Source organism: Marinobacterium ramblicola (genome assembly GCF_019084545.1).
GTDB classification, from domain to species: Bacteria; Pseudomonadota; Gammaproteobacteria; order Pseudomonadales; family Balneatricaceae; genus Marinobacterium_D; species Marinobacterium_D ramblicola.
Map to the genome: position 1 here is coordinate 1 of NZ_JAHREP010000014.1, position 56,568 is coordinate 56,568.

At 59.8% G+C, this 56,568-nt stretch carries 55 protein-coding genes and 1 riboswitch (1 of these 56 only partly in view); of the genes, 26 read left to right on the forward strand and 29 right to left on the reverse strand.

Translation table 11 applies throughout. The annotated features are described in order from the left end of the window. Positions 1-148: 148 nt before the first annotated feature. From tnpC to typA, 6 genes are all read right to left on the reverse strand, one after another. Complete coding sequence (gene tnpC / locus KQ940_RS11915; protein ID WP_217414002.1) at positions 149-1,726, reverse strand: IS66 family transposase; 1,578 nt, start codon at positions 1,724-1,726, stop codon at positions 149-151. A 90-nt stretch (positions 1,727-1,816) separates the two neighbouring features. Further along, positions 1,817-2,152, reverse strand: a complete 336-nt coding sequence (gene tnpB, locus KQ940_RS11920; RefSeq protein WP_217413857.1) for an IS66 family insertion sequence element accessory protein TnpB — start codon at positions 2,150-2,152, stop codon at positions 1,817-1,819. After that, positions 2,149-2,517, reverse strand: a complete 369-nt coding sequence (gene tnpA / locus KQ940_RS11925) for an IS66-like element accessory protein TnpA (protein ID WP_217413858.1) — start codon at positions 2,515-2,517, stop codon at positions 2,149-2,151. Before tnpA ends, tnpB begins: the two co-directional genes overlap by 4 nt. A gap of 300 nt (positions 2,518-2,817) precedes the next feature. Further along, positions 2,818-3,264 carry a D-aminoacyl-tRNA deacylase gene (gene dtd / locus KQ940_RS11930; protein ID WP_217413859.1) on the reverse strand — a complete coding sequence of 149 codons (447 nt, stop codon included), beginning with the start codon at positions 3,262-3,264 and terminating at the stop codon, positions 2,818-2,820. 5 nt (positions 3,265-3,269) lie between these two features. Next, positions 3,270-4,220, reverse strand: coding sequence for a prolyl aminopeptidase (gene pip / locus KQ940_RS11935; RefSeq protein WP_217413860.1), 951 nt, complete (start codon positions 4,218-4,220; stop codon positions 3,270-3,272). A 134-nt stretch (positions 4,221-4,354) separates the two neighbouring features. Next, positions 4,355-6,172: a translational GTPase TypA gene (gene typA, locus KQ940_RS11940; protein WP_217413861.1), complete on the reverse strand. Its 1,818-nt coding sequence runs from the start codon at positions 6,170-6,172 to the stop codon at positions 4,355-4,357. Between the two features lie 407 nt (positions 6,173-6,579). On the opposite strand from typA, the gene glnA reads away from it, so the two are divergent. The 5 genes from glnA (at position 6,580) to KQ940_RS11965 (ending at position 11,633) form a co-directional block, all read left to right on the forward strand. After that, positions 6,580-7,986: a glutamate--ammonia ligase gene (gene glnA, locus KQ940_RS11945; protein WP_217413862.1), complete on the forward strand. Its 1,407-nt coding sequence runs from the start codon at positions 6,580-6,582 to the stop codon at positions 7,984-7,986. 270 nt (positions 7,987-8,256) lie between these two features. Further along, positions 8,257-9,330: a nitrogen regulation protein NR(II) gene (gene glnL / locus KQ940_RS11950; protein ID WP_217413863.1), complete on the forward strand. Its 1,074-nt coding sequence runs from the start codon at positions 8,257-8,259 to the stop codon at positions 9,328-9,330. Further along, positions 9,314-10,750 carry a nitrogen regulation protein NR(I) gene (glnG, locus tag KQ940_RS11955; RefSeq protein WP_217413864.1) on the forward strand — a complete coding sequence of 479 codons (1,437 nt, stop codon included), beginning with the start codon at positions 9,314-9,316 and terminating at the stop codon, positions 10,748-10,750. The genes glnL and glnG overlap by 17 nt, the downstream gene beginning before the upstream one ends. Before the next feature lie 45 nt (positions 10,751-10,795). Further along, positions 10,796-11,263 (forward strand): tRNA (uridine(34)/cytosine(34)/5-carboxymethylaminomethyluridine(34)-2'-O)-methyltransferase TrmL, encoded by a 468-nt coding sequence (trmL, locus tag KQ940_RS11960; RefSeq protein WP_217413865.1) that lies wholly within the window; start codon positions 10,796-10,798, stop codon positions 11,261-11,263. Between the two features lie 13 nt (positions 11,264-11,276). Continuing rightward, positions 11,277-11,633: a hypothetical protein gene (locus KQ940_RS11965; protein ID WP_217413867.1), complete on the forward strand. Its 357-nt coding sequence runs from the start codon at positions 11,277-11,279 to the stop codon at positions 11,631-11,633. On the opposite strand, the gene KQ940_RS11970 is transcribed toward KQ940_RS11965, so the two are convergent. Genes KQ940_RS11970 through leuS form a run of 4 tightly spaced genes read right to left on the reverse strand, consistent with a single transcriptional unit; the run spans position 11,621 to position 16,108 of the window. After that, positions 11,621-11,947, reverse strand: coding sequence for a c-type cytochrome (locus KQ940_RS11970; protein ID WP_217413868.1), 327 nt, complete (start codon positions 11,945-11,947; stop codon positions 11,621-11,623). The genes KQ940_RS11965 and KQ940_RS11970 overlap by 13 nt on opposite strands. 12 nt (positions 11,948-11,959) lie before the next feature. Then, entirely contained in the window at positions 11,960-12,997 is a 1,038-nt protein-coding gene (gene holA / locus KQ940_RS11975; protein ID WP_217413869.1) for a DNA polymerase III subunit delta, read from the reverse strand. Positions 12,998-13,006: 9 nt separating this feature from the next. Beyond that, positions 13,007-13,501: an LPS-assembly lipoprotein LptE gene (locus KQ940_RS11980; protein ID WP_217413871.1), complete on the reverse strand. Its 495-nt coding sequence runs from the start codon at positions 13,499-13,501 to the stop codon at positions 13,007-13,009. A gap of 9 nt (positions 13,502-13,510) precedes the next feature. Continuing rightward, the gene (leuS, locus tag KQ940_RS11985) at positions 13,511-16,108 is read right to left on the reverse strand and encodes a leucine--tRNA ligase (protein WP_217413873.1); all 2,598 of its coding nucleotides are present in this window, start codon (positions 16,106-16,108) and stop codon (positions 13,511-13,513) included. Positions 16,109-16,426: 318 nt separating this feature from the next. Between leuS and KQ940_RS11990 the strand changes: the two genes are divergently transcribed. After that, positions 16,427-16,981, forward strand: a complete 555-nt coding sequence (locus KQ940_RS11990; protein WP_217413874.1) for a zinc ribbon-containing protein — start codon at positions 16,427-16,429, stop codon at positions 16,979-16,981. Here KQ940_RS11990 and lnt read toward each other — a convergent pair. From lnt to miaB, 5 genes are read right to left on the reverse strand one after another with little or no spacing between them, the layout of a single operon-like run. Beyond that, entirely contained in the window at positions 16,898-18,427 is a 1,530-nt protein-coding gene (gene lnt, locus KQ940_RS11995; RefSeq protein ID WP_217413875.1) for an apolipoprotein N-acyltransferase, read from the reverse strand. The two genes, KQ940_RS11990 and lnt, sit on opposite strands and share 84 nt — an antisense overlap. A gap of 2 nt (positions 18,428-18,429) precedes the next feature. Next, a complete protein-coding gene (locus tag KQ940_RS12000) occupies positions 18,430-19,272 on the reverse strand; it encodes a CorC family transporter (protein ID WP_217413877.1) in 843 nt (280 codons plus the stop codon). Positions 19,273-19,281: 9 nt separating this feature from the next. Further along, the gene (ybeY, locus tag KQ940_RS12005) at positions 19,282-19,737 is read right to left on the reverse strand and encodes an rRNA maturation RNase YbeY (RefSeq protein ID WP_217413878.1); all 456 of its coding nucleotides are present in this window, start codon (positions 19,735-19,737) and stop codon (positions 19,282-19,284) included. Further along, on the reverse strand, positions 19,734-20,747 hold the full coding sequence (locus KQ940_RS12010) for a PhoH family protein (protein WP_217413880.1): 1,014 nt from the start codon (positions 20,745-20,747) through the stop codon (positions 19,734-19,736). Before KQ940_RS12010 ends, ybeY begins: the two co-directional genes overlap by 4 nt. 23 nt (positions 20,748-20,770) lie before the next feature. After that, on the reverse strand, positions 20,771-22,111 hold the full coding sequence (gene miaB, locus KQ940_RS12015; protein ID WP_217413881.1) for a tRNA (N6-isopentenyl adenosine(37)-C2)-methylthiotransferase MiaB: 1,341 nt from the start codon (positions 22,109-22,111) through the stop codon (positions 20,771-20,773). Positions 22,112-22,317: 206 nt separating this feature from the next. Between miaB and KQ940_RS12020 the strand changes: the two genes are divergently transcribed. Next, on the forward strand, positions 22,318-22,638 hold the full coding sequence (locus KQ940_RS12020; RefSeq protein WP_217413882.1) for a DUF1820 family protein: 321 nt from the start codon (positions 22,318-22,320) through the stop codon (positions 22,636-22,638). Positions 22,639-22,686: 48 nt separating this feature from the next. On the opposite strand, the gene KQ940_RS12025 is transcribed toward KQ940_RS12020, so the two are convergent. Together KQ940_RS12025 and epmB are read right to left on the reverse strand one after the other, a co-directional pair. Further along, a complete protein-coding gene (locus tag KQ940_RS12025) occupies positions 22,687-23,220 on the reverse strand; it encodes a hypothetical protein (RefSeq protein WP_217413883.1) in 534 nt (177 codons plus the stop codon). Positions 23,221-23,340: 120 nt separating this feature from the next. Next, positions 23,341-24,351, reverse strand: a complete 1,011-nt coding sequence (epmB, locus tag KQ940_RS12030; RefSeq protein WP_217413884.1) for an EF-P beta-lysylation protein EpmB — start codon at positions 24,349-24,351, stop codon at positions 23,341-23,343. Positions 24,352-24,537: 186 nt separating this feature from the next. Here epmB and efp point away from each other — a divergent pair, with 186 nt between their 5' ends. Both efp and epmA read left to right on the forward strand, forming a co-directional pair. Continuing rightward, complete coding sequence (efp, locus tag KQ940_RS12035) at positions 24,538-25,101, forward strand: elongation factor P (RefSeq protein WP_217413886.1); 564 nt, start codon at positions 24,538-24,540, stop codon at positions 25,099-25,101. A 199-nt stretch (positions 25,102-25,300) separates the two neighbouring features. Beyond that, positions 25,301-25,381: riboswitch (cyclic di-GMP riboswitch) on the forward strand. 78 nt (positions 25,382-25,459) lie between these two features. After that, a complete protein-coding gene (gene epmA, locus KQ940_RS12040) occupies positions 25,460-26,431 on the forward strand; it encodes an EF-P lysine aminoacylase EpmA (protein ID WP_217413887.1) in 972 nt (323 codons plus the stop codon). 6 nt (positions 26,432-26,437) lie between these two features. Here the strand turns inward: epmA and KQ940_RS12045 are convergent, their stop codons facing one another. After that, a complete protein-coding gene (locus tag KQ940_RS12045) occupies positions 26,438-27,592 on the reverse strand; it encodes a MalY/PatB family protein (RefSeq protein WP_217413888.1) in 1,155 nt (384 codons plus the stop codon). A 265-nt stretch (positions 27,593-27,857) separates the two neighbouring features. Here KQ940_RS12045 and KQ940_RS12050 point away from each other — a divergent pair, with 265 nt between their 5' ends. The 4 genes from KQ940_RS12050 (at position 27,858) to KQ940_RS12065 (ending at position 31,520) form a co-directional block, all read left to right on the forward strand. Then, positions 27,858-29,399, forward strand: coding sequence for a 2-isopropylmalate synthase (locus KQ940_RS12050; RefSeq protein ID WP_217413889.1), 1,542 nt, complete (start codon positions 27,858-27,860; stop codon positions 29,397-29,399). Between the two features lie 24 nt (positions 29,400-29,423). Then, positions 29,424-30,293, forward strand: a complete 870-nt coding sequence (locus KQ940_RS12055) for a uracil-DNA glycosylase family protein (protein ID WP_217413890.1) — start codon at positions 29,424-29,426, stop codon at positions 30,291-30,293. Between the two features lie 67 nt (positions 30,294-30,360). Then, a complete protein-coding gene (rimI, locus tag KQ940_RS12060) occupies positions 30,361-30,765 on the forward strand; it encodes a ribosomal protein S18-alanine N-acetyltransferase (protein ID WP_217413891.1) in 405 nt (134 codons plus the stop codon). Positions 30,766-30,851: 86 nt separating this feature from the next. Further along, the gene (locus tag KQ940_RS12065) at positions 30,852-31,520 is read left to right on the forward strand and encodes an energy-coupling factor ABC transporter permease (protein WP_217413892.1); all 669 of its coding nucleotides are present in this window, start codon (positions 30,852-30,854) and stop codon (positions 31,518-31,520) included. 12 nt (positions 31,521-31,532) lie between these two features. Here KQ940_RS12065 and KQ940_RS12070 read toward each other — a convergent pair whose 3' ends face one another. The 4 genes from KQ940_RS12070 to KQ940_RS12085 all read right to left on the reverse strand — a co-directional run bounded on the left by KQ940_RS12070 (position 31,533) and on the right by KQ940_RS12085 (position 35,450). Further along, entirely contained in the window at positions 31,533-32,063 is a 531-nt protein-coding gene (locus tag KQ940_RS12070) for a response regulator transcription factor (RefSeq protein ID WP_217413894.1), read from the reverse strand. Beyond that, complete coding sequence (locus KQ940_RS12075; protein WP_343222652.1) at positions 32,060-33,361, reverse strand: ATP-binding protein; 1,302 nt, start codon at positions 33,359-33,361, stop codon at positions 32,060-32,062. The genes KQ940_RS12070 and KQ940_RS12075 overlap by 4 nt, the downstream gene beginning before the upstream one ends. A 96-nt stretch (positions 33,362-33,457) precedes the next feature. Continuing rightward, positions 33,458-34,834: a nicotinate phosphoribosyltransferase gene (locus tag KQ940_RS12080; RefSeq protein ID WP_217413896.1), complete on the reverse strand. Its 1,377-nt coding sequence runs from the start codon at positions 34,832-34,834 to the stop codon at positions 33,458-33,460. Then, entirely contained in the window at positions 34,821-35,450 is a 630-nt protein-coding gene (locus tag KQ940_RS12085; RefSeq protein ID WP_217413897.1) for an isochorismatase family protein, read from the reverse strand. Before KQ940_RS12085 ends, KQ940_RS12080 begins: the two co-directional genes overlap by 14 nt. Positions 35,451-35,880: 430 nt before the next feature. Between KQ940_RS12085 and KQ940_RS12090 the strand changes: the two genes are divergently transcribed. Then, complete coding sequence (locus tag KQ940_RS12090; protein ID WP_217413898.1) at positions 35,881-37,464, forward strand: peptide chain release factor 3; 1,584 nt, start codon at positions 35,881-35,883, stop codon at positions 37,462-37,464. Positions 37,465-37,675: 211 nt separating this feature from the next. Further along, positions 37,676-38,455: a TatD family hydrolase gene (locus KQ940_RS12095; protein WP_217413899.1), complete on the forward strand. Its 780-nt coding sequence runs from the start codon at positions 37,676-37,678 to the stop codon at positions 38,453-38,455. Between the two features lie 12 nt (positions 38,456-38,467). Here the strand turns inward: KQ940_RS12095 and KQ940_RS12100 are convergent, their stop codons facing one another. Continuing rightward, on the reverse strand, positions 38,468-38,875 hold the full coding sequence (locus KQ940_RS12100) for a hypothetical protein (RefSeq protein WP_217413900.1): 408 nt from the start codon (positions 38,873-38,875) through the stop codon (positions 38,468-38,470). Positions 38,876-38,921: 46 nt separating this feature from the next. Further along, positions 38,922-40,832: a beta-ketoacyl synthase gene (locus tag KQ940_RS12105; RefSeq protein ID WP_217413901.1), complete on the reverse strand. Its 1,911-nt coding sequence runs from the start codon at positions 40,830-40,832 to the stop codon at positions 38,922-38,924. A 230-nt stretch (positions 40,833-41,062) separates the two neighbouring features. On the opposite strand from KQ940_RS12105, the gene KQ940_RS22965 reads away from it, so the two are divergent. Next, positions 41,063-41,725, forward strand: a complete 663-nt coding sequence (locus KQ940_RS22965) for a YiaD family glycine zipper/OmpA-like lipoprotein (protein ID WP_217413902.1) — start codon at positions 41,063-41,065, stop codon at positions 41,723-41,725. A gap of 66 nt (positions 41,726-41,791) precedes the next feature. On the opposite strand, the gene zapB is transcribed toward KQ940_RS22965, so the two are convergent. Continuing rightward, positions 41,792-41,986, reverse strand: a complete 195-nt coding sequence (gene zapB, locus KQ940_RS12115; protein WP_217413903.1) for a cell division protein ZapB — start codon at positions 41,984-41,986, stop codon at positions 41,792-41,794. Positions 41,987-42,065: 79 nt separating this feature from the next. Continuing rightward, entirely contained in the window at positions 42,066-43,280 is a 1,215-nt protein-coding gene (locus KQ940_RS12120; protein ID WP_217413904.1) for a flagellar assembly protein T N-terminal domain-containing protein, read from the reverse strand. A 142-nt stretch (positions 43,281-43,422) separates the two neighbouring features. Between KQ940_RS12120 and KQ940_RS12125 the strand changes: the two genes are divergently transcribed. Beyond that, a complete protein-coding gene (locus KQ940_RS12125) occupies positions 43,423-44,142 on the forward strand; it encodes a FlgO family outer membrane protein (protein ID WP_246590024.1) in 720 nt (239 codons plus the stop codon). Between the two features lie 28 nt (positions 44,143-44,170). Continuing rightward, the gene (locus KQ940_RS12130) at positions 44,171-44,638 is read left to right on the forward strand and encodes an LPP20 family lipoprotein (RefSeq protein WP_246590025.1); all 468 of its coding nucleotides are present in this window, start codon (positions 44,171-44,173) and stop codon (positions 44,636-44,638) included. Between the two features lie 16 nt (positions 44,639-44,654). Here the strand turns inward: KQ940_RS12130 and KQ940_RS12135 are convergent, their stop codons facing one another. From KQ940_RS12135 to map, 3 genes are read right to left on the reverse strand one after another with little or no spacing between them, the layout of a single operon-like run. Continuing rightward, positions 44,655-44,951, reverse strand: a complete 297-nt coding sequence (locus KQ940_RS12135) for a DUF1244 domain-containing protein (RefSeq protein ID WP_217413906.1) — start codon at positions 44,949-44,951, stop codon at positions 44,655-44,657. A gap of 12 nt (positions 44,952-44,963) precedes the next feature. Continuing rightward, positions 44,964-47,660 (reverse strand): [protein-PII] uridylyltransferase, encoded by a 2,697-nt coding sequence (locus KQ940_RS12140; RefSeq protein ID WP_217413907.1) that lies wholly within the window; start codon positions 47,658-47,660, stop codon positions 44,964-44,966. A gap of 35 nt (positions 47,661-47,695) precedes the next feature. Continuing rightward, positions 47,696-48,466, reverse strand: coding sequence for a type I methionyl aminopeptidase (gene map / locus KQ940_RS12145; RefSeq protein ID WP_217413908.1), 771 nt, complete (start codon positions 48,464-48,466; stop codon positions 47,696-47,698). Between the two features lie 266 nt (positions 48,467-48,732). On the opposite strand from map, the gene rpsB reads away from it, so the two are divergent. The 8 genes from rpsB to bamA form a co-directional block, all read left to right on the forward strand. Next, positions 48,733-49,470 (forward strand): 30S ribosomal protein S2, encoded by a 738-nt coding sequence (gene rpsB / locus KQ940_RS12150; RefSeq protein WP_217413909.1) that lies wholly within the window; start codon positions 48,733-48,735, stop codon positions 49,468-49,470. 107 nt (positions 49,471-49,577) lie between these two features. Then, positions 49,578-50,438: a translation elongation factor Ts gene (gene tsf, locus KQ940_RS12155; protein WP_217413910.1), complete on the forward strand. Its 861-nt coding sequence runs from the start codon at positions 49,578-49,580 to the stop codon at positions 50,436-50,438. An 82-nt stretch (positions 50,439-50,520) separates the two neighbouring features. Continuing rightward, positions 50,521-51,267, forward strand: coding sequence for a UMP kinase (gene pyrH, locus KQ940_RS12160; RefSeq protein ID WP_188751252.1), 747 nt, complete (start codon positions 50,521-50,523; stop codon positions 51,265-51,267). A gap of 1 nt (position 51,268) precedes the next feature. Beyond that, positions 51,269-51,826: a ribosome recycling factor gene (gene frr / locus KQ940_RS12165; protein ID WP_217413911.1), complete on the forward strand. Its 558-nt coding sequence runs from the start codon at positions 51,269-51,271 to the stop codon at positions 51,824-51,826. A 48-nt stretch (positions 51,827-51,874) separates the two neighbouring features. Continuing rightward, the gene (uppS, locus tag KQ940_RS12170) at positions 51,875-52,636 is read left to right on the forward strand and encodes a polyprenyl diphosphate synthase (protein ID WP_217413913.1); all 762 of its coding nucleotides are present in this window, start codon (positions 51,875-51,877) and stop codon (positions 52,634-52,636) included. Beyond that, positions 52,633-53,442 (forward strand): phosphatidate cytidylyltransferase, encoded by an 810-nt coding sequence (locus KQ940_RS12175; protein ID WP_217413914.1) that lies wholly within the window; start codon positions 52,633-52,635, stop codon positions 53,440-53,442. Before uppS ends, KQ940_RS12175 begins: the two co-directional genes overlap by 4 nt. A 19-nt stretch (positions 53,443-53,461) precedes the next feature. Further along, positions 53,462-54,817: a sigma E protease regulator RseP gene (gene rseP, locus KQ940_RS12180; protein WP_217413915.1), complete on the forward strand. Its 1,356-nt coding sequence runs from the start codon at positions 53,462-53,464 to the stop codon at positions 54,815-54,817. A gap of 45 nt (positions 54,818-54,862) precedes the next feature. Beyond that, a protein-coding gene (gene bamA, locus KQ940_RS12185; protein WP_217413916.1) for an outer membrane protein assembly factor BamA crosses the window boundary here: on the forward strand, positions 54,863-56,568 show its 5' portion. It continues 607 nt past the right edge of the window; 1,706 of the gene's 2,313 nt are visible here — the first part of the coding sequence; it begins with the start codon at positions 54,863-54,865; its stop codon lies off the right edge, out of view.

The window sequence follows — 56,568 nt, forward strand, 5'->3', positions numbered from 1 at the left end:
GGTCATCGCCAGGCACCTAATGATCCCGAAAGGGAGTGAAGAACCCCGGTACCGCAAGGTATCGGGGTTTTTTGCGTCTACGCGCTGCGTGCCTGTCAGGAAAATATCCGAACGTCGTAAGCGTAAGCGACCGGTGATCACAACCTTGTCAGTGATCGGTGGTGGGATTCCAGTTATGGGGTAGCAGCTCGTTGATTGCACTAGCCTTCTGGGTCGGTAACCGTGTCAGCACATCTTTCAGATAGGCATACGGCTCATGCCCGTTCAGCTTGGCGGACTGGATCAGGCTCATCACCGCAGTGGCCGACGTGCCGCTGCGCAAGGGGCCGGCGAACAACCAGTTTTTCCGACCGAGCGCCCAGGGCCGGATCAGGTTCTCGATTGGGTTGTTGTCGATCGGGATCGCCCCGTCATCCAGATAGCGTGTCAGCGCGGCCCAGCGCTTGAGGCTATAGTCCAAGGCATTCGCGATCGCCGTGCCGTCCGGCACTTTCAGCCGCTGAGCCAGTATCCATTCATGCAGGGTTTTGAGGATCGGCTTTGAGTGCTCTTGCCGGAGCTGTTGCCGCTCATCGGCGGTCAAGTCGCGGGCATCCTGCTCAACCTTGTATAGCTGCTTGATGTAGTCCACTGCTTGGCCGGCGATCTGACTCTTGCCCACCACATGCAGTTCGACGAACTTACGTCTGGCGTGGGCCATGCAGCCGATCTCGGTCATTCCCCGCTCGAAGCCCGCCTTGTAGCCGCTATAGTCATCGCAGACCAACTTGCCGGTCCAGTCACCGAGCATGTCACGCGCGTGCTGGCCGGCACGCCCAGGCGCGAAGTCGTACACCACCGCCTTCAGGTCGGAGAACGCTGTGCTGGCATAGGCCCAGATATAGGCCTTGTGGGTTTTCTTCTTGCCCGGAGACAGCATCGGCACCGGCGTCTCGTCCGCATGCAACACCGCTTCCTTGAGGAGCGCATCGCGCAACGCATCGACCAGTGGCTGGAGCTGTACACCACAGAGGCCGACCCACTCGGCCAGGATGGAGCGTGGCAGTGCGACACCGGCACGGGTGAAGATCTGTTCCTGTCGGTACAGCGGCAGATGATCGGCGTACTTGGCGATCAGCACTTGGGCCAACAGGCCGGTGGTCGGGATGCCCTTGTCGATCACGTGCGCCGGCATCGGCGCCTGAGTCAGCGTCTCGCAGCTATCACAGACCCATTTGCCGCGGATATGCCGCTCCACCGTGAACACGCCGGGCGTGTAATCGAGCTTCTCGCTGACATCCTCGCCGATACGCTTGAGCTGGCAGCCGCAGCGGCACTGGGTATTCTCCGGCTCATGGCGGATCTCAGTACGGGGCAGTTCAGTTGGGAGCGGTGAGCGCTTGGGCTGGCGTTTCTCCGGCCTGGCCGCCGTCGGCGCACTCAGTTGCTCAAGTTCCGCTTCGATCGCCGCAATATCGGCATCGACCACCTCGTCCAGCAGGCTGATCTGAAGCACGTTGAGGTGTTCACTACGCTGGCCGTACTTATGGCGTTTGAGCAGGGCCACTTCGTGCGTGAGTTGTCCTATTTTCAGATCGCGCTGCTGAAGGGTTTGATGACTCTGCTGAAGGGCTTGATCGCGCGCCAGGATCACCTGATCCTGCTGCTCGACACGTGTCATCAGCTCGGCGGCTAAGTGGCGGAGTTGTTCAGCGGAGAGTTGCGAGAGATCGGGAGGCGTGCTTATGCGGGACAGTATGCCCGCGTTACGTTGGTATGGGGATGCCCGGATCGGCTAATAGCCTACTGAACCCGGCTGTGCTTGGTCAGGCAGGCGTCAGATGAGGGTAATCACACCTGCGGCGCCGAGTCGCTGCCAGGGCAGGCCTTGCACCAGGGCGTGCAGTTGTTCAGGCATCAGTGCCATATGATCGTCGCGCCAGATCTCGGCCCAGTGGAACTTGCCCCGGTTCAAGCGACGGGCGCAGAGCCAGATACCCAGTCCGTCATGGAGCAGTACTTTCATCCGGTTGCCGCGCTTGTTGGCGAACAGATAGGCGCAGTGAGGGCGGGCCTCACCGAACACCTTCACCACCCGAGCCAATGTCGTCTCGGGACCGGCCCGCATATCCATCGGCGTGGTGGCCAGCCAGATCTCATCAATGCGGATCATTGCAGCAGTTCCTTGAGCCAGCGAGCACATTGGTCGGCAGCGGCGGTCGGCCAGCACACTGAGATGGAGCCTCGTGGAGTGGGGATCTCGATACGGATCTCGCCTGGTTCGTGAGCAGGGGAAGAGGCCGAAGGCGCTGAGGCATACAGCGGGAGCTTCACAAAATCGTTCGGCGCCGGGAGTCTGTTGTGTTGGAGTTCCCGTTGGCGAGCCTTACGGATCCAGGTCTGCACCTGGTTAGCATTGAGCTCATGTTCACGCGCCACCTGAGCGATAGAAGCACCTGGTTGGAGGCAGGTGGAGATCACCGCGGCTTTGAACTCAGGAGAATGGCGGCGACGCTTGCGGATCGTGTCGGTCGTCATGATAAGTGCCCACTTAAAAATAGATGGGCACTTATTGTTGGCGTGCTAGTCGATCGCGGGAAGATGTGTTGGCCGGACGGTTACACATAGCACATAAAAATAGGAAAAATTCCTATATAAACCGAGCGGAAATTAGGGGAATATGCGCTTCGAGGGACGCAAGGATGCGTATTGAAAAAGCGGGATGCTTTACCTCACCCCATGTCATGGAGGACATGGGCGCGGCATGGAAGCTGCGGTGGGGCTCTGTTACACGGATGTGGGCAGGCCCCGACCTCCTTCTCCTAATGCGCTGTCGGCCTACTCGGCAGGGCTTTCCAGCATGAACGTTACCGGGCCGTCATTTTCCAGCGTGATCTGCATGTTGGCGCCAAAGCGTCCTGTGGCTACCTGGCTTAATTGATTCTTGGCCTGTGCTGCAAAGTAACGGTAGAGCTGTTCGCCATGCTCGGGTGTAGCACCTTTAGAAAAGCCGGGGCGCAGGCCTTTCCGTGTATCTGCCACCAGCGTGAATTGGGAAACCACCAGTAGGCCACCATTAGTATCCAGCAGACTGAGGTTCATGCGGCCCTCTTCGTCCGGAAATATCCGGTAGTTAAGTACTTTATGCAGCAGCTTATCTGCGCTCTGCTGAGAGTCGCTTTTTTCTACACCCAGCAGTAGCAGTACTCCTTTGCTTATTGCGCCTACTATTTCACCATCTACTCTGACATTGGCGTGGCTGACGCGCTGAATAAGTCCTTTCATCTATCTTATGCCTGGCTGCGTGCGAAGTGATCGGTTGCGTTGACGAGGTTGTCGATGATCCCGGGTTCGAAAGCGGAGTGCCCGGCGTCGCGGACGATGTGCAGCTCTGCCTGAGGTAGCTGTCGATAGAGTGCGAACGCCTGCTCTATGGGGCACACCATGTCGTAGCGCCCATGCACAATGGTGGTGGGTATTGAGCGTATCTGTTTGCAGTCTTCCAATATCTGGTTTGGCCTGAGGAACGCCTCGCTAATAAAGTAGTGCGCTTCTATGCGGGCCATGGCCAAGGCAAAATGGGGATCAGAAAAGTGGTCCACTACTTCGGGATTGGGATCCAGGGTTGAGCAGCGCCCTTCCCAGACCGACCACGCTTTCGCGGCGGCCATGCGGATCAATTCGTTATCGGATGTGAGCCGCTTGTGGTAAGCAACCAACAGATCCTGGTGTTCGGCTTCGGGGATCGGCTCCAGGTAATCCTGCCAAAAATCGGGAAAAATAGCGCTCGCGCCGCGCTGGTAGAACCAGTCAATATCCTGTTTCCGGCAGAGGAATATGCCACGTAAGATCAGGCCGCAGGCTCTGTCGGGGTGGGTTTGGGCGTATGCCAGGCTCAACGTTGAACCCCAGCTTCCCCCAAACAGCAGCCACTGCTCGATATTAAGGTGATCGCGTATCTGCTCCATATCTCCAATGAGCGCCGACGTGGTGTTGTTGTCCAGACTGGCATGTGGTGTAGAACGTCCGCAGCCGCGCTGGTCGAACAGGATGATGCGATACTTATCCGGATTGAAGAAGCGTCGATGGGTGGGTGAGCAGCCGCCGCCTGGGCCGCCATGAACGAACAGCACTGGAATCCCCGATGGATTGCCACTCTCCTCTACATACAGGGTATGACCGTCGGCGGTTGAAAGGCTGTATTCCACGTTTGGTTGTATATCAGGGTAGAGGGTGCGCATGCATAACTCCGTTTATCTATATCCGGCAGTCTCAGTATAAAACTAGTGCAGGGGCGGGGACAGGCGAGGATTTGGAGCGCTTATACATAAAAGGCAGCCAATCGGCTGCCCTCGGGGTATCGCAGATTGAGGTGTTACGACTTTTTGGAACCGGCACGCTTGCGCTCGTTTTCCTTCAGCAGCTTCTTGCGAATGCGGATGCTGGTAGGCGTAACCTCAACCAGTTCGTCGTCCTCAATGAAGTCCAGCGCCTGCTCCAGCGAGAACTTGATCGGTGGTGTCAAGATGATGTTTTCGTCTGTACCCGAGGCGCGAACGTTGGTCAGTTGTTTGCCCTTGGTGGGGTTGACGACCAGATCGTTTGAGCGACTGTGGATACCGATAATCATCCCTTCGTAAACCTCGATGTTCGGGTCGATAAAGAGACGCCCGCGCTCCTGCAGGGCATACAGTGAATAACCCAGTGCTTTGCCCGCTACCATGGAGACCAGGACCCCGTTGATGCGGGATACCACCTCTCCCTTGTTGACCGGCCCATAGTGGTCGAAGATCGAGGTCATGATGCCGGTGCCGGACGTCATGGTCAGGAACTGACTGCGGAAACCGATCAGACCGCGGGACGGGATCATGAAGGTCAGTCGTACGCGGCCCTTGCCATCCACTTCCATGTTGGTCATATCGCCACGGCGCTTGCCCAGCTCTTCGATGATCGATCCCTGGTGCTGCTCCTCGACATCCAGCATGACCAGTTCGTAGGGTTCCTGGATCTGGCCGTCGATCTCTTTCTGGATGACTTCGGGACGCGATACGCCGAGCTCGAAACCTTCGCGGCGCATGCTTTCGATCAGGACCGACAGGTGCAGTTCGCCACGGCCGGAGACTTTGAACTTCTCCGGTGAGTCGCCCGGCTCAACGCGCAGTGCCACGTTGTGGATAAGTTCTCTATCCAGTCGCTCTTTGATGTTGCGGCTGGTGACAAACTTGCCGTCCTGGCCGGCAAAGGGTGAATCGTTGACCTGGAAGGTCATGGATACCGTTGGCTCATCGACGGACAGAGCGGGCAGAGCTTCAATGACCTCCGGATCGCACAGAGTGTCGGAGATGTTGAGTTCATCCAGTCCGGTAACGCAGATGATGTCGCCCGCCTGCGCTTCTTGCACTTCGGTGCGCTCAAGGCCGAGATAGCCCATGATCTTCAGCACGCGGCCGTTGCGGACTTTGGCATGGCTGTCGATCACTTTAACCGGAGTATTGGTGCGAATCCTGCCGCGAGTGACGCGACCCACGCCGATAACACCGACATAGCTGTTGTAGTCCAGTGCGGAGATCTGCATCTGGAAAGGTCCGTCGGCGTCGACAATCGGAGGATGAACATGTTTGACGATCGCTTCGAACAGCGGTGTCATGTCGTCCGCCATATCGTCGGGATCGTTGCCGGCGATGCCGTTCAGTGCTGAGGCGTAAACCACAGGGAAGTCGAGCTGCTCATCGGTCGCGCCCAGGTTGTCGAACAGATCGAAGACCTGGTCCATTACCCAGTCGGGGCGAGCGCCAGGGCGGTCGATCTTGTTGATGACGACGATAGGATGCAGGCCTCGTGCGAAAGCCTTTTGCGTTACGAAGCGGGTCTGTGGCATGGGCCCATCGACGGCATCAACCAGCAGCAGTACAGAGTCGACCATGGACAGTACGCGTTCAACTTCGCCGCCGAAGTCTGCGTGTCCCGGAGTGTCGACAATGTTGATGCGGTATTCGCCCCAGCGGATAGCTGTGTTTTTCGCCAGAATGGTAATACCGCGCTCGCGTTCCTGGTCGTTCGAGTCCATCACTCGCTCTGAACCTTCGTCGCGTCGAGTCAGGGTACCGGACTGCTGCAGAAGTTTGTCCACGAGTGTTGTTTTGCCATGGTCGACGTGTGCGATGATGGCGATATTTCTGAGGTTTTCGATCACGCGGTTTTACCTGGATTGATTCTAAAGCGCAGTATTATACGTAAGGGATTGCGAACAATCGATTACTAAGTGAGCATTGAGTGTCTAGCTGCATAAACCGGGCTCTCAGGTGTCGGTGATAGAGGCGACTTTGATTAGGTTCCGGTATTATGCTGGGTGAGTCGTTGCGTGCAGGGAACATCTCGGACAGGTAATGCTCCGTATTGGTGCATTACGGTTCTTTGGTGGGCTATATTGGTGCATTGCTGCGTGCTTGGCCTGGTCTAGGCGACCAGAAAATAGGCATTTAGCACAATTTCAGTGCTGGCATATAAATTGCTTTTAGTAGTGCCATGGTTAGCTCGTTAAAAAACGTGCGGCTGAATAAGTATTAGCGTCTGGCAAATTCATCGAGTGGAGAGAGCCAAATGTCAGAGAAGACTCTGAATCTGATCAAAGAGAGCGATGCGCGCTGGGTAGACCTGCGTTTCACTGATTCCAAAGGTAAAGAACAGCACCTGACCATTCCGGTCACCGAAATCGGCGACGACTTCTTCGAAGAAGGCAAAATGTTCGATGGTTCCTCCATCGCTGGTTGGAAGGGGATCAACGACTCCGACATGATCCTGATGCCGGATGACAGTGCCTCTGTAATGGATCCGTTCTCCGAAGATGCGACTGTTATCGTACGTTGCGACATCGTTGAACCGATGACGGGTCTGGGTTACGAGCGTGATCCGCGCTCTGTGGCCAAGCGCGCTGAAGAGTACCTGAAATCTACCGGTATCGCCGACACCGCCATGTTCGGTCCGGAGCCGGAGTTCTTCGTATTCGACTCTGTTGAGTGGCACGCCGACATGAGCGGCTGTGGTTACACCATCCACTCAGAAGAAGCGGCTTGGGCCTCTAACCACAAGATCGAAGGCGGTAATATCGGTCACCGTCCGCGCGTCAAGGGCGGTTACTTCCCGGTTCCGCCGGTCGACTCCCTGCACGACCTGCGTGCTGCCATGTGCGACGCCATGACTGCGATGGGTCTGGCTGTCGAAGTTCACCACCACGAAGTGGCGACTGCCGGTCAGTGTGAGATCGGCGTGCGCGGCAACACCCTGGTCAAGAAGGCGGACGAAGTTCAGGTCCTGAAGTACTGCGTACACAACGTTGCGCACTCCTACGGCAAGACTGCGACCTTCATGCCGAAGCCGATCGTTGGCGACAACGGTTCTGGTATGCACGTTCACCAGTCTCTGTCTAAAGATGGTGTTAACATCTTCGCAGGCGATGCTTACGCTGGCCTGAGCGAAACTGCGCTGTACTACATCGGCGGTATCATCAAGCACGCCAAGGCGCTGAACGCTATCTGCAACCCGGGTACCAACTCCTACAAGCGTCTGGTACCGGGCTTCGAAGCGCCTGTTATGTTGGCTTATTCTGCACGTAACCGTTCCGCTTCCATCCGTATTCCGTACGTGACCAGCCCGAAAGGTCGTCGTATCGAGACCCGTTTCCCGGATCCGATCGCTAACCCGTACCTGGCTTTCGCTGCGCTGATGATGGCGGGTCTGGACGGTATCCAGAACAAGATCCACCCGGGCGATGCGGCTGACAAGGATCTGTACGATCTAGAGCCGGAAGAAGCGGCTGAGATCCCGCAGGTTTGTGCGACTCTGACCGAAGCGCTGGACGCTCTGGAAGCGGATCGCGAGTTCCTGACCCGTGGTGGTGTGTTCACCGACGACATGCTGAACGCTTACATCGCGCTGAAGCGTGAAGAGGTTCAGAAGGTCAACATGACCACTCACCCGGTTGAGTACGATCTGTACTTCTCTGTCTAATTAGGCGGAAAGTGTAAGAAAAAGGGTCTCCTGTTGGAGACCCTTTTTTGTTGGCTGAAGATAGCGGACAGGCTGACGTCAGTTAGGTAGTGCTCAGTGTGAGTGCTAGTGCGGTTAGTTAATGCACTATAATGGTGCATTTTATAGAGATGTTGCTGCTATAAACTTGTCGAGTGCTCTGATCCTGCGCAGCTGTGGTACGTAATCGGGCGTATGTAAATTGGCTCCTAACTTGCATACATAAAATTCAATGAAGTAGAGAGTGAGTCGATGTTTCGTCAACAGTCGCATAAACAGATCCTGGATAATCTGACCTCGTCGGTCCTGCTGCTCGATGAGTCTTTGCGGATTCAGTACATGAATCCGGCGGCGGAGATGCTGCTGGAGGCGACTCTGCGCCGACTCAAGAATCGATCGATCGACGAATGGCTCTCCTCCAGTGAGGAGGAGGTCAGGGTTCTGAAGGAGTCATTGAGAAGCGGGCATCCCTACAGTAAACGAGAATCCAGACTGGTAACCCAATCCGGCCAGGAGTTGATTGTCGACTACAGTGTCAATCCGGTGCCTCAGTCTGGCTTGTTGCTGGAGATTCAGGCGCGGGATCGGTTGATCAGGATCGAGCGCGAAGAGGAGATGCTGACGCGTCACGCGACTGCCAGAACGCTGGTCCGGGGCCTGGCCCATGAGATCAAGAATCCTCTGGGCGGGATCCGCGGTGCGGCGCAACTGCTGGAGCGCGAACTGACGGATGACAGCCTGCACGAATATACCCGTATCATCATCGAGGAGGCTGATCGGCTGCGCAATCTGGTCGATCGTCTGCTCGGCCCGCATAAGCTACCGAACATCGAGATGGTCAATATTCACGCGATACTGGAGCGTGTCTGCAGTCTGGTGCAGGTTGAATCTGCCGGCCAGATCCGCTTGGTGCGCGATTATGACCCCAGTATTCCCGAATTCGAAGGTGACAGTGAACAGCTGATCCAGGCGATGCTGAATATTACGCGCAATGCGATGGAGGCGCTGCAGGAGTCGAATACGCCCCAGCCGCAGATTCTCTTGCGTACACGGGCGTTACGTCAGATAACGCTGGGTACGGAGCGGCATCGGCTGGTGTGCTCGGTCGAGATTATCGACAACGGACCGGGAATTCCCGCTGACCTGCTGTCGAGCATTTTCTATCCGATGGTGACGGGGAGGGCGGATGGCTCGGGTCTTGGGTTGTCGATTGCCCAGTCGATCATCAATAGCCATCACGGCCTAATCGAATGTAACACTGAACCGGGTCAGACACGGTTCCAACTGTTTATACCGCTGGAGCAGAATCATGAGAACCTCAGGTAATGTCTGGGTTGTAGATGACGATCGATCTATTCGCTGGGTACTGGAAAAAGCACTCTCTTCAGCGGGTGTGGATACTCAGGTTTTCGAGAATGCGGATGATCTGATACGTCGATTGGAGCGCGAGCAGCCGGATGCGATCCTCAGCGATATCCGGATGCCGGGTACCGATGGGCTGGAGCTGCTCAATCATATCCAGCAGGTGAACCCGGATATGCCGATCATCATCATGACGGCGCACTCCGACCTGGATAGCGCCGTAGCCTCCTATCAGGGCGGGGCGTTCGAGTATCTGCCCAAGCCCTTCGATGTCGATGAGGCGGTGGCGTTGGTCAAGCGCGCCATCGAGCACGCGCATGAGCGGCGTGAAAAGGTGACCGAGGAGGCCGTCGACGCCAGTGCCGAGATCATCGGCGAGGCGCCGGCGATGCAGGAGGTGTTTCGTGCCATCGGCCGTTTGTCGCACTCCAATATTACCGTGTTGATCAATGGTGAGTCGGGCACCGGTAAGGAGCTGGTAGCCCATGCCCTGCATCGCCATAGTCCTCGTTCGGCACGGCCTTTTATCCCGCTCAATATGGCGGCGATTCCGAAGGATCTGATCGAATCGGAACTCTTTGGCCACGAGAAAGGAGCGTTCACCGGTGCACAGGCTGCCCGTCGGGGCCGCTTTGAGCAGGCAGATGGCGGCACTTTGTTTCTTGACGAAATCGGCGATATGCCGGCCGATACCCAGACCCGTCTGCTGAGGGTACTCGCCGATGGTGAGTTCTATCGGGTGGGCGGTCATACGCCGGTGAAGGTGGATGTGCGGATTATCGCGGCGACGCATCAAAATCTGGAGCGTCTGGTGAAGGAGGGGCGGTTCCGTGAGGACCTGTTTCACCGCCTCAACGTCATTCGAATTCATATTCCCAAACTGGCCGAGCGGCGCGAAGATATTCCGCGCCTGGCGCGCCACTTCCTCGCACACTCCGCAGAGGAGCTGGCGGTCGAGCCAAAGGTGCTTAAACCCGATACCGAGCAGTTTTTGTGTGATCTACCCTGGCCCGGCAACGTACGGCAGCTGGAAAATATCTGTCGCTGGTTGACGGTGATGGCGTCGGGTAGAGAGGTGCTGATCTCTGACCTGCCGACAGAGCTTGTCGAATCGCAGGAGGAGGGGGCGCCGGTCAGCGGCAGTTGGGAGCAGGCGCTGAGAGTCTGGGCGGATCAACAGCTCGCTCGCGGTCATCAGGCAATCCTGAATGAAGCGGTGCCGCAGTTTGAGCGGGCGATGATCGAGGTGGCGCTCAAGCATACTGCCGGCCGACGTCGGGATGCCGCCCAGCTGCTTGGCTGGGGGCGCAATACCCTGACCCGGAAGATCAAGGAGCTGGGCATGGACTCCGGCGATCTGGCCGATGACGAGAGTGACGACTGAGGTGTTATCGGGTTAGTATCCGGCTCCTCGTATCAGGAGCCGGATATGCTTAACGTGGTCCTCTATCAGCCGGAAATTCCACCCAATACCGGCAATATCATCCGGTTGTGTGCCAACACCGGTTTCACCCTGCATCTGATCGAGCCCCTGGGGTTCGCCCTCGATGATAAGCGCTTGCGCCGTGCCGGGCTTGATTATCACGAGTATGCCGCCGTTAAGACCTGGCAGACGCTTCAGGAGTGTGTCGACGCAGTGCAGCCAAAACATGTCTGGGCGCTGACAACCAAAACCGATCGCTGCTATACCGAGGCACGTTTTTCCAGCGGTGATATCCTGCTGTTCGGGCCTGAGACAAGGGGGTTGCCGGATGATGTGCGCCAGCGTTTCTATACCCTGCGCTTACCGATGCTTAAGAACAGTCGCAGCATGAACCTGTCCAACGCCTGTGCCGTGGTGGTCTACGAGGCCTGGCGGCAACTTGGATTTGAAGGTGCGGAACGCGGACTCGGCTAGGAGGAGTAAAGTAATGGCAGGTGGCCGGGAGCAGGGGTTGATGCAGCATGCACTGATTTTGACCCGTATAGTCCCTGAGCGCGGGTTGGATGGTGTTTTGACGGCGGTGAGCGCTGTGACCCATGATGGGCGAGCGGTGCGTTTCGAATCGCAGCCGGATCAGCATATCAATCTGACCATTCTGGAGTATCAGCGCGCTCCGCTTTTGCTGCTGACGGATCGGCTATATGAGCCGTTTCCCGGTGTCATTACTGTGCCGGGTGACGCGCTGCTGTCGATCGTGCCAATGTCGGCGGAACATATACGTGCCCTGCTTGACCGTAATGAGGGGGATCGCCTGCTGGAGGCGGTGTCGGTTCAGTTACCCTGATGGCGCAGCTTGTAGGCGTATTGCGCAACGGCGTCGGCCTGTTCCGGGCTGAGCTGGGGCAGGCGAATATCCGGATGCCGGGATGGCTGGGTGTAGTCATGGCGTATCATCAGTACCAGCTCATGCGGTTTCAGTTGCGCCCTGTCTGAAGGCAGTCGCTCCAGCCGCGCACCCAGATTGCGCTCGACATGGCAGCTGCGACAATAGTAATCGTACAGCTCTTCGCCGCTTTTCATGCGCGCGGGATCCTTGGGGCCGCAGGCTGCCAGCAGCAGGCAGGTTGTTATAATGCCCAATCGCAAGGCCGTCGGCATGGCGGTCACCTCTCAGTATGCCGCGATCTGCCAAGGCAGTTGGCAGCCCGCCAGGCTGAGTGTGATCTGGCTTAGCAGTAACCAGGGATCGTCCGCACGCTGACCTTTGATCGCCATATCCACATCGGCGGCCTGGTCGAGCAGCGTTTCCAACTGCTCCGGACGCAGTCGGCGGCAGGCGTTGCGCACCAGCTGTTTGCGTTTGCCCCAGAGGCGTTCCTTTTGACATAGCGGATCGTAGGGCTGGCCGGCAGCCAGTGCCCGGGCCACGCGGTGCAGCATACGAATATCCCGCGTCAGTGCCCAGAGCACCACGGCAGACTCGTTACCCTCCTGGCGCAATACCTGAAGGATATGCTGCGCACGTCCGGGATCGGACTGCAGTGCGGCATCGGTCAGTGCAAAGATATCGAAGCGGGAGCTGTCGCTGACTGCCTGGATCACCTGCTCGGGTGACAGGCGCTGGCCGGGGTAGAGCAGCGCCAGTTTGTCCAACTCCTGACGAGCGGCGAGCAGGTTGCCTTCGATCCGATCGGCGAGCAGTTGCAGTGCTTCGGGATCCAGTTGAACGCCTTGGGAGGCGGCACGTTGACCGAGCCACTGTACCAGTTGGTCGGGCTCGATCGGCCATACCTCAACGACAGCGCCCACCTGCTCGACGGTTTTGAACCAGGCGCTCTGTTTTACATTGCGATCAAGGCGATCGCAGATGATCAGCAGGGCGTTATCGGGGGCAGGGTTGGCAAGGTAGCGCTGCAGCAGGTCACTGGACGCCTTGGTCAGTTTCTGATTGCCGAGGCGGATCTCGATCAGCTTTCGTTCGGCAAAGAGGGAAAGGGCATTCGCACTTTCAAGCAGGGCATCCCAGTTAAAGCTGGCGTCCACATGCATCACTTCGCGTTCGCTGAAGCCGAGGTTGCGCAGATGGGCGCGTATCGCGTCGACACTCTCGCCGCAGAGCAGCGGCTCGTCACCGGTGACCAGATAGACCGGAAGCGCCTGAGTCAGGCGCTCCAGCTGATTGGCTAATTGGTCGGCGCGTAACTTCATGGTGTGCGACTAGAGGCTGCTTCTGAGGCTCAGGTACTGGCGCACGATCTGCTGCGCCAGTTGCTCCTGCAGTCCTGTACGCAACTGATCCTCCAGTGTGTTGCGGGCCGTGGTGTTGTCGTCGTTGTTGAATACCCGCTCGGCACGTACCTCGCGATCGTCGATCAACGCCTTGTCTTCAGCGTCAAAGACGCTGAAACGCACCGAGCCGATCAGCTCATATTCAACCGCATCGGCGTTCAGTGTCAGGGTCAGCGCCCGGCGACGAACCCTTTCGCTGTGAATCTCAAGCCTGTAGCTCGCGCCGCTGGTGACTTCTATGCCATTCAGGGCCAGCAGATTGTTAAGGTGCGGACGAATATTGCTTGGTCGCTCCTCTGGAATAATCAGCTCGACCTGGCGCAGGGCGGCGGGGACATCATAGCTGCCTACCGGGTGAAAGCCGCAGGCGCTGATCACCGTCGCGGTGATCAGCATCAGTAATGAACTACGCAGCGTGCGCATGTTGGCCTCCTAGCCGACGACAATATTGACCAGTTTACCTGGCACCACGATCTTCTTGCGGATCGCCTTGCCCTCCATGTGTTTCTGCACATTATCTTCAGCCAGTGCCAGGTGCAGGATCACATCCTCGTCGGCGTCGGCGGCAACACAGATCTTGGCGCGCAGTTTGCCGTTGACCTGTACCACCATCTCGATGCTTGAGCGGACAAGCGCCTGGGGATCGACCCGAGGCCAATCCGAGTGCAGGATAGCGCCCTCGTGCCCGAGCTGCTGCCAGAGTTCATGGCTGAAGTGGGGGACGATGGGTGACAGCAGCAGAACCGCCGTTTCCAGCGCTTCGTGCATCACCGCGCGACCCTGCTCACTGGCGTCAACAAAGCGGGAGATGCTGTTGGACAGCTCCATGATCGCGGCGATCGCGGTGTTAAAGGTTTGCCGGCGTTCGATGTCGTCGGTCACTTTCTGGATCGTTTCATGCACTTTCAGGCGCAGTTCGCGCTGAGCGTCACTCAGCTCATCGGTTTTCAGCGTGGCAATCTGGTTGCCCGCATCAAGCAGATGGTCGTGTACCTGTTTCCACAAGCGGCGCAGGAAGCGGTTGGCGCCCTCAACACCGGAATCGGACCACTCCAGCGACTGCTCCGGCGGAGCGGCGAACATCATGAACAGGCGCACGGTGTCGGCACCGTAACGATCGATCATCACCTGGGGGTCGATGCCGTTGTTCTTCGACTTCGACATCTTGGACATGCCGTCGTGCTTCAACGCCAGGGCGTCGGACTTGCGCCGTGCGGCGACGACGCGCCCCTTGTCGTCGGTGTCGGTTTCGACCTCGGTCGGTGAAACCCAGACCTTGCCGCCCTGTTCATCCTCGAAATAGTAACTGTCGGCCAGCACCATGCCCTGGCACAGCAGGCGGGTAAACGGCTCATCCGAATCGACCAGTCCCTCGTCGCGCAGCAGTTTATGGTAGAAGCGCGAGTAGAGCAGATGCAGGATCGCGTGTTCGATACCGCCGATATACTGATCCACCGGCAGCCAGTAGTTGGCGCTGGTCGGGTCGAGCATCTCGTTGCCGGCAAAGCGGCTGGCGTAGCGGGCGAAGTACCAGCTCGACTCCATGAAGGTGTCGAAAGTGTCGGTTTCGCGTTCGGCGGCACCGCCGCACTTCGGGCAGCTGGTCTGGATGAAACTGTCCATCTTCTTGATCGGCGAGCCGACACCGTCGAAGGCGACATCTTCCGGCAGCAGTACCGGCAGTTGATCCTCGGGCACCGGCACGGAGCCACAGCCGGCGCAGTTGATCACCGGGATCGGTGCGCCCCAGTAGCGCTGGCGGGATACACCCCAGTCGCGCAGGCGGAAGTGGATGGTGACCTTGCCGCGACCCTTGTTGGACAGCTCCTTGGAGATCGCCTTGAACGCGACATCAAACTCCAGATCGTCGAAGTCACCGGAGTTGATCAGCACGCCCTTGTCGGTGAACGCTTCCTTGTCCAGATCCACCACCAGGTTGCGGTCGGTAGGCGCGATCACCTGCTTGATCGGCAGGTTATACTTCTTGGCGAACTCCCAGTCACGCTGGTCGTGACCCGGTACCGACATCACCGCGCCGGAGCCGTAATCCATCAGTACGAAGTTGGCGGTCCAGACCGGTACCTTTTCGCCGGTCAGCGGGTGAGTGGCGTCGATGCCCAGCGGCATCCCCCTCTTCTCCATGGTCGCCATATCGGCTTCGGCAACCTTGGTGTGACGGCACTCCTCGATGAAGGCGGCGAGCTCGGCGTTGTGCTGTGCCGCTTTCAGCGCCAGCGGATGCTGCGCGGCCACGGCAACATAGGTCACGCCCATCAGTGTGTCGGGGCGGGTGGTGAACACTTCGAGATCGCCATCGCCCTCGACGTGGAAGCTCAGCTCCACCCCCTGGGAGCGGCCGATCCAGTTGCGCTGCATGGTGCGCACCTGCTCCGGCCAGTGCTCCAGCTTGTCGAGGTCGTCGAGCAGCTGGTCGGCATAGTCGGTGATCTTGAGGAACCACTGCGGGATCTTCTTGCGCTCGACGATAGCGCCGGAGCGCCAGCCGCGGCCGTCGATCACCTGCTCGTTGGCCAGTACGGTCTGGTCGACCGGATCCCAGTTGACTTCGGCCTCCTTCTTGTAGACCAGTCCCTTCTCCAGCAGGCGGGTAAAGAACCACTGCTCCCAGCGATAGTATTCCGGGTGGCAGGTGGCCAGCTCACGCGACCAGTCGTAGCCGAAGCCCATCTGCCGCAGCTGATCGCGCATGTAGTCGATGTTTTCGTAGGTCCACTTGGCCGGCGCCACGTTGTTCTTGATCGCGGCGTTCTCCGCGGGCAGGCCGAACGCGTCCCAGCCCATCGGCTGCAGCACGTTTTTACCCTGCATGCGCTGATAACGGGAGATCACGTCACCGATGGTGTAGTTACGAACATGCCCCATGTGCAGTCGCCCGCTGGGGTAGGGGAACATTGACAGGCAGTAGAACTTCTCACGGCTGGGGTCTTCCACTGCCTTGAAGCTGTCGTGCTCCTGCCAATACTGCTGGGCTTTGGTTTCGATTTCCCGGGGCTGATACTGTTCGTTCATTACGGTCCGTTGAGCTCTATTCACAATAAAACCGGCGCTTTTCGGAGCCCGCATTCATGGGTGCGGTGAGTAGCGCCGGTTGCAAAGTATTTGGGTGATTTTTCTATATAAAACTATCGAATAGTACACTAATACGACTGATGCATAGGATACAGCGCAAAGGCGGCCCAAAGCCAGTTTTCGCCACCTTTCACTGATCTTGCGCAGAGACTTTCCGGCAACCCGGCGCTGTACTATAGATATAGACAAGCGCAGATCGAACGCTGAGGTTCACCGGCGTTGCGATCCGGCAGTATCCCGACGCGGTAAGGAGCCGTCATGAGTAAGAACGATAAACGTCCACCGGAACATTCGGAGCAGGCCCCTGAAGCCTATGACCGTATCCTCGACCGGCTGCGGGAGCGCCTGGACAAGGCGGGTACTCACTCCTGGGACTATCTGCAGGAGCAGATCGAGGAAGCGGCCGAACTGGAGTTGGCCGCCGAGGATATGACCCGTGACGAGATGGATCTGCTCAAAGCCTATATCCGCCGTGACCTGACCCAGCTCGGGTACTACATCCACGAAACCGGCGCCGGTGTTGCTGCCTGGCTGCATTTCGATCTGGATGTGCTGGAGCGAAAGGTTGTCGATCGCCTGCTGGATCTGGCCGACCGCACCCGGATCGAGCTCGAGCTGCTGCGGGAGCAGCTGGCGCATGGCGAGAACGAGTACCTGGCCGGTGAGATCACGGCGCCGGGCACGCTGGAGTGTCAGGTGTGCGGTACCAGCCAGGTGCTGACCCAAACCTCAGTGATTCAGCCCTGTAGCTGTGGCTCGGTCGTGTTTGCGCGCCGCTCCGACGCGCAGGAGCAGCAATCCCAGCAACAGTAGCAGCGTGAGCGCCAGCACGGGCCAGACGCCGACGCGCTGGTAGGGTGTCTGCCCTGTCATCGGGGTGATGCTGCCCCTGAGTACACCGATCTCATCCACCGGCAGCTGTGCGCTGACCTTCCCCTTGGGGTCGATCAGCGCGGTGATGCCGTTGTTGGTACCCCGAATCACCCAGCGACCGTTTTCCAGCGCGCGCATCCGGGCCATCTGCAGGTGCTGGTCGGGGCCGATCGAGCGGCCGAACCAGGTGTCGTTGGAGACGGTGAGGACCAGCTCGGCAGAGCGCGCGCTCTTGCGCACCAGTTCGGGGTAGGCGATCTCGTAGCAGATTGCCGAGGCGATTGCGTAGCGCCCAAGCCTCAGTGGCGGCAACTCCCGTTGCGGCAGGCTGAAGCTGGACATCGGCAGATTGAAAAATTCGATCAGTCCGCGCAACTGGGCTTCCAGCGGTACATATTCACCGAACGGCACCAGGCGGCGCTTGTGGTAGAGGCCGGTCTGTTGGCCCAGGGCCGCGAGGCTGTTGTGGTAGAGCACCCGTTCCGGGGCGTTCAGATCCCGGGTCGCGGTGGGGAGTCCGGTGATCAGCGTGGTATCCGTTGTCTCCAGCCACTGCAGCAGCGGGGCGAGTCTGCCCGCAATCCGGTTGTAGAGCGCGGGCAGGGCGTTTTCCGGCCAGACCACCAGGTCCGCGTCCGGCTGCTGTTCGGTCAGGTCGACCAGCTGGTCGAGAATCGAGTTCAGGTAACCCGAATCCCACTTCATCAACTGCGGCACGTTGGGTTGCACCACGGCAACTTGCAGCGGCTCTCCAGCAGTCTGGCTCCAGCGGTTGGGAACCAAGAGTGCAATCAACAACAGTACTGTGCCTGGTAGCAGCGGTGACAGGCGTCGCCGCAGCAGTGCTTCGACGGAGCCTGCGGCGAGCAGCAGGCTCAGCATCGACAGCAGCCAGACACCGCCGATCGGGGCCAGAGTGTTGACCGGAGTGTCGATCCAGGCGTAGCCGAGATAGAGCCAGGGGAAGCCGGTCAGCAACCAGCTGCGCAGCCATTCGAACAGCCACCAGAGTGCAATGAAGCCGAGCCAGGCGTGGCGGCCGGAAAACCAGCGTGCGCCGATCCAGGCCTGGAGTGCGAACAGCAGTGCCAGCGAGGCGCAGAAGGCCAGTGTCAGCGCTGCGGCCAGTACAACGGAGGCGTTGCCGTAGGTGTGGATGCTGACATAGACCCAGGATACGCCGGCGCCAAAAAAGCCCAGGCCGAACAGCCATCCGCGCAGCAGTGCCTTGGCAGGGGGCTGGTCGTGCAGCAAAAGCCAGAGCAGTGCCGGTGAGAGCAGGGCAAAAAGGGGCAGGGAATTGGGCGCAAAGGCCAGTGCTGTAGCAGCACCGGCCAGCAGGACCGCTAGATTCGGTGCGATCTGCCTGGTCAGGGGGCGATGCATGGTCAACGTGCCAGGCGGTTGACCTGCAGCAGCCGGATGCGGCGATTGTCGCTGCTCAGCACCTTGAAGCTGAAACCATCGAACTCTACGCACTCTTCCTTGCTCGGCAGGTGGCCGAAGTGCCGGGTCACGATACCGCCGATGGTATCGAATTCGTCGTCGGGCAGGCCGACGTCGAAATATTCGTTGAAATCCTCGATCGGGGTCAGCGCCTTGACGATATAGCCCTCGTCATCGAAAGGTTTGATATTGCCTTCGGCATCGTCGGCGTCATGCTCATCCTCGATCTCGCCGACGATCTGCTCCAGCACATCCTCGATGGTGATCAAGCCGGCGATACCGCCGTACTCGTCCACTACGATCGCCATATGGTTGCGGGTGCCGCGAAACTCCTTGAGCAGCACATTCAGCCGTTTGCTTTCCGGAATCATGGTGGCTTTGCGCATGCAGCTGCGCAGATCGAACTCGTCGAGACGTCCTTCGAGCATGTAGGGCAGCAGATCCTTGGCCAGCAGCACACCCACCACCTCGTCCGGGTTTTCGCCGCAGACCGGGAAGCGGGAGTGGGCGCTGGAGATGATCAGCGGCATGAAGTCGCGCGGCGACTGACCGATGTGAACCACCGACATCTGCGAGCGCGGGATCATCACGTCGCGCACCTGCATGTCGGACACCTGCATGGCACCTTCGACGATGCTGACGGCGTCCTGGTCGAGGATTCCATCCTCGCCGGCTTCGTACAGCACCTCAAGTACATCTTCGCGGGTGCGAGGCTCGTCGGAGAAAGCGTTGGCTAATTTTTCCAGCCAGCTTTTCGACGAGCCGCTCGATCGGTCTTCGCTCATATAGTGCCTCTAGGCGGGTTCATAAGGGTCTGCAATGCCGAGGTGGGCCAGCAGCTCGCGCTCCAGCGCTTCCATCTCTTCGGCTTCGTCGTCTTTTATATGATCGAAGCCGAGCAGATGCAAGGTGCCATGGATCACCATATGCGCCCAGTGGTCCTCAAGCGGCTTGTTCTGCTCCTCGGCTTCCTGGCGTACAACGTCCGCACAGATCGCCAGATCCCCGAGCAGGTCGATGGGGATTCCGGCTGGCGCTTCGAACGGAAAGGAAAGCACGTTGGTCGGCTTGTCCTTGCCACGGTACTCGCGATTGAGCTCCTGGCTCTCCTCGGCGGAGACGATGCGGATGCAGACCTCGCCGCGTGTCAGCCGCCCCTGAAGTGCAGCGCTAACCCAGCGCTCGAATGCCTCTTTACCGGGCAGATCCTTGTCGTCGACGTCCACCTGCAGGTCGATGTTATAGCTCACGCTTTGTCTCCAGTTTCCGAGCGTTCACGCTTCTCGAACGCCTCATAGGCCCTGACGATATGCTGTACCAGCGGGTGGCGCACCACATCCTGGGCGGAGAAGTGGGTAAAGCCGATCCCCTGGACCCCCTTGAGCACTTCGATGGCGTGCAGCAGGCCGGATTTGGTGCCCTTGGGCAGGTCGACCTGGGTCACGTCACCGGTAATCACGGCGGTGGAGCCGAAGCCGATACGGGTCAGGAACATCTTCATCTGCTCGCGGGTGGTGTTCTGGCTCTCGTCGAGAATGACGAACGAACCGTTCAGGGTGCGTCCACGCATGTAGGCCAACGGCGCCACCTCGATCACGTTGCGCTCGATCAGCTTGGCTACCTTCTCGAAACCGATCATCTCGTACAGCGCGTCGTACAGCGGGCGCAGGTAGGGATCCACTTTTTGTGCCAGATCGCCGGGCAGGAAGCCTAACTTCTCGCCGGCCTCGACCGCCGGGCGCACCAGCAGGATGCGGCTGACCTCTTCGCGCTCCAGCGCCTCCACGGCGCAGGCCACGGCCAGGTAGGTCTTGCCGGTACCGGCCGGGCCGATACCGAAGTTGATGTCGTGCTGTCGGATCGAGCGTACGTAGCTCTGCTGGTTCTGACCGCGGGGACGGATCTGCACCTTGCGGGTGCGGATGCTGACGCCCTTGTCCTCGGCCGACAGCGAGCTCTGCAGCTGCTCGACACCGGCCTGCTGTAGGTGCAGATGCACCCGCTCCGGCGTCACGGTCTCGCCGCTCAGGGCGTCGCGGTAGAGCTGCTTCAGGATGTCGCCGACCGCCTCGATCAGGCTCAGGTCGCCAAGCAGCTGGAAAGCGCCGCCGCGGTTGCGGATCTCCACGCCCAAGCGCTGCTCGATCAGACGCAGGTGCTCGTCGAACTGACCGCACAGGTTGGCCAGCGCCTTGTTGTCTTCCGGCTCCAGGTGAAGCTTGATGGAGGGTTGTGCCAGCGAGTTTTCGCTATCGCTCATCTCAAGGGTCCAGTTCGATGAAATCAGTCCAGCTCGGAGCTAACCAGCTCGCCGAGCAGTGAGTTGGCATAGGCTTCGACGATACGGACATCGGCGAAGTGGCCGATCAGATCCGGGTTGTCGCAGCGGAAATTGACCACGCGGTTATTCTCGGTGCGCCCGGACAGCTGGCCCGGGTCCTTTTTTGAGTAGCCGTTGACCAGGATGCGCTGGGTGCTGCCGACCATACGACGGCTGATCTGCATCGCCTGTTGCGTGATGCGGTCCTGCAGGATCTGCAATCGCTGCTTCTTGGTCTCCTCGGAGACGTCATCCGGCAGGTCCGCGGCGGGCGTACCCGGACGGCGGCTGTAAATAAAGCTGAACGAGGCGTCGAAGCCGATATCGGCGATCAGGTTCATCGTTGCCTCGAAATCGCTGTCGGTTTCGCCGGGAAAGCCGATGATGAAGTCGGAGGAGAAGCTGATATCCGGGCGCAGTTTCTTGATCCGGCGCAGCTTGGATTTGTACTCCAGTGCGGTATGACCGCGTTTCATCGCCATCAGGATACGGTCCGAGCCGCTCTGGACCGGCAGGTGCAGGTGGCTGACCAGCTCCGGTACCTCGGCGTAGACGTCGATCAGCGCATCGCTGAACTCCACCGGGTGGCTGGTGGTGAAGCGGATGCGGTCGATGCCGTCGACCGCAGCGACCATGCGGATCAGCTCGGCCAGGTCGGCAATATCGCCGTCACTGGTGGCGCCGCGGTAGGCGTTGACGTTCTGCCCCAGCAGGTTGACTTCGCGCACACCCTGCTCGGCCAGCTCCACGCACTCGGCGATCACGTCATCCAGCGGGCGGCTGACCTCCTCGCCGCGGGTATAGGGCACCACGCAGAAGGTGCAGTATTTGCTGCACCCCTCCATGACCGAGACGAACGCCTCGGCGCCCTCGACCTTGGGCGCCGGCAGATGGTCGAACTTCTCGATCTCCGGGAAGCTGACGTCGACGATGCCGACACTGCCGTTCTGGCTCTGCTGGATCATCTCGGGCAGGCGGTGCAGGGTCTGCGGGCCGAAGATCATATCCACGTAGGGCGCGCGGTCGAGGATCGCAGCGCCCTCCTGGGAGGCCACGCAGCCGCCGACACCGATCACCAGGTCCGGACGCCGCTCCTTCAGCTTGCGCCAGCGACCGAGTTGGTGAAATACCTTCTCCTGTGCCTTCTCTCGGATCGAGCAGGTGTTGAGCAGCAGCACGTCGGCGTCGTCCGGATTCTCGGTCAGCTCGAGCGCGTGGCTCTCGCCCAGCAGATCGGCCATGCGGGCTGAGTCATATTCGTTCATCTGACAACCGTGTGTCTTGATAAACAGCTTTTTCGCCATGAATCACCTGTCGATTGAGAGGGTTTGCAAACTTAAGACGGCACTCAACAAGAGGGTGCTTAAAATTAGGGACCGGAGATTATACGTGAGTGACAGAGCACAGACCAGAAAATGAGCAACCAGCCGCCCCTTGTAATTGTAGACGCCGCCCTCATATCGGGAGCATCGCAGTCATTTACTCTGTAAGTCAGGAGACGCTGTTGCCCATGGCCAGTGATGAACCCATCTACCGCGTTGCCTTCGTCAATCAGGACAAGGTGTATGAGCTCTACGTGCGGCATGTCTACCCGAGCGACCTCTGGGGCTTTATCGAACTCGAGGGGTTCGTGTTCGGCTCCCAATCGGAGCTGGTGGTTGACCCGGGTGAGGAGAAGCTCAAACAGCAGTTTGGCGATGTGAAGCGGTCATACATCCCGATGCACTCCATCGTCCGCATCGATGAGGTGCGCCAGCAGGGTGTCGCCAAGATCAGTGATGCCAAGGGCACGGTTACCGCCTTCCCGACCATCCCGCCGCGGCGTGGCTGATTAGCCTTCGGCACCCCATCAGCGATGGGGTGCCAGGTTCCAGTCTGTCTAGCTGTTACCGTCGCAATCACCCTTGGAGGCCAGTTCCGGCATCAGCTTGATGCGATCGGCCTCGAAGTACTCCACCACGCCGTTGACGTCGATCAGCTCGGCGCCCTCGATGCGAAAGCAGGACAACTTGCTGTTCTGCCACACCTTGTCCCAGCGTTTGTCGCCGCTGGATTCACCCGGCGCGAAGGGACCGGCAACGCGCAGCCAGGCGTTTTCCCGGCCCGTTTTCTTGGCGCGTACCAGCTTGCCGTCCGCGGTGTAGGCAGTGGTCTTGAACATCACGTATTCCAGTGTGTTCGGGGTGCCGTTGACGAAATCGATATGTGCGGCGACCACGCCGTGCTTCTCCGGCGCCGCCGGGTGCATGTTGCGAATGACCAGTGATGGCGGCGGTGGCGCTGGTTTGGGTTCCGGTTTTTTAACAACTGGCTGGGGTTGCGGCTTTTGGGCGCATGCGGCGAGCATCAGTGTACAGACAACGGGGATCAGCAGGCGGCAGGCGGGGCGATGGCTGCCGAATAGAGAGTTCATGTTCCGGGCTCCGGACAAGCATTGAGTTGTTGGTTGTTGTATGTGCCCGTTTGGATTGGTGCCGGGCGATCAGTCGTTTATCTGATCTGTATAGCGTTTGCGAGTTCCAAGGGCAATAAATTAAACATCTGTTTGGTCGGGAGTGAGCAGCGTTTTCGATGGCCGGCCGGGAATCTCGCGTGCCAGACGAGGTATCAGGTAGCCGGGCAGTCGGGTCTGCAGCTCGCCGACCAGCTTCTGAGCATCGTTGTCGCTGACATCGAAATGGGCGGCACCGGCCACCGGGTCGAGCACGAACAGGTAGTAGGGCAGCACGCCGACTTCGAACAGGGTTTCGCTGAGTTGCTGCAGGGTATCGACGCTGTCGTTGATATCGCGCAGCAGTACCGCCTGGTTGAGCACCGTGATACCGGCATCGCGCAGGCGGGTGATCGCGGTGCGGACACTGTCGTCTACCTCACGAGGGTGATTGCAGTGCAGCACCACCACCGCTTGCAGTCGAGTGGCCGTCAGCGCTTCGACCAGCGTCCGGGTCACCCGCTCGGGAATCACCACCGGCAGCCGGGTATGGATACGGATACGTTTCAGATGCCCGATACCGGCCAGGTCCGTGATCATCCTGGACAGGCGCGTATCGGGGGTCACCAGCGGATCGCCACCGGAGAGGATCGCCTCGCTTAACTCCGGGTTGGCACCGATGTAGGTCAGTGCCTGCTGCCACTGCTCAGGACCCAGCTGGTTCTGCTGGTAGGGGAAGTGGCGGCGGAAGCAGTAGCGACAGTTGATCGCGCAGCCGCCACTGGTGATCAGCAGAACCCGGTCGCGGTACTTGTGCACCACGCCGGCACTGGGGTTGCTCCCGAGTTCGGCCAGCGGGTCGTTGCTGTACCCGGGGGTGGCGATCATCTCCCGCGCGCTGGGCAACACCTGCAGCAGCAGTGGATCCTTCGGATTGCCCGGCTCCATGCGTGACACCAGGGCCCGCGGAACCCGCAGATCGAAACTGTTCTGCGCGTCCTGGTCCGACAACGACGGCGGAAGCTGCAGCAGCCGTAGCAGTTCGGTCGGGTCGGTGATCGCGGTGCGCAGCGCCTGCTGCCAGGCGTCGGGGGCGGGCCAATAAGCGTTCATGGAATCAGGGCATGGAGATGAAGTGGATGTAGGCGGGCATTCTGCCCAAAGCGCGAGGCGGCGATCAAGCGCTAGCTGCACTAAGAGATCTGCGTAGACTTGATTGCGGCTTCCCTAGTACACTTTACGCCACTTTTAGCGCCGGGACTACCGGCCCGATTCCCAGTTATCAAGTGGACTCCCGTAATGGCAACATACTCCAGCAACCAGTTCAAAAACGGCCTTAAGGTGATGATCGACGGCGATCCCTGCTCCATGGTCGATGTCGATTTCGTCAAGCCGGGCAAGGGCCAGGCGTTTACTCGCGTGCGTCTGCGCAACCTGATTACCGGTCGTATCTGGGAACGTACCTTCAAGTCCAACGAATCGGTGGAGGGTGCCGATGTCATGGATCGTGACATGGAGTATCTGTACAACGATGGCGAGATGTGGCACTTCATGGAGCCCAGCACCTTCGAACAGTACGCTGCCGACCAGAATGCGGTGGGTGACTCAACGAAGTGGCTCAAGGAGCAGGACAAGTGCATGATCACCCTGTGGAACAACAACCCCATCGCCGTAACGCCGCCGAACTTCGTTGAGCTGGAAGTGGTGGAGACCGATCCGGGCCTCAAGGGTGACACGGCGCAGGGCGGTTCCAAGCCGGCTACCCTGAGCACCGGTGCCGTTGTGCGTGTGCCGCTGTTCATCGAGCGTGGCGAAAAGCTGCGCATCGATACCCGTACCGGTGAATACGTCAGCCGCGCCTGATCGGCGGTTTGAGCAGGGAAACGGCGGCTTCGGCCGCCGTTTCTGTTTGTCGATAGCGACCAGGTTGCGGCGGATAAATATTTAAGTGGGCCCGATAGCATCCGGAAACAATTGTTGTTAGGATGATTCCTAGGGTTCCGTCCGGCCGGGGTTTTCCCGCTCCTGTCGGGTTATCGGACCCCTTTCCAGCGACGAATCTCTCCCGAAAAGGCAACCTCCGGGTTCACTGGGGAGCGCAAAGCCACGGGTCCAATTGTGGATGGACCGCCGAGCTACCGAAAGAGAGATTCACCCCTACGCACAGAATCTGTTGGTTTCTGGCGTCTCTGTATAGTTTCTTTGATGAACTCCGTTTTCGATGACAATCGACTCTGATTGGCGTCCCGGCGCCACAATGGAAAACCTTCGGGCCAGGGCGCGAATGCTGGCGCAGGTGCGCGATTTCTTTGCCCGACATGAGGTGATGGAGGTGGACACCCAGCTCATGTCGCACTGTGCGGTCAGCGATCCCTTTATCGACTCTATCGAGGTGTCCTACGGTGCGGTGCCCGGGCAGCCGACGCATAGGCTCTATCTGCAGACCTCGCCGGAATATGCGATGAAACGACTGCTGGCGGCCGGTAGCGGTGCGATCTATCAACTGGGCAAGGTGTTCCGCAACGGTGAATCCGGCAGTCGGCATAACCCCGAGTTCACCATGCTGGAGTGGTATCGCCCCGGCTTTTCGGCCGAGCAGCTGATGGACGAGGTCGAGGCGTTGGTCGGCCAGGTGGTGCCGGCGTTCAGTGCCCGGCGGGTCAGCTACCGGGCGCTGTTCCAGTCTGAGCTGGGTATCGACCCGCACGTGGCTGATGTGGCGCAACTGCAGGCGCTCTGTCGACAGCATGTCGATGCGCCGTTCGAGGATCAGTCCCGCGATACCTGGCTCAACTTGCTGATGTCCCATGTGATCGAGCCGCGCCTGCTGGAACCGGTGTTCGTGCACAGCTTTCCCGCCTCTCAGGCGGCGCTGGCCCAGGTGGTGCAGGATGAAACCGGGACGCCGGTCGCGACCCGATTCGAACTCTTTGTGCGCGGTATCGAGTTGGCCAATGGCTATCTTGAACTCATCGACGCGCAGGAGCAGCGTCGGCGACTGCAGCAGGATCAACAGCAGCGTGCCGAGCTGGTGTTGCCGCAACGACCGCTGGAGATGCGGCTGGTTGCGGCGCTGGAGGCCGGACTGCCGGTTTGTGCCGGTGTTGCGCTCGGCTTCGATCGCCTGGTGATGCTGGCGCTGGGCGCGCAGCGGATCGATCAGGTGATCCCGTTCGCGTTCGAACGCGCCTGATCGGGCTCAGGCGGGCAGATGATTCAGCAGCGCCCGCTTGATTCTCGATACAGCCTCCTCCAGCAGGGCACGCGGGCAACCGAAGTTAAGCCGCATGTAGCGCTCGTCGCCGAAATCCCGTCCCGGTGACATGCCGACGCCGGCCTGCTCGAAGAAGTAGGCCGGATTCTCCAGTTTCGCCGCACTGACGTCGATCCAGGCCAGGTAGGTGGCCTCGATCGGATCCAGTTTCAGCCCCGGGATCGCGTTGATCTCCCGCACCAGGTAGTCCCGGTTGCCGCGCAGATACTCCAGTTGAGCACGGTTCCACTCATCGCCATCAGCGTAGGCAGCTTCGGCTGCGGTATACCCCATCAGGTTGACGTCCGGCACGATGCCTTTACGCGTGCGCTGGAACTGCCGGCGCAGCTGGGGGTTCTGAATCACCGCGAAGGAGCACCCGAGGCCCGCAATGTTGTAGGTCTTGCTCGGCGCCATCAGGGTGATGCAGCGCTCGGCGATCGCACTGTTCAGCGACGCGATCGGCGTATGCTGCAAACCCGGCTCAAGAATCAGGTCACAGTGGATCTCGTCGGAGCAGATATACAGGTCGTGCTTGAGGATGATCTCCGCCAGTCGCTCCAGCTCGTCGCGGCGGTAGACGGTACCGCCGGGGTTGTGCGGGTTGCAGAACAGCAGCAGGCGGGTGGAGGGGGTGATCGCGGCCTCCAGTGCGTCGAAATCGATCACCGATCGCTGCTCCTGGCGTAGCATCGGCAGGGTGATCAGCTGGCGCTCGGAGAGTCGGGGCGCTGACATGAACGGCGGATAGATCGGCTGTGCGGTCATCACCGCTTCGCCCGCTGTGCTGGTGGTACGGCAGGCCAGGTGCAGGCCGCAAACCAGACCCGGCAACCAGACCAGATCGTCACCGGTGACCGACCATCCGTAGAGGCGATCGAGACGCTCACATACCAACTCGTTCAGGCGGGCAGGAGCGTTGGTGTAGCCGAACACGCCATGATCCACCCGGGCATGTAGCGCCTTGAGCACCGCTTGGGGCGCAATGAAATCGGTATCGGCGACCCACATCGGCAGTATCTCCGTGTCGCGGTAACGCTCCCACTTTTCACTGGCGGTGTCGCGGCGATCGATCAGCCGATCAAAGTCGGTTGGTGACATCCCTTTTTCCTCTGCTTTTTTGGATTCGGCGTGAGTGTCTACGAGTGTATAACTCTTGCCTGCGAACGGGGGCAGGTCAAGCTACAGGAGTTGAAGGGCGACCCGCAATCGTCGCATTGGACTGTGGTTTTAAACCCGACAGCGAGGCGCTACTATAGCGGCCCATTTGTCGGCAGAGCGCTGTATACTTCACCTAGTCGAATAAACCCTACGCGGATCGCCCATCTGAATATCAAAAGCGGCCCCGTCATGCGGAGTAGCACCTATGAGTAGCCAGGATCGAGTCATTATTTTTGATACCACCTTGCGTGACGGGGAGCAGAGCCCCGGTGCGTCGATGACCCGTGACGAGAAGCTACGCATCGCCCGCCAGCTTGAGCGGATGCGGGTCGACGTGATCGAGGCGGGCTTTGCCATCGCCAGCGTCGGCGATTTCGAGTCGGTTCAGGCGATCGCCCGGACCATCAAGGACAGCACTGTATGCTCGTTGTCACGGGCGCTGGATGCGGATATCGATCGTGCCGGCGAAGCGCTGCGCGAGGCCAACTCCGGCCGTATCCACACCTTTATAGCCACCTCGCCGATCCACATGAAGTACAAGCTGCAGATGGAACCGGATCAGGTGGTCGAAAGCGCGGTGCGTGCGGTCAAGCGGGCGCGTAATCTGATCGACGATGTGGAGTTCTCGCTCGAGGATGCCAGCCGTTCCGAGATGGAGTTCATGTGCCGCATCATCGAAGCGGTAATCGATGCCGGTGCGCGCACCATCAATATCCCCGATACCGTGGGTTACGCGGTGCCGCAGCAGTTCGGCCAGGTGATCGGCGAGCTGATCCAGCGTATCCCCAATGCCGACAAGGCGATCTTCTCTGTGCACTGCCATAACGATCTGGGGCTGGCCGTGGCCAACTCGCTGGCGGCGATCAGCGCCGGAGCGCGGCAGGTGGAGTGCACCATCAACGGCCTGGGCGAGCGCGCCGGCAACGCCTCGTTGGAGGAGATCGTCATGGCGCTGCGCACCCGTCGCGACGTAATGGGCGTGGAAACCAATATCGATACTACCCAGATCGTGCCCGCGTCACGCCTGGTATCCAGCGTCACCGGGTTCCCGGTGCAGCCGAACAAGGCGATCGTCGGTGCCAACGCCTTTGCTCATGAGTCCGGCATCCATCAGGATGGCGTGCTCAAGCACCGCGAAACCTACGAGATCATGACCGCGCAGGATGTGGGCTGGAATACCAACCGCATGGTGCTGGGCAAACACTCCGGTCGCGCGGCGTTCCGCGCCCGTCTGGAGGAGCTGGGCACCAGCTTTGCCACCGATGCCGAGCTGAACACCGCCTTCACCCGCTTCAAGGAGCTGGCGGACAAGAAGCACGAGATCTTCGACGAGGATCTGATGGCGCTGGTCAGTGATGCTCGCGCCGAGGCCGCCAGCGAACGCTATCGCCTGAGTAGCCTGACCGTAACCTCGCAGACCGGCGAAACCCCGGTGGCCAGCCTCAAGGTGATGGTGGACGGTACCGAATTCGATGGCCAGTCCCCCGGCAGCGGGCCGGTGGATGCGACCTTCAAGGCGATCGAGCAGATCGCCCAGTCCGGCGCCAATCTGCAGATCTACTCCGTCAATGCGGTGACCCAGGGCACCGACTCCCAGGGTGAGGTGACGGTACGGCTGGAGAAGGCGGGACGTATCGTCAACGGCCTGGGCGCCGATACCGATATCATCATCGCCTCGGCCAAGGCCTACCTGCATGCGCTGAACATGCTGGATGCCAATATCCAGAAAGCGCATCCCCAAGTTTAAGGTTGGAAGGTAGAACGGATAGTAATGGATCATAGCGGCGAACAGCTTAGGCATCAGTACCTGGAGGCGATCGGCATCAGCAGCTGGTTGCCCCGTGCCCGGCTGCCGGGTGCTGCGCCGTCAGAGCCCTGGGTGGAGCGGTTCCGCTATCCCTTGCCGGGAGAGGGGGACGGGTTTGATGATTTTGCCGAGGTGGATGCCGAGCAAGTTGCGACCGAGGCGCCCGCTGCCAAAGAGAGCGGGACTGAACTCGCTGCCGTCAGTGAGGCGGTAGGCAATGCTCGTTCCCAGGCGCGGGCTTCCATCGCGCCACTAATCGATTCCGTCCAGACATCCAAGGCGCCAGCGGCAGCTGCGGTGTCGCGTGAAGAAGTGACTGATCAGCCCAGTGCGCCGGTTCGTCGCGGCCCGCCGGCCCAGGCCCCCCGGGTAAAACTGGCATTTGTACTGGTCGGCGAGTTGCTGGTGGTGGACAGTCTGCCGCCGGCGTCGCGGCAGGGGTTCTCGGCCCAGCACCAAAAGCTGTTGGCGGGTGTCGCCCGAGCGCTGGATGTGACCGACGCGGCCAGCGACGCGGCGCTGCTCTCCTGGCCGGTGTTGGCCGGTGCAACCCTGGACCAGGGGCCGCAGGAGTTGGCCAAAGCGGTTCGACGCAAACTGGAGCTGACGCTGGCGCTGCGCAGCGTCAAACGCGCGTTGTTGCTGGGCGAGAGCGCGGCACAGTGGGTGCTGGAGCGGGAAGAGGTACTCGACGCGTTGCGTGGCATACGTTTTACCCTGAGGCCAGAGCTACACTGCATCGCCAGCGTCAGCCTGAGCCAGGCGTTGCAACTGCCGGAGATGAAGGCAGAACTCTGGCGTGATCTGCAGCCGTTATTGAACCGTCCCAGCTGAATCCCTATAGAGCACTCTCTTGACTACACCTGAACTGCGTCGCGCAACAGCGGACGATCTGAACCTTATGCTGAAGCTTGATGACAGCTGTTTCGATGATTCCTGGTCCACCAAGCTTTGGCAACAGATGCTGAGCAACACCAAGCGTTATCTCTGCTGGCTGCTGGTGGCGGAGCAACCGATCGGATTCGTGTTGTTCAGCCATATCCTGGACGAAGCGGAGCTGATCCGTATCGGCGTGCACCCGCAGAGGCGCAACGAAGGGCTGGCACGTGCGATGCTGCTGGAGGCGCAGAGCATGCTGGAGCAGCGCGGAGTCAGTGCATTCTATCTTGAGGTACGGGACTCCAATAGCGCAGCCCAGCAGCTGTACCGTAGCTGCGGCTGGCAAAAGAGCGGGCGCCGTCGTGGGTACTACCCCACCGAGGAGGGCCGCGAGGATGCGCTGCTGTTCAATCGCACGCTGGATTGACCGGGATCAGCGTCTCGGGTTGAGCCGTGGATCGGTAGATCCGATACACTAGAGGTGCATGTGAGCGCTTAGTGGGATGGGGACGGATGAATCCGAGCGAGGGGCTGGTCAGTGTCGGCTGGCTGACGGTTACCGGTGTGCTGTATCTGCTTGCCCTGGGGGTGGCGCTGCGGCGTCTGCCTTGGGCTGTACTGATGCGCGAGCGTGGTATTCAGCACCTGCTGTTCGGCGCCGCGGTGGTGGTGATGCTGCTGTGGACGCTACGCGCCGGCATCTCCCCTGGACTGTCGATCCATTTCGTCGGCATGACCACGTTGACGCTGATGTTCGGCTGGGATCTGGCGATCTGCGCCGGTACCGCGGCGCTGATCGGTCTCACCCTGATTGGCCGTGAAAGCTGGTCGGAGTTCCTGCCCAACGCCCTCTGCTTTGTGGTGATCCCGACGCTGGTCAGCTACGCCGTCTGGCGGCTGGTGGAGTGGCGCTTGCCGAAGAACTTCTTCATCTACCTGTTCCTCTGTGCCTTCCTCGGCGGTGGTATCGCCGCGATGAGCGGCGGTATGACCATGGGCGTTCTGCTCTGGTTGTCCGATACCTACCCCTGGAGCAAGATCTACCACGAGTATGTGATCTACCTGCCGTTGATCATGTTCCCGGAGGGGCTGATAAACGGCATCATCATGACCGGGATGATGGTGTTCCACCCGGACTGGATCCGCACCTTCGACGCCCGGCGTTATATCGACGATCAGTAATCTCGGGGTTGCCTAACGCCTGACCGGCCGTTTCTGCAGCTTGCGCTGCAGCGTGCGCCGGTGCATACCCAGCGCCCGTGCGGTCGCCGATATGTTGCCGTCGTGGGCCGAGAGTACCTTCTGGATATGCTCCCACTCCAACCGGTCCACCGACATCGGGTCGGCGGCTATCGGCCGCTCCGCATCCGCCGCCACCTGCTGCAGCGCAGCGAGGATCTGATCGGCGTCGGCCGGTTTCGGCAGGTAGTTCACGGCGCCCAGCTTGATCGCATCCACCGCGGTGGCGATACTGGCGTATCCGGTCAGGATCAATATCCGCACCTCGGGATTGATCGCTTTCAGCGTCTCTATAAGCTCAAGCCCAGAGGGGCCCTCCATCTTCAGATCCACGCTGGCCAGAGCCGGTGGTTGTGCCCGTGCGCAGACAAGGGCTTCACTGACGCTGCGTGCAACGCTCACGTTGTATCCCCGGCGGGTCAGCGCGCGGGCCAGTACGCGGGTAAAGGTGGGGTCGTCATCGACGACCAGAAACTCTCTGCTCATCGCGGGCTCTCTTCGGTGACGGGAATCGGCAGCCGGACCTCTGTCAGGGTGCCGCCTTCAGGGTGGTTGTACAGGCGAACCTCGCCATCCTGCTGGGCCAGGGTCGTCGCGGTCAGGAACAGACCGATGCCCAGCCCCTTGCCCTTGGTGGTGACAAAGGGCTTACCCAGATCGGCGGCGGTCGCCAGAGGTAATCCGGGGCCTCGATCATGGATACGCAGCCAGATCTGCTCCGCATCCCAGCTCAGGCTAATCTCGATATCCTGAGGGCAGGCATCGGCGGCATTGTTGAGCAGGTTGGTCAGTGCCTGCAGCAGCTGGATTGAGCTGCGCACCGGCGGCGCCGGCTGAGTCTCGGGCAACTGCACACTGTAGCGAGCCTCAGGGCGCATCAACTGCCATTGGTCGAGTAACGCCTCCAACATCTCGGTGACCGCTATCCGTTCATAGCGACCCGCCTGCTGGGCGCTCTGCGTCATCGCCTGCAGGCGCTCGGAGCAGGCGGTCACCTGCTGTTGCAGCAGGGCGATATCCTCCGCCAGCTCTCCATCGGGGTGATCCAGCGCCATGTCGTGCAGTACCACGCTCATGGTCGACAGCGGCGTACCCAGTTCATGCGCGGTGCCTGCGGCCAGCGTTGCCAGCGCCAGCAGTTGCTGGTCCTGCAGACGGCGCTCGCGCTCCTGGGCCAGACGACGCTCCTGCTGGCGCATTGTCTGCTGCAGACGCACGATGAACCAACTGATCAGCAGCACGGTGAACAGGAAGTTGAACCACATGCCGGTGATATGCAGGTCGAACAGTGCGACCAGGCTGTGGCGGTGTCCGCTGTCCAGCGGCAGCACCGGCAGGTAATAGTGCATCAGCGAGCTGTACAGCAGCACCACCAGCAGGGCGGTCAGGAAGGTGAAGCGCCAGGACAGGGTGGCGGCGGCAATCAGCAGCGGGATCAGCAGCAGAAAGATGAACGGGTTGGTGGCACCGCCGGTCTGGTAGATCAGCGCACCATAGAGTACGGCATCGGCGGTGAGCTGGCTGAACAGCTCCGTTTCGGTGACCGGCCAGTGCGAGTGCAGCCGTGCATAGGTGAACAGATTGACCAGCGCGATGATGCCCAGGGTGCCGGCGATCAACCAGACGTTGAGCTGCAGATGCAGCATATACACGGCAAACAACACCGCCGCCGCAATGCCGAACAGGGTGACGACGCGAATATAGGTCAGTTGCAGCAGGTGTGGATGGTGTCCGGGCCTGGATGGAGTGGTGCTGGACAGGCTTGCTGTTACGAAAAGTCTCACGGAAAGTCTCACGGAAAGAACCTGCGCCGGAGTATAACCCGTGCCGGCGGCGCTGGCATGGGACATAAGGTCGCATGCCGGGGCGTTGTCAGGTCCTTAGCGATTAAAGCGGCGATCGGTCTCCCGTGCCAATCGCTGCAGCTGCGCCGATACCTGCAGCGGCAGCGGTGGGGCCTGCTCCAGGCTGAGCAGGGCGTCGGGTAACGTGGCGATCTGTCGTTGCACGCGTCGGCGGATATCGGACAGCGGCTCTGCCGCGGCCAGACGACGACCGTTGCGCATCACCGGTTCGAGCAGTGGACTACCGCCTGGCACTGACTCGGTGTCGCAGCAGAGTTGGTCATACGCGATCTTGCCGCGCGTATCCAGAAAGCGGTACAGCTGTTTGCGTCCCGGCCAGGTTGCCTTGCCTCTGGAGCGCTTGCGGCGCGCGATGCCGGCATACTCCTGCAGCTTGTAGGCGCAGTTGAGAAAAGGGGCGTCAGATGAGGTGGTCAGGCTGGTGCCGATACCATAACCATCTATCGGAGCCCGGCGCCGGACAAGCTCCTGCAGCAGTTGTTCATCGATACTGGAGCTGGCAAATAGGGTGATCTCCGGATGGCCGGCTTGGTCCAGAATCCGGCGTACCCTGACCGCTTCCGCGCCCAGCTCACCGCTGTCGATACGCACCCCCTTCACCCGTATACCCTTGGGCTGCAGCTCGTTGGCCAGTTCGGCTGCGCGCAGGGCACCGCGATCGGTGTCGTAGGTATCGATCAACAGAATCAGATTGTTCGGGTGGCTGTCGGCAAAGTGGCGGAAAGCCTCCATCTCGTTGTCGTGTGCCTGGATATAGGCGTGTGCCATGGTGCCGAGAATGGGGATGCCAAAACGCTGGCCGGCCAGGACGTTGGCGGTACCATCGAAGCCGCCGAGAAAACAGGCTCGTGCGGCCAGCAAGCCCGCCTCGGCGCCATGGGCGCGCCGCAGTCCGAAATCGACCAGTCTGGCGTCCGGTGCCTGGATACGGCAACGTACCGCTTTGGTGGCGATCAGGGTCTGCAGCTGCAGCAGGTTGATCAGGCGGGTCTCGATCAACTGGGCCTGTGGCAGTGGGGCGGTGATCCTGACGATCGGTTCGTTACTGAAACAGAGCGTGCCCTCGGCCATGGCGTGAACGCTGCCGGAGAAGCGAAAGCCGGCCAGGTAATCGAGCAGGTTCTGCCGGAACAGGCCGGTTTGCGACAGATACTCCAGTTCGCTCCGGGAGAAGCGGGTGTGTTCGAGAAAGGCCAGCAGTTGCTCGAGCCCGGCGAAGATCAGGAAGTTGCGGTTGTCCGGAATTTTGCGCACGAAAAACTCGAACACCGCCTCCTCCTGCATCCCCCGGTCGAGGTAGGTCTGCAGCATGGTGAGCTGATAGAGGTCGGTCAGCAGCGGGCTCTGCTCAAGAGGGTTCTCTGCCAGAGGGCAGTGATCAGGGGTTGGCATCGATCAGATCCTGCAGGGTGATCAGCTCGGCACCCGCGTCCAGCATCCGGTCGAGCGCCCTGATGCCATCTCCAGGGTTGACGTCGACGGCGCGGATGGCGTCTTCGACGACCTGCACGTCGAAACCCAGCTGACGGGCGTCGAGTACGGTCTGCAATACGCAGTAATCGGTGGCCAGCCCTGCGACGAACAGGCGTCGGCAATTCAGGCTGTGCAGTTTTTGGCCGAGATCGGTACCCTGAAAGCCGGAATAGGCGTCCGGCGAGATCGCACTGCCTTTGGATACTATCAGCGTCGATGGCGGCAGGTTTAGCTCGGGTGACCAGCCTGCGCCCGGCGTATTCTGAATGCAGTGCGGCGGCCAGGGGCCGCCCTGAGGGCGAAACGAGCAGTGCTTGGGCGGATGCCAGTCCCGGGTGGCGACAATCGGTCGCTTGCGCGCGGTGAATAGCGCGATCAGATCGCTTACCACCGGTAATACCCGATCGCCCCCCGCTACGCCAAGTGCCCCACCGGGCAGGAAATCACGCTGCAGATCGATCAGCAGCAGTGCGTCTTGGTCGTTTAATCGCAGCGCATCGTTGTTGCTCAGATGCAGTCCATCGGTCGTGTACATCGTTTACCTCCAGGAGGGTTATCCGACAGCGAGGGGGACGGCTTCTAGCCCTCCTGCCTGTAAGCGTAGTGCATCTCAGGGTGCTGGTAGAGGTCGGGATAGCTTGCGATCACCCCGGACCGCGACCTGTCGATTCAGACCGCCCGCGCGACAGAGGGGCCGTCTGCAGTATCGGAGGAGATCGGCCATAACCTGACCTCGCTGAGCGAGCAGAGCGCCTCGGCCACCTCGATCGTCGAGATGAATGCGCAGCTGGCGGTCGAAATTCGCGACCTTTCTCACCAGATAAGCGAGTTGGTCGGACGTTTTCGGGTCTGATCGATTGTTCATCGCGCTATGATCGGCGAGAATAGCGCACTTTATAACCGATCACTTGCCGGTCAGCTGCGCGCTGGCCGGTCAGCTTTGCCAATCTGGAAGACCCGAACCGATGTCACATCCTGTTCAGCGAGAAGTCGCCAAGCGGCGCACCTTTGCCATCATCTCCCACCCCGACGCCGGTAAAACCACCATTACCGAGAAGTTGCTGTTGATCGGACAGTTGATCCAGGTAGCCGGTACTGTCAAAGGGCGTGGCAGTGACCGGCACGCCACCTCCGACTGGATGAGCATGGAGCAGGAGCGCGGGATCTCGATCACCTCCTCGGTGATGCAGTTCCCCTACAAGGAGCGGATCGTCAACCTGCTCGACACCCCGGGACATGAGGACTTCTCCGAGGACACCTACCGCACGCTGACGGCGGTGGACTCGGCGCTGATGGTGGTCGACGGCGCCAAGGGTGTCGAGGAGCGCACCATCAAGCTGATGGAGGTGTGCCGACTGCGCGACACGCCGATCTTCTCCTTCGTCAACAAGCTCGACCGCGATATCCGCGACCCGATCGAACTGCTCGACGAGATCGAGGAGGTGCTGAAGATCCAGGCCGCGCCGATCAACTGGCCGATCGCCTCCGGCAAGCGCTTCAAGGGGGTGTACAACCTCTACACCGATACTTTGCACCTGTTCACCCCGGGCATGGGGCATACCTTGGCCGAGGAAAAACTGATCCAGGGGCTGGATTCCGATGAAACGAAAGCGCTGCTGGACGATGAGTATGAAGATTTCGTCGACGAGATCGAGCTGGTGCGCGGCGCGACCCATGAGTGGGACCAGCAGGCCTACCTCGAGGGTAAACTGACCCCGGTCTATTTCGGTACCGCACTGGGTAACTTCGGCGTGCGCGAGATGTTGGACGACTTCGTCGATTGGGCACCGGCACCGCCGGCCCGTGGTACCGAAACCCGCGCCGTGGAATCCAATGAGGAGAAGTTCTCCGGTTTCGTGTTCAAAATCCAGGCGAACATGGACCCCAAGCACCGCGACCGTATCGCCTTCATGCGCATCTGCTCCGGCGCCTATAGCCGCGGCATGAAGATGAAGCACGTGCGGATCGGCAAGGATGTGAAGATCGCCGACGCGGTGACCTTCCTCGCCGGCGATCGTGAAAACGTGGAGACCGCCTGGTCCGGCGACATCATCGGCCTGCACAACCACGGCACCATCCAGATCGGCGATACCTTCACCGAAGGCGAGGAGTTGAAGTTCACCGGTATCCCTCACTTTGCGCCGGAGATGTTCCGCCGCGTGCGTCCTACCGACCCGTTGAAGATGAAGCAGTTGCAGAAAGGCCTGCAGCAACTGTCGGAGGAGGGCGCGGTGCAGCTGTTCCAGCCGATGAAGAACAACGACCTGATTCTCGGCGCGGTCGGTCAGCTGCAGTTCGAGGTGGTCGTATTCCGCCTCAAGGACGAATACAAGGTGGAGTGCGTCTACGAGGGGGTCAGCGTGGCCACTGCCCGTTGGGTGGAGTGCAAGGATAACAAGATGCTGTCCGAGTTCGAGCGCAAGGCGTACGACAACCTGGCCTATGACGGCGCCGGTCTGCTCACCTATCTGGCGCCCACACGAGTCAATCTGTCGCTGACCGAGGAGCGCTGGCCCGATATCGAGTTCCGTGCCACAAGGGAGCATTGATAGGTTTTTTGTATTGTGAGACACCCATCATGGGTGCCAGGGCCGCTGCAGCCTCTTCCGTCTGACACGCCGTGAACCCATCCATGGGGGCTCGGCTGCCGCCATCCTTGGCGGCAGACGGTCAGCCGGAAGAGGCCGCAACGGCCCGCTCACGTACGGTGATATCGATCGGCTGCTGCCGGATAATCGGCAGCTATGCCATACTCTCCCCATGCTGATCGATACCCACTGCCATCTCGATTTTCCCATCTTTGACAGCTGGCGCGACCAGGCGTTGGCCCAGGCGCGTGCCGCCGGTGTCGGTGCTATCGTCGTGCCCGGCGTCACCGCCGAGGACTGGGGGCGTGTGCTCGTACTCACGACCACCCGGCCCGAGGGTATCCGTCTCTACCCGGCGCTGGGCCTGCACCCCTGCTTCATGAGCGAACATCGTCCCGAACACTTGACACGGCTGGCGCAGCTGGTGTCTGAACACCGATCGGAACTGGTCGCGATCGGCGAGATCGGTCTGGATTTCCAGATCGAGGATTATGACGCCGCTGCCCAAACCGAGCTGCTGTGTGATCAACTGCAGATTGCGCGGGAGGCCGAGCTGCCGGTGCTGCTGCATGTGCGCAAGGCGCACGACCAAACTTTGAAACTGCTGCGTCAACTGCGCCTGCCCCGCGCCGGCATCGTGCACGCCTTTTCCGGCAGTGAGCAGCAGGCCCGTGAGTATGCGAAGCTTGGCTTCAAGCTGGGTTTCGGTGGTGCGATCAGTTACCCGAGGGCGACCAGGCTCAGGCGCCTGGCGGCTGAGTTACCGCTGGAGTGGCTCGTGCTGGAAACGGACGCCCCGGATATGCCGCTCAGTCGCTGGCGCGACGAGCCCAATCAGCCTGTACGCGTTGCCGAAGTGGTGAGGATTATCGCCGAGCTGCGCAAGATGGAGATCGAGCAGGTTGCGCAGCAGACCTGCTCAAATGCACTAGCGCTTCTGGCGCTGGCTTAGTTCTACACTGGCTTAGTCGTACACCTGGTTGCGGGCTTTTTTCAGCGTATCCCAGACGCTATCGGTCTGGCGGTTGATCGGTAGCTGAAGATAGCGGCCGCTCTCGCCGAGTGGAGTGGCTTTATACTGGCCCTGGGGCGGCTCAGTTATCAGCTTGGCCAGGCTGACAGGGTAGTTGGGCCCGCTGATCGTACCGCCGTAGATGCGCTCTATCTGCGGCATGAGCTCTTCCGCCGAAGCGATCAGGGTCAGGTCCTGACATTGGTTGCTGGTGCCCCGACACAGCAGCAGCCGGTCTTTGTCCAGGGTGTAGAACTGGTCAACCGAAGGATCCTGCTTCATCAGGTCCCCGGTATCGATACAGCCACTGAGAGTTGCACCTAGCAGGACTGCTGACAGCGTGCTAATAACCTTGTTCATCAAACCTCCCTAAATGTAGCGTGCCCGGGGGCTGCGCCTGCAGCTGTCAGCACATGTCCTTGAACGGATTGTCCAGATCCAGGCTGATCGGGTTGGCATAGCCCGGCAGCTCTATCTGATGATCGCTGATCGCAAGATCTTCGCCGGCCAGGACCTGATGATCGTACAGGTAGGTGGGACGCGCAAGGCCGCGGATCGACTGTTGATCGTAGGCAGCGGCACGTTCGCGTACCGCTTCGCGGCGCTCGCGCCAGGCCTGCATGGCCGCCTTGCCGTGGCGGCGCTCCAGCAGTTGCTCGCCGATATGCGGTGCCAGCACGCAGGCGGTGGCGTTATTGCCGCCGAAGCCTTTGGCGTTGATCATCACCGAATCCATGCCGGAGCTGCCTACCTGCTGATGTGCCAGCGAGAAATTGAGGTGGCTCTGGTGTACGTCGTCGGCGATCGCCGGCGTGGTGGTCAGACCCGGAATATAACCGTAGCGCCAGGTGCCCAGCGCGGACATGATCTGGTCGCCGCCGGCGGTGCCCTGCGAATGGCCGAGGTAGGCCTTGACCGCGGAGACCGTCCAGTCGCGGATATCGAAGGCGCGTGCGATCTCGTTGATTACATGGGATTCGGTAACCCGGTTCTGCGGCGTGCTGGTGCCGTGGGCCTGGACATAGCTGCGCTGGCGCAGTGATTCCTCTCCGAGCATGCTGCGCACCAGCGCGGCCGATTTGCCCAGGGTCATGTAGTTGCCGATGCCGGGGGCGGAGATCGACTTCTTGTGGCCGTCGGCGTGGACGAAAACATCGGGCACGCAGCCGTGGATATCGGCGCCCAGTTCCAGCGCCAGATCGTCGCTCATCAGTACCAGGTACTGGCTGGATTCGCCGATGGTAAAGCCGCAGTTTTCGCCGAACGGGCGGCAGGCGCGGCGATAGTCGTCATCGCTCAGGCTGTCCAGTCCATCCAGTGCTGCCAGCTGCTTGTCTTCGGCCAGGGCGCCCATGGCGCGGAAACCTTCGATCACTTCCGGGGTCACCGGTGCATCAGAGCCGCCGATCATCGCCAGTTTGCACTGGCCGCTACGGATAGCGTCGACACCGCTCTTCAGGTTGTACAGGAAGGTAGCACAGGCACCCAGCGCGCCACCGGTAGTCCCCACGTTGCCAAGCAGGTAGGCGTTGATGAAGTCGGCTGGCATCTGCGCGTAACCCAGCGGCATCTGCTTTGAAGTGGTGCGCTTGCCGAGGACGGGAAACTTGGTCAGGCCGCCGAAGCCGAAGTCGTCCAGCTGGCCGATGGAGTTGCTGGCAAATACCGCAATCTGGTCCGGTGCCAGGTGCTTGAGAATCTCGTTGTAGGCGATGCCGACCGAGCTCAGCGCATCGGAGGCGGCGTAGATCGCCATCTGCAATCCACGGGGGTGGTTGCGTGACTGGTACAGCCGACCGGGTTCAAAACCGGTGGGCAGCATGCCCGCACTCTGGACCTGGGCCTCCTTGGTATCATGGAAGATCAGATCGCATGCGCCCTGTACGACAACGTCGTACTGTCCACCCTCTACTTCACTGATCTGCCAGTTGGCGGGGATCTGTGCCGGCAACTGGCGGCGGCGCAGCCGGAAACGCAGCTGGCCGTCGCTGCCTTCGATGCTTGCCGGACGGTTGAAGGTCACCGCGTGCACATCGAACCAGTCCGGATGGATGCGGCGGATCAGGGTGTTGTTGCGCACGGCAGGCTCAAGCGCAGCGGCGAGTTCCTCTGCATCTATCCTGTCGCCGTCGGCGTTGAGATAGCTGCCGTCGCCGAAGCTGGCCAGCCCCATCAGTACCCCGAGATCCAGTAGCGTTTCCCGTCGCGAATTACTGTCGAGCTGATCCAGAATCAGGCGGCGATAGCCATGATGAAAGGATGCTCGGCCGGCCGGGCTGATACCACCGAAACCGACGATGACAGGAAGCTGGGACAAGAGTTGACTCCTCGGACTGGAAAAGCGGATGCAGATGTTAGATAAAACTGAGCTGACCACATTTTATCGGGTGAAGCGCGCACTGGCCAGCGCGCAGAACGCCCGAGACCCTAAATTGACGCGCTTAATCGACGGTTAAGCTAAGCTGGACTAAATAGAGTTCATGGGAACCTGGGCGGGCGTTATCGGTCACGTACAGGTCTTTTCGAAACACTTGAAGGAGTAACGTTATGAAGTACAAGACCGCAGTGGCATCTGCACTATCGCTCGCGCTGCTATCCGGATGTACGACGCTGGACCCCTACACTCAGGAGCAGAAAACCTCTCAGGCGACCAAGGGCGCGGGTATCGGCGCCCTTGGCGGAGCGCTACTGGGCGCGGCGGTTGCCGGAAAAGGGGATCGTAACGAGGGTGCTCTGGCTGGTGCGCTGATCGGCGGCGCGGTGGGTGGCGGCATAGGCTACTACCAGGATCAGCAGGAGATGCGGTTGCGTCAGGAGCTTGAGGGTACCGGGGTGCGTGTCGAGCGTGTCGGCGACGATATCCGCCTGATCATGCCCGGCAATATCACCTTTGCTACCGACAGTGATCGTGTGGACACCGGCTTCTATCCGGTGCTCGATTCCGTGGGCAAGGTGTTGATCAAGTTCGACAAGACCCAGATAGCTGTCGAGGGCTATACCGACTCCACCGGTTCTGACCAGTACAACCAGCAGCTTTCCGAGCGCCGTGCTGCGGCGGTGGCGAACTATCTGATGTCGGTCGGCGTCGATCGTCTGCGTCTGAGTGTATACGGCTATGGCGAACGTAATCCGATTGCCGATAACGGCAGTGCCGCGGGTCGTGCAATGAACCGTCGTGTCGAAGTGCGGATTCGTGGTACTCAGCGCTAACGGCAGATAATAGTTGTTGATAGTCTGTCAGGTCGAACTGCCGGTGGATGCCGGCAGTTCGGTGATTTACAGCGCGGCGCTTTCCTCAAGTCGGTCAAACATGCCCAACAGCTTTTGCAGGCGCTCGTCGGTCTGAGCGGCTTCCTGCTTGAGGCCATCGCGCACCTGACGCAGTTCGCTGATCTCGAGACGCAGCGTCTCCACCTCTTCGATCAGTGAGTCCAGTTTGTTCTCCAGTTCGGCAAAAATCTCGTTCGGCATGGTGTTTTCCTGTTTACAGCGGACAGATTGGCGGGCGCAGCCTAAGAGCGGCCGCGCTTGCTGTCAATGGCGAGCGCCATCAGCGGGAGATGACGATATCGTCGCGCTGTATATTCTGACTCAGAGTGTCGCCGGCCATGCGACCGCGGGCCTGGCCCGGTTGTACCAAGTCCAGGGTCAGGGTTTCATGGGTGTCGCTGAGCTCCGAGTGGGCGCGCATCTGATCGTCGTAGTGGGTCATGCGTCGGTAGATGCTGAGTTGGTCGCCCTTTTTGAAGCCCTGGAGACTGCCGGCAGCGATCCAGATCTGATCGCCCTGGGTGCGGGTGATGCGGGTGGCGAAGGGTTCGCAGCGCAAACGTGAGCCAAGCCAGTCGGCAACCTCCTGCGCCAGTTTGCGGGTGCTTTGGCCGTAATCCTGTTGCCAGAACAGGGCGGTGGCGAAGCCTGTGCGCTCCTCCCGTGGGCGTGTCCAGCGCCCCTGGGCGGAGAACGCCTTCTGCTCCAGCAGTTCACCGCTGAGTCCGTCGTAGAGGAAGAGTTCCAGGCTCAGGTTGCGCAGGTGGCGCTGGCTGGCGTAGTCGGCCTGGTTGTACAGATCGGCGAGGATGTTGGGCTCGCGGGGGCCCACCGGGCTGCGCATCGACATGTCGCGGATTACGCCGGCCAGGACAAACTGGCTGCGCAGCAGTTCGCTGTTCTGCAGTGCGCTGCTGATCCGTCCCTCGGGGAGCTGTGCGGCCGGGGCGGTGACCGGGTCGGCGACCAGATTCAGCGAGGTGAGTTTGAGTGTCTCAAGCGCTTTCTCGTTCGCCAGCAGATCGGCGATCAGCCCCGGCAGTTGCGACTGGATCGCCCCCAGGTCGCCGGCGCTGGCCTGGCTCGGCGTGAGCAGAGGGAAGCTGGTCAGGGCCAGGCTCTTGCGGTAACTCAGCGGTGCCAGCCCCGACTCGCAGCCCTGCTCTACGTACACCTCGGCCTGGATACGCACGAACAGCAGCTGGCCCTGTATCCACTCATCGAGCGTCTTGATGTTGCGGACGTCGCCCAGAGCTCGAAGCTCCATCCTGTCGACATCCAGGACGCCGTTGGCGATCTCCTGGGTTGCCGATATATAGGCAGCGCTCTGCAGCGCCGCGGCCTGACTGGCGTCGGCGACCGCCTCGCGGCGGGCGCTTTCCACATCGCCGTTGATGATGGCGGCACTGCCCTCGGCGACAACCTGAAGCGCCTGTGCAGGCAGAGCGGTGAAGAACAGGGCCAGAATCAGAAGGTGGCGAAGAGTGCTCAACATAAAGGGCAATCGACCGATACACATACAGAAGTTCAGGAATGTAGCATACCCCGGCGCTGTGCGCAGTGGTCGTCAGTGATCTTCGGGGCTTGGGGGGCTCGGGCTACCGTGATAGATTGGCGCGGGTGAATCAGGGGAATTGATGTCGATGAAAAGAGCTCTGCTTGTGTCGCTGCTGCTGGCCGCTATTGCCGGATGTGCGGTAAACCGCGGTGAGCCGCAGGCTGTGCAGGTTGAAAGTCTGGGGCCTGTGGCGTTGCAGCAGGTAGAATCCTTGATTGCAGCGGCGGGACAGTCCGGCAGCCGCACCGAGCGTGCCGGTTACCCGGCCGACCTCGCGCAGGTCGGGGCGCAGCCCAATGGTTTCGATCCAGTGAGCGAGGCGGTGCGGCAGATGGCGGACCAATTGGCGCAGGGGCTGGACGAGAATCGCGTACGGCGGCTGCCGTTGGCGATCCTGCAGTTTCACGAATTGGTTGAGCGTGAGCGGGTGGGATCTCTGGGCGAGCGGTTGAGTGACGGGTTTATCTTCCAATTGGAGCACCTCGGGTATAACGTGGTCGACTATCGTGCGGTCAGCCTGACGACGACGGCCAAGCAGGAGCCGGATCCCGGTTCGCTCTCCCTGTTGCGCAGTCGTAACCGGATCTATTTCGTATTGACCGGTACCTATGCGGTGCAGCCGGAGGGATTGGTGGTCAACGCCCGGGTGCTGGATACCACGACCCGTCAGGTGCTCGCTTCGGCGCAGTCGCATATTCCGCTCAGTCGGCTGGAGGGCGCCTGGCCCGGCTATGATCCGCTGCGTGCCGCCGATGCGGGTATGATCATCGAGAATCGCCAGGGGCCGGCCGGAATGTAATCGCCATTGGATCGGGAAGATAAGGGCATTGAAAACGCTGAAACCACTACTACTGCTGATCTGTCTCGGCTTGCTCTCGGGCTGCGAGACGGTGGCCCATACCTTTACCGCTACCGTGGATGCGCTGCCCGATGTGAATCGCACCCCCAGGGTCGAGGAGGGTGTCGAGCCGAACTGGGTCAGTGCTACCGGTTATGCGCCGATCAGTCTGCAGCCTGGAGAGACCCAGCAGCAGAAGATGCTGATGGCGATGCGGGCGTCGAAGCTGCGTGCGTACCAGGAGTTGGCCGGGATCATCCATGGTCAGTACCTGTTCGGTACTACTCAGGTCGAGGAGATGGTGCTGCAGAATGACCGCTTCCGGAGCTCTGTGGCCGGTATCGTGCGCGGTGCGCGGGTAGTCAAAAGCTACCCGGTGCAGGATGATGTCTATGCCACCGTGCTGGAGGTGGATATGAACAGGGTTCAGCGGGCCTGGGTGATCAGCAACGACTGAGCCCTGCCGCTTTCGTTTACTCTTTGGGTTGGTTTTGTTCGAACGCCGCGAGCTGGTCCGCTGAGGCTTCCCGCTGGTACTTCTCTTTCCACTGCGCGTAGGGCTCGCCATAGACGATCTCCCGCGCCTGCTCATAATCGACGGACTCACCACGCTCGGCGGCTTCGGCCGAGTACCACTTTGACAGACAGTTGCGGCAGAAACCGGCCAGGTTCATCAGGTCGATGTTCTGCACGTCTTTACGCGCGTCCAGGTGAGCCAGCAGCCGGCGCAGGACGGCGGCTTCGATTTCGGTACGGGTCTGGTTATCCATATCGGATTCCTCTTATTGGCTGTGCTGCACGTGCTGGTCGAGTTGGTGGCAGATCGCCTGCTGCAGTTTCTGGCACAGCTCCGGATCGCTGATCGGCTGATCGTTACGGTCAGTGATGAAGAAAAAGTCCTCTACCCGTTCGCCGACGTTGGCGATCTTGGCTTTGCGCAGGGTGATGCCGAATTCGACGAAAATTTGGCCGATGCGCGCCAGCAGGCCGGGCCGGTCGGCGGTGATCACCTCGAGCACGGTCTGCTGCAGGGTGGGGTCGTTGCTGATCAGCACCCGGGTCTTGGTGGCGAACGCCTTGAGCTGTCGCGGCACCCGGCGCTGGACGATATCGGGATAGTCCTCGGGGTGGCTCAGCTCTTCGATCAGCCGCTGGCGGACAGTGTTCAGGTAGTCCGGGTTGTCCGAGAGTGGCAGGTTGTCTTCGGTCAGCACGGTATAGTTGTTCAGTGCATAGCCGTTGTCGCTGACGATGATACGGGCGTCCTGAACGCTCAGGTGCAGTTGGTCGAGGGTTGATACGGTGGCTGCGAACAGGTGCGGCTCGTCGTGGGTATAGATGAAGATCTCGGTAGCGCCTTCATGGCTGCGGAAGGAGGTCTTCTCCAGCGTGATCAGTGGTGTATTGGCCTCGCGGTGCTCGAGAATGGCCTGGGTGTGATTGGCGATCGAGCGCGGGTCTTCGCGCAGAAAATAGTCGTCGCCCAGTCCCTCCCATAGCGCATGGGTCGATTCGGCACTCACGCCTTTTCGCGACAGGGCTTGCAGTGCTTCATGCTGAGCCTGTTCGATCCGTTCCGCTTTATTGAGCGGATTCTCCAGCCCGCGCCGCAGAGCGCGTTTGGTCTCCATGTAGAGCTGGCGCAGCAGGCTGGCACGCCAGCTGTTCCACAGCGTATGGTTGGTGGCGTTGATGTCGGCCACGGTGAGTACGTACAGGTAGTCCAGGTGGATAATATCGCCCACCTGCTCGGCGAAGGTATGGATCACCTGGGGGTCCGACAGGTCGCGCCGTTGCGCGGTCATCGACATCTTCAGGTGGTTGCGCACCAGCCAGGCAACCAGCTGGGTGTCCCACTTGCCGATATGGTGGCGTTCGCAGAAGGCGATGACATCGTCGCCGCCCAGCTCCGAATGATCGCCACCGCGCCCCTTGGCGATGTCGTGGTAGAGGCCGGCGATATAGAGCAGCTCGATCTTCGGCAGGTGGTTGACCACGCGATGCGCGACCGGGAAGGTGTCGCGATGGTCGCGGTGGCGGAACTGGCGCATCTTCTGGATCACCTTCAGCGTGTGCGCATCGACGGTGTAGATGTGGAACAGGTCGTGCTGCATCTGTCCGACGATGCGGCCGAACTCCGGCAGGTAGCGCCCGAGTATGCCATAGCGGTTCATCCGCTTGAGTTCGGTGGAGACGCCGTCTTCCGAGCGCAGCAGCTCCATAAACAGCGAGGTGTTGCGGATATCGTTGCGGAAACTGTCATCGACCAGGTGACGATGGTCGCGGATCAGGCGGATGGTGGAGGCGCGCACCCCTTTGATGTCGCGGTGCTGCGCCATGACCACGAACAGCTCCATCAGTGCGAACGGATGGTGTTCGAACACCTTGTCGTAGGTCACCTCAAGGTAGTCGTTGTGGATCTGGAAGCGACTGTTGATCGGGCGTATATGCTGCTGCTCTTCGGCGCGCAGGATCACCTCGTCGAAGTACTGCAGCAGCATGTCATTGAACTCCGACATCGCCTTGGCGACGCGGTAGTACTTGCTCATGAACTGTTCGACCGCCAGTGCGCCCTTGTCGTCTTCGTACTTGAAAAACTCGGCCAGCGAGCGCTGGTGGTCGAACAGCAGACGGTCTTCCCGGCGGTTGCTGATCATGTGCAGTGCGTAGCGCACGGTCCACAGGTAGAGTTCGCCGTTGTTCAGCGCTTCCAGCTCCGACTCGGTCAGGAAACCGTGATCCACCAGATCGCGGATGTAGGTGGCGCCGAAGTGGCGTTTGGCGACCCAGCCGATGGTCTGCAGGTCGCGCAGTCCGCCGGGGGAGGTTTTCAGGTTGGGTTCCAGGTTGTACTCGGTGTTGTTGGTGCGTTCGTGGCGTTCGGCCTGCTCGGCGAGCTTGGCGCGGAAAAACTCCTTGTCGGTCCAGGCGCCCTCCGAGGTGACCCGTTCGTACATCGACTCCTGCAGTTGCGGGTTGCCGATCAGGGTACGGGACTCGATCAGGTTGGTGGCGATGGTGATATCGTTGCGCGCCTCCTGGTAGCACTGCTCGATGGTGCGCACGCTGGAACCGATCTCCAGACCGATATCCCAGAGCAGAGTCAGAAAACGGCTGATACTCTCTTCGAAACTGGTCGGCTCGACGCCGTCGATTAGGATCAGGATGTCCACATCCGAGTAGGGGTGTAGCTCGCCGCGGCCATAGCCGCCGACCGCCACCAGGGCGACCCGGTCGTGATCCGGCCAGTCGAAGCGCGCCCAGGCCTGGGTCAGGATCTGGTCGAGCACCCAGGCGCGGCCATACACCAGATGGCGGATATCCTCGCCGTTGCGAAACGCCTCGTTCATCGCCGTCATCGAACTGCGCAGGGCGGTTTTCAGCGTCTTGATGGTCGCCTCCTGCTCCAGTGTTCGATGCAGGTCGTCGACATCGAGGTAGCGGGAGAAATGCTCGGTAGGCGGAACGCTGGTGGACATGAGGGCGGTTCTCTAAGTTGTCGACAGGAGCTGGGTCAGATCGTCTCGCCGGCGCGCAGCGTCAGCACCTCATAGCCGTCGGCAGTGACCAGTAGGGTGTGTTCATACTGCGCCGACAGGCGGCGGTCCGCGGTCTCGACGGTCCAGCCGTCGCGCTTGTTCAGTTTTACCTGGCGCTTGCCGGCGTTGATCATCGGCTCGATGGTGAAGCACATCCCCTCTTCGAGCACTTCGCCGGTGCCGGCCCGGCCGTAGTGGAGCACCTGGGGGTCTTCGTGGAATTCACGGCCGATACCGTGGCCGCAATACTCGCGCACCACCGAGTAGTGATTGGATTCGGCGTACTGCTGAATCACCTGGCCGATATCGCCGAGCCGGGCGCCCGGACGTACCAGCTTTATCCCCATGTACAGGCACTCCTGGGTGATCTCACACAGGCGCTGCGCATGAGGCGCGACATCACCGACGTAAAACATCATGCTGGTATCGCCATGGTAACCATCTTTGATCACCGTGATATCCAGATTGACGATGTCGCCCGACTTGAGTTTCTTGTCGCTGGGGATGCCGTGGCAGACAACCTGATTGATCGAGGTGCAGATCGACTTTGGAAACCCGTGATAGTTGAGCGGGGCCGGGATCGCCTTCTGCTCGTTGACGATATAGTCGTGGCAGATCCGATCCAGTTCATTGGTGGTGACTCCGGGGACGACGCTGGGCGCAATCATCTCTAGCACCTCGGCGGCCAGGCGACCGGCCACGCGCATCTTTTCGATCTCTTCCGGGGTCTTGATGGTGATACTCATAGGGCTCCGCTGATTCCTGTGTGTCGGCGGCGGCTTTTCGCCGCACGGGGACGATAGATTGTAGCGAAAAAACGTTCGGCTGAGAAAGGCGGCTTCAATCCCCGCAGGGTTTATGGTATAAATGCGCTCCCAAAAATCCGCCTCGGACTTAAGTCTAGGGCATTAATACAACACACACATTCCGACACGCCGCTCCTGGGTGCCGCTTATGGCGGTTGGACGGTGGGGGATGTGGAGGTTTAAACCCGTTCAGAGGAACTTTTTAAATGGCTAAAGTAAACATGCGTGACCTGCTCAAGGCAGGTGTTCATTTCGGTCACCAGACTCGCTACTGGAACCCCAAGATGTCTCAGTACATCTTCGGCGCACGTAACAAGATCCATATCATCAACCTCGAGCACACCCTGCCGGCAATGAACTCCGCGCTGGATGTTGTGAAAGGTATGGCTTCGAACAAGAACAAGGTTCTGTTTGTTGGTACCAAGCGTGCAGCTTCCAAAGTGATCAAAGAGGAAGCGGTTCGTGCAGGCATGCCGTATGTCAACCACCGCTGGCTCGGCGGTATGCTGACCAACTACAAGACCATTCGCCAGTCTATTCGTCGTCTGCGTGAGCTGGAAACCCAGTCTCAGGATGGCACCTTCGACAAGCTGACCAAGAAAGAGGCGCTGATGCGCACTCGTGAAATGGAAAAGCTGGAGCTGTCCATCGGTGGTATCAAAGAGATGGGTGGTCTGCCTGACGCACTGTTCGTGATCGATGTTGATCATGAGCGCATCGCTGTCAATGAAGCTAACAAGCTGGGCATTCCTGTTATCGGTATCGTCGATACCAACAGCAACCCGGACGGCATCGATTACGTTATCCCGGGTAACGACGATGCGCTGCGTGCGATTCAGATCTACGCTCAGTCCGTGGCGGATGCCTGTGTCGAAGGCGCTGGCGACAACGCTGGCGAGAAGAGCGAATTTGTAGAAGTTGAAGAGCAGAACGCAGCCGAGTAATCGGGCTGTCAAACGCTGTTACTAAGCTTGAGCGATTCGTAAAGGGGAGCCTGGCTCCCCTTTTTTGGATTCAGATTAAACGCGATTATTTTTGAGGGGTAACCGACATGGCGAACATCTCCGCAGCAATGGTGAAAGAACTGCGCGAACGCACAGGTCTTGGCATGATGGAGTGCAAAAAAGCACTGGTTGAAGCCGAGGGTGATATCGAGAAAGCGATCGATGATCTGCGTAAATCATCCGGTATGAAAGCTGCCAAAAAGGCCAGCCGTGTTGCTGCTGATGGTGTGGTTGCATTCAAGGTGGCTGACGATAACAGCTACGCCGTTGTGGTTGAAGTGAACTCCGAGACCGACTTCGTGGCTCGTGATGACAACTTCCTGGGCTTCGTAGAGAAAGTGTTGGCCAAAGCGTTCGCCGACAAGCAGACCGACATCGCTGCCCTGATGGCAGGCGATCTGGAATCTGCCCGTGAAGCGCTGGTGCAGAAGATCGGTGAAAACATCTCCGTTCGTCGCGCGCTGCTGGTTGAAGCACCGGTTGTCGACGGCTACGTGCACAGCAACAAGCGCATCGTCTCTCTGGTGGCGCTGACCGGCGGTGAAGCCGAGCTGGCGCGCGATATCTCCATGCACGTTGCTGCTGTTAACCCGCGCGTTGCCAAGCCGGAAGATATGCCGCAGGAAGAGCTGGATCGCGAAAAAGAGATCATCATGGCTCAGCCGGATATGGACGGTAAGCCGCAGGAGATCAAGGAAAAGATGGCTGGCGGCCGTCTGAAGAAGTTCCTGTCCGAGAACAGCCTGGTCGAGCAGCCGTTCGTCAAGAACCCGGAGCAGACCGTTGGTCAGCTGGTGAAGGCAGCAGGTGCTGATCTGGTTTCCTTCGTGCGCGTCGAAGTGGGTGAAGGTATCGAAGTCGAGAAGAAAGACTTCGCTGCAGAAGTTGCTGAACAGCTCAAGGGCTGATAAGTGACCGGCGGGCTGTGATCGCGCAGCCCGCGCTCTTGTTTTACACTCTGATAGATCCCTCTCTTTGGAGAATTCACCCATGCCTCCTACCGATAAACACGCAAAATATAAACGTATCCTGCTGAAGCTGAGTGGCGAAGCGCTGATGGGCGAGGAGAACTTCGGTATCGATCCGAAAGTGCTCAACCGTGTCGCGCTGGAGATCGGGCAGCTGGTCGGTATCGGCGTGCAGGTGGGGATGGTGATCGGTGGCGGTAACCTGTTTCGTGGCGCGGCGCTGAGTGCGGCAGGCCTGGATCGGGTAACCGGTGATCATATGGGCATGCTGGCCACGGTGATGAATGCGCTGGCGATGCGCGAGGCGCTGGAGCGTTGCAATATTGCGACCCGTGTCATGTCGGCTATCCCGATGAGCGGCGTGGTGGATCATTACGATCGCCGTAACGCGATGCGCTACCTGAGCCAGGGAGATGTGGTAATCTTTGCCGCCGGAACCGGAAATCCCTTCTTTACGACCGATTCTGCCGCTTGTCTGCGGGGTATCGAAGTTGAAGCGGATGTGGTGCTCAAGGCTACCAAGGTCGATGGTGTATTCACGGCGGATCCGATGAAGGATCCCAAGGCGGAGCGATACACCCACCTGAGCTTTGACGAGGTGTTGGAAAAGCAGCTCGGCGTCATGGATATGACGGCTATCTGTTTGACGCGCGACCACAATATGCCGGTTCGCGTATTTAACATGAATAAGCATGGGGCACTTGTGAATCTCGTGGTTGGCGGGAACGAGGGTACCCTGATTGACTGTGGCCCGGCCGCTGGAGAATAAGATGATCCGTGAGATAGTGTCAGACGCCGAAGGGCGTATGAAGAAAAGCATCGAGTCGCTGACCGAACAGTTCAAAAAGATCCGCACCGGACGTGCGACTCCGGCGATTCTGGATGCCGTTCAGGTCTCCTACTACGGCTCCTTGGTGCCGATTCAGCAGGTGGCGAACATCACGGTTGAAGATGCACGTACGCTGATGATCAATCCTTGGGAGAAGAAGATGGTCCCGGAGATTGAGAAAGCGATAATGAAATCCGACCTCGGTTTGAATCCGGCCACCAGCGGCGACGTGATTCGTGTGCCGATGCCGGCGCTGACCGAAGAAACCCGCAAGGGATATATTCGCCAGGCGCGTCTGGAGGCGGAGAATGCGCGCGTCGCGATCCGCAATATCCGGCGTGATGCCAACGGCGACTTCAAGGATCTGCTCAAGGAGAAGGAGATCACTGAAGACGAAAGTCGTCGCGGCGAAGATCAGATTCAGAAGCTCACCGACAAGTATGTGGGTGAAGTCGATGCGCTGCTGGCGCAGAAAGAAACCGATCTGATGGAAATCTGATGCAGCATCGGGCTGCGCTCAGGTGCGGCCCGTCTGTTCGGTCTGCCCATGTCTGAAACCACTAGGCTAGTCCTCCCCGAGGGGAAAAAACCGCCGCGCCATATCGCTATCATCATGGATGGCAATAATCGCTGGGCGAAAGAGCGTCGCAAGGCGGTGTTGTCCGGCCACAAGGCGGGGGTCAATAGCGTCCGCCAGGTGATCGAGGGGTGTATCGAGAGCGGTGTCGAGGTACTGACGCTGTTTGCATTCAGTAGTGAGAACTGGCGCCGTCCTGCTCTGGAAGTGCGCGGTCTGATGGAGCTGTTTCGTATCGCGCTCGATCGAGAAACGCCCAAGTTGCTGAAAAACAATATCCGCCTACGTATCGTTGGGGATCGCAGCCGGTTCAGTGAGGATCTGCAGAAGCGTATCGCCAAGGCCGAGGAGTTGACCTCTGCTTGCACCGGCCTGCAGCTGAATGTGGCTGCCAACTATGGCGGACAGTGGGATATCGCCCAGGCCGCGCGAAAGATTGCCGAGGCCTGCGTGCGCGGTGATCTGGCGCCGGAGCAGATCGATGCCGAGCTGTTCGATCGCTATACCTGTCTTGCTGATCTGCCCAAGCCCGATCTTTGTATCCGTACCGCGGGAGAGCAGCGGATCAGTAATTTTCTGATTTGGCAGTTTGCCTATACCGAGTTCTATTTCTCGCCTCTATACTGGCCCGATTTCGGCAAGGTTCAGGTGCAGGAGGCAATTCTGAGCTTCTGCACTCGCGAGCGACGCTTTGGCAAGACCAGTGAGCAGTTAGAGGCGGAGAAGGGATGATCAAGCAGCGGCTGCTGACGGCTCTGGTACTCGGCGTTATCGTGCTTGCGGGGGTATTTCTGTTGCCTTTGCAGGGATTCGCCCTGGGTTGTGCTCTGGTCATGCTGCTGGCGGCGCTGGAGTGGGCTAATCTCTGTACCCTAAGCGGCGTCTTGAAATGGCTCTACGCTGCGGTTGCCACCGGCTTGATCGCGCTGATCTATTATCTGGTGCCGGCAGAGTTAAATGTCTGGTTGCTTGCAGCCGCCGGTTTGTTCTGGCTCTGGGGCTGCTATCTGATCCTGAACTACCCTTCAAACACGGGCTTTTCTGCGCGTACAGTAAAATTGCTGATTGGGGTGGCTGTTGTCGTGCCTACCTGGGTGGCGTTGGTGGCGCTGAAAGCCCTGCCGGAAGGGGATTTTGCGTTATTGATGCTGCTGCTACTGGTGTGGGGAGCCGACACCGGCGCTTACTGTGCCGGTAAGCTTTTTGGTCGGCATAAGCTGATTCCCGGTGTCAGCCCGGGAAAAACCCTGGAGGGGTTGGCGGGTGGTGTGCTGACCTGTCTGTTGATCGGTGCGATTGCAGGCTTCTGGCGCGAACTTCCGGCACCGGCTCTGGTCTATCTGATGGCATTGTCGCTGCTGACCTGTCTTGCGGCCGTATTCGGCGACCTGTTCGAGAGTATGTTCAAGCGCGAGCGCGGGATCAAAGACAGCGGTCGTTTGCTGCCGGGGCATGGCGGCGTGCTTGATCGTATCGACAGTCTGACGGCTGCCGCGCCGATATTTATGTTGGGTCTGTATTGGGCACCGGCGATCTAATTCCCCGAGGTGGAGTGTTATGGGCATAGTGCAGACGCTGCTCGCGACCATTGTGGCGCTTGGTCTGCTGGTCACGATTCATGAGTGGGGGCACTTTTGGGTTGCCAGGCGCTGTGGCGTCCGTGTGCTGCGGTTTTCTGTTGGCTTCGGTAAACCGCTGTGGCTGCGTAAGGGGCGTGATGGTACCGAGTATGTGGTAGCGGCCATCCCCTTGGGCGGCTACGTGCGCATGCTGGATGAGCGAGAGGGCGAGGTGCCGGAGGCGCTTCGTGACCAGGCGTTCAACAATAAGCCCGTGCTGCAGCGGATGGCGATCGTGGTCGCGGGTCCGGCGGTAAACCTGCTGTTTGCCGTATTGGCGTACTGGTTTCTGTTCGTTTGGGGTGTCACCTCGGTTGTGCCTGTGGTGGGGACGGTTCAGACCGGTTCCTTGGCCGCCCAGGCGGGATTGCCCGTCGGTGCCGAGCTGCTGGAGGTGGATGGTCACAGCGTTCAGTCGTGGGACGAGGTGAATCTGCGCCTGGCTGCCAGGGTAGGGGAGAGTGGAACCCTGCAGCTGCTGGCCGGTGAACCTAAGCGTGGTTTGGCGCAAAGCTACCAGGCTCGGCTGGACCAGTGGACGGTGGATCTGGAGAACGAGTCGCCGATCGCGGCATTTGGTATTCAGCCCTATCGGCCGGATGTGCCCGCCATTATTGGATCGCTGTCCGAAGGTGGGGCCGCGCAAGCATCCGGTCTGCAGGTCGGCGACAGGGTCGTGGCCATCAATGGCGAACCCGTTAGTGACTGGGTTGCGCTGGTTGAGCTGATCCGCCGCTCCCCTGAGCAGATCTTGACGTTGGAGGTTGAGCGAGGAGCCCGGACTCGGACGCTTGAGATTACGCCGGCCGAACGCGTTGACGCCAATGGTGAGCGCTATGGTTTCATCGGCGCGGGTGTCGCCGCAGTCGAGTGGCCGCCGGAGATGTTGCGTGATCTGCAATACGGACCGATTGAGGCGGTGTGGATCGGAGTGCAGAAAACAGGGCAGATGATCGGTCTGATCCTTGATTCCATCGGCAAGATGATCGCGGGAGCTATCTCGGTAAAAAACTTGAGTGGCCCGATAACCATTGCTAAAGTGGCGGGGGCTTCGGCAGCCTCTGGGCTCGAGTCTTTCGTCAGTTTTCTCGCCTATCTGAGCATCAGTCTCGGCGTGTTGAACCTGCTGCCGATCCCGATGCTCGATGGCGGCCATCTGCTGTATCAGCTCGTAGAGCTGGTACGTGGACGGCCGGTGAGTGAAAAAGTACAGATGCTGGGCCTGCGCCTGGGCATGGCAATGTTGCTGAGTCTGATGGCGCTGGCCATTATCAACGACATCGCCCGGCTCTGATCGCCCCCAACCAGAATTCAATATACGGAAATTAAGACCTGCAGCATGAAACGTAAGCTGGGATTGTTACTTGTATCTGTTCTATGGGTGGTTCAAGCATACGCGGCTGAATTTCCGTTCACAGTCAACGATATACGCCTGGAGGGGTTGCAGAGGGTCGAACCCGGTCTGGTGTTTCGTTATTTCCCTGTCAACGTGGGCGATCGGCTGACTCAGCAGCGTCTTTCCGACGCGACGCGAGAGTTGTTCGCGTCCGGCTATTTCGATGATGTCAGTATTCTGCGTGATGGCGATGACCTTATCCTGAACCTGCATGAGCGTCCCTCTCTGGCACTGATCCGTATCGAGGGCAACAAGGTCATCAAGGAAGAGGCATTACGTGATGGTCTCAAACAGTCCGGTGTCCAGGAGGGCGATGTGTTTCGGCGCTCTGCCGTGGACCAGATCCGCCTCGACCTGCTGCGTGTTTATGTCAGCCAGGGGCGCTACGGCGCCGATATCAAAACGGAAGTGGAACCGCTGTCCGGCAACCGCGTAGCGCTCAACGTCAACATCACCGAAGGGCGAGAGGCGACGATTCAACACATCAATATCGTCGGCAACACCCGGTTCTCGGATGAGGAGCTGACCGAACTGTTCTCGTTGAAGCTGCCCAGCTTCTGGAGCTTCTACACCAAGAGTGATCGTTACTCCCGCGAAAAGATGTCGGGCGATCTGGAGCGTCTGCGCTCCTACTACATGGACCGCGGCTATATCAATTTCGACATCGAGTCGGCACAGGTTTCCATTACGCCGGACAAGAAACATGTCTATATCACCGTCAATATTCATGAGGGTGAGCAGTTCAGCGTCGCTGACGTCAGCGTAGCCGGTGATCTGGTTGTGCCGCGTGAAGAGTTGGAAACGCTGTTCAAACTCAAGAGCGGCGATACCTTCTCTCGCAAGGCGATGACGCAGACCCAGGAGAGTCTGGTTCGTCGACTCGGCGATGAGGGCTACATGTTTGCCAACGTGAGCCCGGTGCCGGATATTCATGATGACGGCACGCTGTCTGTGCGCTATTACATCGAGCCCGGAAAACGAACCTATGTACGTCGCATCAATATTCGCGGTAATACGCTGACCGCGGATGAGGTGGTGCGTCGTGAACTGGAGCAGATGGAAGCCGGGATCGCCACCAGCGAAGAGATCGAGCGCTCCAAGACCCGTTTGGAAAGAACCGGCTACTTCAAGAGTGTCAACGTTGAGACGCGCCCGGTGCCGGGTACCGACGATCAGGTTGACCTCGAATACACCGTCGAGGAGCAGCCGTCAGGCCAATTCACCGCCAGTGTCGGGTTCTCGGAAAGCGAAGGTCTGATCTTTCAGTTGGGTGTCGAACAGGATAATTTCCTGGGCACAGGCCGCAAGTTCGGTTTCAACCTGTCCAACAGCTCCACATTGACCGAATACAGCTTCAACTACACCAACCCCTACTATACCGTGGACGGAGTGAGCCGTGGCTTCAATGCTTACTACCGTGAGCGTGACTTTGATGAGGAGGATGTCAGCTCCTACACCACCAACGAGTTTGGCGGTGGCGTGAATTTCGGTTATCCGATCGACGACTACCAGCGCCTGAGTTTCGGTCTGGGTGTGGATCTTACCGAGATCAACCTCTTTAACGATACCGCGCCAATTATCAAGAGCTTCGTCGAGGATGAGGGGGATAACTACCTCACCTATAACCTGAATATTGGTTGGAGTGATAA

Coding starts and splice junctions, on each gene's coding strand:
- tnpB (WP_217413857.1), bottom strand. CDS start 2,152: ATGATCCGCATTGATGAGATCTGGCTGGCCACCACGCCGATGGATATG.
- tnpA (WP_217413858.1), bottom strand. CDS start 2,517: ATGACGACCGACACGATCCGCAAGCGTCGCCGCCATTCTCCTGAGTTC.
- dtd (WP_217413859.1), bottom strand. CDS start 3,264: ATGAAAGGACTTATTCAGCGCGTCAGCCACGCCAATGTCAGAGTAGAT.
- pip (WP_217413860.1), bottom strand. CDS start 4,220: ATGCGCACCCTCTACCCTGATATACAACCAAACGTGGAATACAGCCTT.
- glnA (WP_217413862.1), top strand. CDS start 6,580: ATGTCAGAGAAGACTCTGAATCTGATCAAAGAGAGCGATGCGCGCTGG.
- glnL (WP_217413863.1), top strand. CDS start 8,257: ATGTTTCGTCAACAGTCGCATAAACAGATCCTGGATAATCTGACCTCG.
- glnG (WP_217413864.1), top strand. CDS start 9,314: ATGAGAACCTCAGGTAATGTCTGGGTTGTAGATGACGATCGATCTATT.
- trmL (WP_217413865.1), top strand. CDS start 10,796: ATGCTTAACGTGGTCCTCTATCAGCCGGAAATTCCACCCAATACCGGC.
- KQ940_RS11965 (WP_217413867.1), top strand. CDS start 11,277: ATGGCAGGTGGCCGGGAGCAGGGGTTGATGCAGCATGCACTGATTTTG.
- KQ940_RS11970 (WP_217413868.1), bottom strand. CDS start 11,947: ATGCCGACGGCCTTGCGATTGGGCATTATAACAACCTGCCTGCTGCTG.
- holA (WP_217413869.1), bottom strand. CDS start 12,997: ATGAAGTTACGCGCCGACCAATTAGCCAATCAGCTGGAGCGCCTGACT.
- KQ940_RS11980 (WP_217413871.1), bottom strand. CDS start 13,501: ATGCGCACGCTGCGTAGTTCATTACTGATGCTGATCACCGCGACGGTG.
- leuS (WP_217413873.1), bottom strand. CDS start 16,108: ATGAACGAACAGTATCAGCCCCGGGAAATCGAAACCAAAGCCCAGCAG.
- KQ940_RS11990 (WP_217413874.1), top strand. CDS start 16,427: ATGAGTAAGAACGATAAACGTCCACCGGAACATTCGGAGCAGGCCCCT.
- lnt (WP_217413875.1), bottom strand. CDS start 18,427: ATGCATCGCCCCCTGACCAGGCAGATCGCACCGAATCTAGCGGTCCTG.
- KQ940_RS12000 (WP_217413877.1), bottom strand. CDS start 19,272: ATGAGCGAAGACCGATCGAGCGGCTCGTCGAAAAGCTGGCTGGAAAAA.
- KQ940_RS12010 (WP_217413880.1), bottom strand. CDS start 20,747: ATGAGCGATAGCGAAAACTCGCTGGCACAACCCTCCATCAAGCTTCAC.
- miaB (WP_217413881.1), bottom strand. CDS start 22,111: ATGGCGAAAAAGCTGTTTATCAAGACACACGGTTGTCAGATGAACGAA.
- KQ940_RS12020 (WP_217413882.1), top strand. CDS start 22,318: ATGGCCAGTGATGAACCCATCTACCGCGTTGCCTTCGTCAATCAGGAC.
- KQ940_RS12025 (WP_217413883.1), bottom strand. CDS start 23,220: ATGAACTCTCTATTCGGCAGCCATCGCCCCGCCTGCCGCCTGCTGATC.
- epmB (WP_217413884.1), bottom strand. CDS start 24,351: ATGAACGCTTATTGGCCCGCCCCCGACGCCTGGCAGCAGGCGCTGCGC.
- efp (WP_217413886.1), top strand. CDS start 24,538: ATGGCAACATACTCCAGCAACCAGTTCAAAAACGGCCTTAAGGTGATG.
- epmA (WP_217413887.1), top strand. CDS start 25,460: ATGACAATCGACTCTGATTGGCGTCCCGGCGCCACAATGGAAAACCTT.
- KQ940_RS12045 (WP_217413888.1), bottom strand. CDS start 27,592: ATGTCACCAACCGACTTTGATCGGCTGATCGATCGCCGCGACACCGCC.
- KQ940_RS12050 (WP_217413889.1), top strand. CDS start 27,858: ATGAGTAGCCAGGATCGAGTCATTATTTTTGATACCACCTTGCGTGAC.
- KQ940_RS12055 (WP_217413890.1), top strand. CDS start 29,424: ATGGATCATAGCGGCGAACAGCTTAGGCATCAGTACCTGGAGGCGATC.
- rimI (WP_217413891.1), top strand. CDS start 30,361: ATGCTGAAGCTTGATGACAGCTGTTTCGATGATTCCTGGTCCACCAAG.
- KQ940_RS12065 (WP_217413892.1), top strand. CDS start 30,852: ATGAATCCGAGCGAGGGGCTGGTCAGTGTCGGCTGGCTGACGGTTACC.
- KQ940_RS12070 (WP_217413894.1), bottom strand. CDS start 32,063: ATGAGCAGAGAGTTTCTGGTCGTCGATGACGACCCCACCTTTACCCGC.
- KQ940_RS12080 (WP_217413896.1), bottom strand. CDS start 34,834: ATGCCAACCCCTGATCACTGCCCTCTGGCAGAGAACCCTCTTGAGCAG.
- KQ940_RS12085 (WP_217413897.1), bottom strand. CDS start 35,450: ATGTACACGACCGATGGACTGCATCTGAGCAACAACGATGCGCTGCGA.
- KQ940_RS12090 (WP_217413898.1), top strand. CDS start 35,881: ATGTCACATCCTGTTCAGCGAGAAGTCGCCAAGCGGCGCACCTTTGCC.
- KQ940_RS12095 (WP_217413899.1), top strand. CDS start 37,676: ATGCTGATCGATACCCACTGCCATCTCGATTTTCCCATCTTTGACAGC.
- KQ940_RS12100 (WP_217413900.1), bottom strand. CDS start 38,875: ATGAACAAGGTTATTAGCACGCTGTCAGCAGTCCTGCTAGGTGCAACT.
- KQ940_RS22965 (WP_217413902.1), top strand. CDS start 41,063: ATGAAGTACAAGACCGCAGTGGCATCTGCACTATCGCTCGCGCTGCTA.
- zapB (WP_217413903.1), bottom strand. CDS start 41,986: ATGCCGAACGAGATTTTTGCCGAACTGGAGAACAAACTGGACTCACTG.
- KQ940_RS12120 (WP_217413904.1), bottom strand. CDS start 43,280: ATGTTGAGCACTCTTCGCCACCTTCTGATTCTGGCCCTGTTCTTCACC.
- KQ940_RS12125 (WP_246590024.1), top strand. CDS start 43,423: ATGTCGATGAAAAGAGCTCTGCTTGTGTCGCTGCTGCTGGCCGCTATT.
- KQ940_RS12135 (WP_217413906.1), bottom strand. CDS start 44,951: ATGGATAACCAGACCCGTACCGAAATCGAAGCCGCCGTCCTGCGCCGG.
- KQ940_RS12140 (WP_217413907.1), bottom strand. CDS start 47,660: ATGTCCACCAGCGTTCCGCCTACCGAGCATTTCTCCCGCTACCTCGAT.
- map (WP_217413908.1), bottom strand. CDS start 48,466: ATGAGTATCACCATCAAGACCCCGGAAGAGATCGAAAAGATGCGCGTG.
- rpsB (WP_217413909.1), top strand. CDS start 48,733: ATGGCTAAAGTAAACATGCGTGACCTGCTCAAGGCAGGTGTTCATTTC.
- tsf (WP_217413910.1), top strand. CDS start 49,578: ATGGCGAACATCTCCGCAGCAATGGTGAAAGAACTGCGCGAACGCACA.
- pyrH (WP_188751252.1), top strand. CDS start 50,521: ATGCCTCCTACCGATAAACACGCAAAATATAAACGTATCCTGCTGAAG.
- frr (WP_217413911.1), top strand. CDS start 51,269: ATGATCCGTGAGATAGTGTCAGACGCCGAAGGGCGTATGAAGAAAAGC.
- uppS (WP_217413913.1), top strand. CDS start 51,875: ATGTCTGAAACCACTAGGCTAGTCCTCCCCGAGGGGAAAAAACCGCCG.
- KQ940_RS12175 (WP_217413914.1), top strand. CDS start 52,633: ATGATCAAGCAGCGGCTGCTGACGGCTCTGGTACTCGGCGTTATCGTG.
- rseP (WP_217413915.1), top strand. CDS start 53,462: ATGGGCATAGTGCAGACGCTGCTCGCGACCATTGTGGCGCTTGGTCTG.